Source organism: Shinella sp. CPCC 101442 (assembly GCF_024704725.1).
Lineage (GTDB): Bacteria > Pseudomonadota > Alphaproteobacteria > Rhizobiales > Rhizobiaceae > Shinella.
In genome coordinates this window covers 1,009,734-1,065,805 of the sequence record NZ_JALIQS010000002.1, presented here as the reverse complement: position 1 = coordinate 1,065,805, position 56,072 = coordinate 1,009,734, and the positions used below count along the sequence as shown (strand labels likewise).

Annotated in this window: 55 protein-coding genes (1 of these 55 only partly in view); 40 read left to right on the top strand and 15 right to left on the bottom strand. The window is 64.3% G+C overall.

Features of this window, described 5'->3' with window-relative positions; translation table 11 throughout:
* Positions 1–58 precede the first annotated feature (58 nt).
* From MUO32_RS10415 to MUO32_RS10370, 10 genes are all read left to right on the top strand, one after another.
* Positions 59–2,296, top strand: coding sequence for a TonB-dependent siderophore receptor (locus tag MUO32_RS10415; RefSeq protein ID WP_257948156.1), 2,238 nt, complete (start codon positions 59–61; stop codon positions 2,294–2,296).
* A gap of 41 nt (positions 2,297–2,337) precedes the next feature.
* A complete protein-coding gene (locus tag MUO32_RS10410) occupies positions 2,338–3,441 on the top strand; it encodes an ABC transporter substrate-binding protein (RefSeq protein ID WP_257948155.1) in 1,104 nt (367 codons plus the stop codon).
* Between the two features lie 9 nt (positions 3,442–3,450).
* The gene (locus tag MUO32_RS10405; protein ID WP_257948154.1) at positions 3,451–4,530 is read left to right on the top strand and encodes a siderophore-interacting protein; all 1,080 of its coding nucleotides are present in this window, start codon (positions 3,451–3,453) and stop codon (positions 4,528–4,530) included.
* A gap of 227 nt (positions 4,531–4,757) precedes the next feature.
* Positions 4,758–5,807: a peptidase M29 gene (locus MUO32_RS10400; RefSeq protein WP_257948153.1), complete on the top strand. Its 1,050-nt coding sequence runs from the start codon at positions 4,758–4,760 to the stop codon at positions 5,805–5,807.
* 22 nt (positions 5,808–5,829) lie between these two features.
* Positions 5,830–7,140 carry an acyl-CoA dehydrogenase family protein gene (locus MUO32_RS10395; protein WP_257948152.1) on the top strand — a complete coding sequence of 437 codons (1,311 nt, stop codon included), beginning with the start codon at positions 5,830–5,832 and terminating at the stop codon, positions 7,138–7,140.
* A 3-nt stretch (positions 7,141–7,143) separates the two neighbouring features.
* Positions 7,144–8,436: an alpha/beta fold hydrolase gene (locus MUO32_RS10390; RefSeq protein WP_257948151.1), complete on the top strand. Its 1,293-nt coding sequence runs from the start codon at positions 7,144–7,146 to the stop codon at positions 8,434–8,436.
* Positions 8,433–9,110, top strand: a complete 678-nt coding sequence (locus MUO32_RS10385; RefSeq protein WP_257948150.1) for a TetR/AcrR family transcriptional regulator — start codon at positions 8,433–8,435, stop codon at positions 9,108–9,110. The genes MUO32_RS10390 and MUO32_RS10385 overlap by 4 nt, the downstream gene beginning before the upstream one ends.
* A gap of 2 nt (positions 9,111–9,112) precedes the next feature.
* Entirely contained in the window at positions 9,113–10,456 is a 1,344-nt protein-coding gene (locus tag MUO32_RS10380; RefSeq protein ID WP_257948149.1) for a glutamine synthetase family protein, read from the top strand.
* A 4-nt stretch (positions 10,457–10,460) separates the two neighbouring features.
* Entirely contained in the window at positions 10,461–10,967 is a 507-nt protein-coding gene (locus tag MUO32_RS10375; protein ID WP_257948148.1) for a flavin reductase family protein, read from the top strand.
* 76 nt (positions 10,968–11,043) lie between these two features.
* Complete coding sequence (locus MUO32_RS10370; protein ID WP_257948147.1) at positions 11,044–12,486, top strand: APC family permease; 1,443 nt, start codon at positions 11,044–11,046, stop codon at positions 12,484–12,486.
* Positions 12,487–12,523: 37 nt separating this feature from the next.
* Here MUO32_RS10370 and MUO32_RS10365 read toward each other — a convergent pair whose 3' ends face one another.
* Positions 12,524–13,357: an alpha/beta hydrolase gene (locus MUO32_RS10365; RefSeq protein WP_257948146.1), complete on the bottom strand. Its 834-nt coding sequence runs from the start codon at positions 13,355–13,357 to the stop codon at positions 12,524–12,526.
* Between the two features lie 296 nt (positions 13,358–13,653).
* On the opposite strand from MUO32_RS10365, the gene MUO32_RS10360 reads away from it, so the two are divergent.
* The 7 genes from MUO32_RS10360 (at position 13,654) to MUO32_RS10330 (ending at position 20,695) form a co-directional block, all read left to right on the top strand.
* Positions 13,654–15,270 carry an AMP-binding protein gene (locus tag MUO32_RS10360; protein ID WP_257948145.1) on the top strand — a complete coding sequence of 539 codons (1,617 nt, stop codon included), beginning with the start codon at positions 13,654–13,656 and terminating at the stop codon, positions 15,268–15,270.
* Position 15,271: 1 nt separating this feature from the next.
* Positions 15,272–16,108 carry a tryptophan 2,3-dioxygenase gene (kynA, locus tag MUO32_RS10355; protein WP_257948144.1) on the top strand — a complete coding sequence of 279 codons (837 nt, stop codon included), beginning with the start codon at positions 15,272–15,274 and terminating at the stop codon, positions 16,106–16,108.
* Between the two features lie 39 nt (positions 16,109–16,147).
* Positions 16,148–17,284, top strand: a complete 1,137-nt coding sequence (locus MUO32_RS10350; protein WP_257948143.1) for an ABC transporter substrate-binding protein — start codon at positions 16,148–16,150, stop codon at positions 17,282–17,284.
* Positions 17,285–17,370: 86 nt separating this feature from the next.
* The gene (locus MUO32_RS10345; RefSeq protein ID WP_257948142.1) at positions 17,371–18,291 is read left to right on the top strand and encodes a branched-chain amino acid ABC transporter permease; all 921 of its coding nucleotides are present in this window, start codon (positions 17,371–17,373) and stop codon (positions 18,289–18,291) included.
* Positions 18,292–18,298: 7 nt separating this feature from the next.
* Entirely contained in the window at positions 18,299–19,270 is a 972-nt protein-coding gene (locus tag MUO32_RS10340; RefSeq protein ID WP_257948140.1) for a branched-chain amino acid ABC transporter permease, read from the top strand.
* Positions 19,263–20,012, top strand: a complete 750-nt coding sequence (locus tag MUO32_RS10335; RefSeq protein WP_257948139.1) for an ABC transporter ATP-binding protein — start codon at positions 19,263–19,265, stop codon at positions 20,010–20,012. Before MUO32_RS10340 ends, MUO32_RS10335 begins: the two co-directional genes overlap by 8 nt.
* Positions 20,009–20,695, top strand: coding sequence for an ABC transporter ATP-binding protein (locus tag MUO32_RS10330; RefSeq protein ID WP_257948138.1), 687 nt, complete (start codon positions 20,009–20,011; stop codon positions 20,693–20,695). The genes MUO32_RS10335 and MUO32_RS10330 overlap by 4 nt, the downstream gene beginning before the upstream one ends.
* Before the next feature lie 3 nt (positions 20,696–20,698).
* On the opposite strand, the gene MUO32_RS10325 is transcribed toward MUO32_RS10330, so the two are convergent.
* From MUO32_RS10325 to MUO32_RS10305, 5 genes are all read right to left on the bottom strand, one after another.
* Positions 20,699–21,667, bottom strand: a complete 969-nt coding sequence (locus tag MUO32_RS10325) for a threonine/serine dehydratase (RefSeq protein ID WP_257948137.1) — start codon at positions 21,665–21,667, stop codon at positions 20,699–20,701.
* Positions 21,668–21,723: 56 nt separating this feature from the next.
* A complete protein-coding gene (kynU, locus tag MUO32_RS10320) occupies positions 21,724–22,971 on the bottom strand; it encodes a kynureninase (RefSeq protein ID WP_257948136.1) in 1,248 nt (415 codons plus the stop codon).
* Between the two features lie 9 nt (positions 22,972–22,980).
* Complete coding sequence (locus MUO32_RS10315) at positions 22,981–23,904, bottom strand: ABC transporter permease (protein WP_257948135.1); 924 nt, start codon at positions 23,902–23,904, stop codon at positions 22,981–22,983.
* Positions 23,905–23,909: 5 nt separating this feature from the next.
* Positions 23,910–24,689, bottom strand: a complete 780-nt coding sequence (locus tag MUO32_RS10310) for an ABC transporter ATP-binding protein (RefSeq protein WP_257948134.1) — start codon at positions 24,687–24,689, stop codon at positions 23,910–23,912.
* Between the two features lie 66 nt (positions 24,690–24,755).
* Positions 24,756–25,742, bottom strand: a complete 987-nt coding sequence (locus MUO32_RS10305; RefSeq protein ID WP_257948132.1) for an ABC transporter substrate-binding protein — start codon at positions 25,740–25,742, stop codon at positions 24,756–24,758.
* 159 nt (positions 25,743–25,901) lie between these two features.
* Here MUO32_RS10305 and MUO32_RS10300 point away from each other — a divergent pair, with 159 nt between their 5' ends.
* The 11 genes from MUO32_RS10300 (at position 25,902) to MUO32_RS10250 (ending at position 37,542) form a co-directional block, all read left to right on the top strand.
* Positions 25,902–26,666 carry a GntR family transcriptional regulator gene (locus MUO32_RS10300; RefSeq protein ID WP_257948131.1) on the top strand — a complete coding sequence of 255 codons (765 nt, stop codon included), beginning with the start codon at positions 25,902–25,904 and terminating at the stop codon, positions 26,664–26,666.
* A 68-nt stretch (positions 26,667–26,734) separates the two neighbouring features.
* Complete coding sequence (locus MUO32_RS10295) at positions 26,735–27,259, top strand: MarR family winged helix-turn-helix transcriptional regulator (protein WP_257948130.1); 525 nt, start codon at positions 26,735–26,737, stop codon at positions 27,257–27,259.
* 190 nt (positions 27,260–27,449) lie between these two features.
* The gene (locus MUO32_RS10290) at positions 27,450–29,768 is read left to right on the top strand and encodes a bifunctional salicylyl-CoA 5-hydroxylase/oxidoreductase (RefSeq protein WP_257948129.1); all 2,319 of its coding nucleotides are present in this window, start codon (positions 27,450–27,452) and stop codon (positions 29,766–29,768) included.
* The gene (locus MUO32_RS10285; RefSeq protein WP_257948128.1) at positions 29,765–30,535 is read left to right on the top strand and encodes an SDR family NAD(P)-dependent oxidoreductase; all 771 of its coding nucleotides are present in this window, start codon (positions 29,765–29,767) and stop codon (positions 30,533–30,535) included. Before MUO32_RS10290 ends, MUO32_RS10285 begins: the two co-directional genes overlap by 4 nt.
* A gap of 11 nt (positions 30,536–30,546) precedes the next feature.
* Positions 30,547–31,389 carry an enoyl-CoA hydratase family protein gene (locus MUO32_RS10280; protein WP_257948126.1) on the top strand — a complete coding sequence of 281 codons (843 nt, stop codon included), beginning with the start codon at positions 30,547–30,549 and terminating at the stop codon, positions 31,387–31,389.
* A 1-nt stretch (position 31,390) separates the two neighbouring features.
* Positions 31,391–32,578 carry an acyl-CoA dehydrogenase family protein gene (locus tag MUO32_RS10275; protein ID WP_257948125.1) on the top strand — a complete coding sequence of 396 codons (1,188 nt, stop codon included), beginning with the start codon at positions 31,391–31,393 and terminating at the stop codon, positions 32,576–32,578.
* An 8-nt stretch (positions 32,579–32,586) separates the two neighbouring features.
* Positions 32,587–33,018, top strand: coding sequence for a thioesterase family protein (locus MUO32_RS10270; RefSeq protein WP_257948124.1), 432 nt, complete (start codon positions 32,587–32,589; stop codon positions 33,016–33,018).
* A complete protein-coding gene (locus MUO32_RS10265; RefSeq protein ID WP_257948123.1) occupies positions 32,996–33,391 on the top strand; it encodes a RidA family protein in 396 nt (131 codons plus the stop codon). Before MUO32_RS10270 ends, MUO32_RS10265 begins: the two co-directional genes overlap by 23 nt.
* 7 nt (positions 33,392–33,398) lie before the next feature.
* Positions 33,399–35,357: a 3-hydroxyacyl-CoA dehydrogenase NAD-binding domain-containing protein gene (locus MUO32_RS10260; RefSeq protein WP_257948122.1), complete on the top strand. Its 1,959-nt coding sequence runs from the start codon at positions 33,399–33,401 to the stop codon at positions 35,355–35,357.
* 69 nt (positions 35,358–35,426) lie between these two features.
* Entirely contained in the window at positions 35,427–36,662 is a 1,236-nt protein-coding gene (locus tag MUO32_RS10255; RefSeq protein WP_257948121.1) for a cysteine desulfurase-like protein, read from the top strand.
* Positions 36,663–36,723: 61 nt separating this feature from the next.
* Positions 36,724–37,542 carry a helix-turn-helix transcriptional regulator gene (locus tag MUO32_RS10250; protein WP_257948120.1) on the top strand — a complete coding sequence of 273 codons (819 nt, stop codon included), beginning with the start codon at positions 36,724–36,726 and terminating at the stop codon, positions 37,540–37,542.
* 36 nt (positions 37,543–37,578) lie between these two features.
* On the opposite strand, the gene MUO32_RS10245 is transcribed toward MUO32_RS10250, so the two are convergent.
* On the bottom strand, positions 37,579–38,691 hold the full coding sequence (locus MUO32_RS10245; protein WP_257948119.1) for an aminotransferase class I/II-fold pyridoxal phosphate-dependent enzyme: 1,113 nt from the start codon (positions 38,689–38,691) through the stop codon (positions 37,579–37,581).
* Positions 38,692–38,897: 206 nt separating this feature from the next.
* Here MUO32_RS10245 and MUO32_RS10240 point away from each other — a divergent pair, with 206 nt between their 5' ends.
* From MUO32_RS10240 to MUO32_RS10220, 5 genes are all read left to right on the top strand, one after another.
* Positions 38,898–39,710: a transporter substrate-binding domain-containing protein gene (locus MUO32_RS10240; RefSeq protein WP_257948118.1), complete on the top strand. Its 813-nt coding sequence runs from the start codon at positions 38,898–38,900 to the stop codon at positions 39,708–39,710.
* 65 nt (positions 39,711–39,775) lie between these two features.
* Positions 39,776–40,471 (top strand): ABC transporter permease, encoded by a 696-nt coding sequence (locus MUO32_RS10235; protein WP_257948116.1) that lies wholly within the window; start codon positions 39,776–39,778, stop codon positions 40,469–40,471.
* The gene (locus MUO32_RS10230; protein ID WP_257948115.1) at positions 40,468–41,160 is read left to right on the top strand and encodes an ABC transporter permease; all 693 of its coding nucleotides are present in this window, start codon (positions 40,468–40,470) and stop codon (positions 41,158–41,160) included. The genes MUO32_RS10235 and MUO32_RS10230 overlap by 4 nt, the downstream gene beginning before the upstream one ends.
* Positions 41,160–41,897 carry an amino acid ABC transporter ATP-binding protein gene (locus MUO32_RS10225; RefSeq protein ID WP_308311276.1) on the top strand — a complete coding sequence of 246 codons (738 nt, stop codon included), beginning with the start codon at positions 41,160–41,162 and terminating at the stop codon, positions 41,895–41,897. The genes MUO32_RS10230 and MUO32_RS10225 overlap by 1 nt, the downstream gene beginning before the upstream one ends.
* Before the next feature lie 11 nt (positions 41,898–41,908).
* Entirely contained in the window at positions 41,909–42,688 is a 780-nt protein-coding gene (locus tag MUO32_RS10220; protein WP_257948114.1) for an inositol monophosphatase family protein, read from the top strand.
* Positions 42,689–42,905: 217 nt separating this feature from the next.
* On the opposite strand, the gene MUO32_RS10215 is transcribed toward MUO32_RS10220, so the two are convergent.
* The 3 genes from MUO32_RS10215 to treZ form a co-directional block, all read right to left on the bottom strand.
* Positions 42,906–43,160, bottom strand: coding sequence for a DUF982 domain-containing protein (locus MUO32_RS10215; protein ID WP_257948113.1), 255 nt, complete (start codon positions 43,158–43,160; stop codon positions 42,906–42,908).
* Between the two features lie 126 nt (positions 43,161–43,286).
* The gene (locus MUO32_RS10210; RefSeq protein ID WP_257948112.1) at positions 43,287–43,664 is read right to left on the bottom strand and encodes a CBS domain-containing protein; all 378 of its coding nucleotides are present in this window, start codon (positions 43,662–43,664) and stop codon (positions 43,287–43,289) included.
* Positions 43,643–45,496 carry a malto-oligosyltrehalose trehalohydrolase gene (gene treZ, locus MUO32_RS10205; RefSeq protein ID WP_257948111.1) on the bottom strand — a complete coding sequence of 618 codons (1,854 nt, stop codon included), beginning with the start codon at positions 45,494–45,496 and terminating at the stop codon, positions 43,643–43,645. The genes MUO32_RS10210 and treZ overlap by 22 nt, the downstream gene beginning before the upstream one ends.
* A gap of 209 nt (positions 45,497–45,705) precedes the next feature.
* Between treZ and glgX the strand changes: the two genes are divergently transcribed.
* Both glgX and MUO32_RS10195 read left to right on the top strand, forming a co-directional pair.
* Positions 45,706–47,790, top strand: a complete 2,085-nt coding sequence (glgX, locus tag MUO32_RS10200) for a glycogen debranching protein GlgX (RefSeq protein ID WP_257948110.1) — start codon at positions 45,706–45,708, stop codon at positions 47,788–47,790.
* 9 nt (positions 47,791–47,799) lie between these two features.
* On the top strand, positions 47,800–48,018 hold the full coding sequence (locus MUO32_RS10195) for a hypothetical protein (RefSeq protein ID WP_257948109.1): 219 nt from the start codon (positions 47,800–47,802) through the stop codon (positions 48,016–48,018).
* A gap of 21 nt (positions 48,019–48,039) precedes the next feature.
* Here the strand turns inward: MUO32_RS10195 and MUO32_RS10190 are convergent, their stop codons facing one another.
* Genes MUO32_RS10190 through MUO32_RS10175 form a run of 4 tightly spaced genes read right to left on the bottom strand, consistent with a single transcriptional unit; the run spans position 48,040 to position 49,205 of the window.
* Positions 48,040–48,300, bottom strand: coding sequence for a DUF2934 domain-containing protein (locus tag MUO32_RS10190; protein WP_257948108.1), 261 nt, complete (start codon positions 48,298–48,300; stop codon positions 48,040–48,042).
* A gap of 30 nt (positions 48,301–48,330) precedes the next feature.
* Positions 48,331–48,591 carry a DUF982 domain-containing protein gene (locus MUO32_RS10185; RefSeq protein ID WP_374708633.1) on the bottom strand — a complete coding sequence of 87 codons (261 nt, stop codon included), beginning with the start codon at positions 48,589–48,591 and terminating at the stop codon, positions 48,331–48,333.
* Between the two features lie 2 nt (positions 48,592–48,593).
* On the bottom strand, positions 48,594–48,983 hold the full coding sequence (locus MUO32_RS10180) for a CBS domain-containing protein (protein ID WP_257948106.1): 390 nt from the start codon (positions 48,981–48,983) through the stop codon (positions 48,594–48,596).
* Positions 48,984–48,998: 15 nt separating this feature from the next.
* Entirely contained in the window at positions 48,999–49,205 is a 207-nt protein-coding gene (locus MUO32_RS10175; RefSeq protein WP_257948105.1) for a hypothetical protein, read from the bottom strand.
* 126 nt (positions 49,206–49,331) lie between these two features.
* Here MUO32_RS10175 and MUO32_RS10170 point away from each other — a divergent pair, with 126 nt between their 5' ends.
* Positions 49,332–50,114, top strand: coding sequence for an SDR family NAD(P)-dependent oxidoreductase (locus MUO32_RS10170; RefSeq protein ID WP_257948104.1), 783 nt, complete (start codon positions 49,332–49,334; stop codon positions 50,112–50,114).
* A 268-nt stretch (positions 50,115–50,382) separates the two neighbouring features.
* Here the strand turns inward: MUO32_RS10170 and MUO32_RS10165 are convergent, their stop codons facing one another.
* Positions 50,383–51,873, bottom strand: coding sequence for a M81 family metallopeptidase (locus MUO32_RS10165; protein WP_257948103.1), 1,491 nt, complete (start codon positions 51,871–51,873; stop codon positions 50,383–50,385).
* Between the two features lie 539 nt (positions 51,874–52,412).
* Here MUO32_RS10165 and MUO32_RS10160 point away from each other — a divergent pair.
* The 4 genes from MUO32_RS10160 to MUO32_RS10145 form a co-directional block, all read left to right on the top strand.
* The gene (locus MUO32_RS10160; RefSeq protein ID WP_257948102.1) at positions 52,413–53,276 is read left to right on the top strand and encodes a MurR/RpiR family transcriptional regulator; all 864 of its coding nucleotides are present in this window, start codon (positions 52,413–52,415) and stop codon (positions 53,274–53,276) included.
* A gap of 28 nt (positions 53,277–53,304) precedes the next feature.
* Positions 53,305–54,216 carry a LysR substrate-binding domain-containing protein gene (locus tag MUO32_RS10155; protein WP_257948101.1) on the top strand — a complete coding sequence of 304 codons (912 nt, stop codon included), beginning with the start codon at positions 53,305–53,307 and terminating at the stop codon, positions 54,214–54,216.
* Positions 54,217–54,315: 99 nt separating this feature from the next.
* The gene (locus MUO32_RS10150; RefSeq protein WP_257948100.1) at positions 54,316–55,389 is read left to right on the top strand and encodes an extracellular solute-binding protein; all 1,074 of its coding nucleotides are present in this window, start codon (positions 54,316–54,318) and stop codon (positions 55,387–55,389) included.
* A gap of 100 nt (positions 55,390–55,489) precedes the next feature.
* Positions 55,490–56,072, top strand: partial view of an amidase gene (locus MUO32_RS10145; RefSeq protein ID WP_257948098.1) — the beginning only. It continues 848 nt past the right edge of the window; only the first 583 of its 1,431 coding nucleotides appear in the window; the start codon lies at positions 55,490–55,492; the stop codon falls past the right edge of the window.

Below are 56,072 nucleotides of genomic sequence, written 5' to 3'. Positions count from 1 at the left end.
AGCTTAACTTGATTTATGTGGTCAAGTTTAAGCGAAGCGATTAGACGTTGGGGCCGTGATGACGAACTTGGTTGAGATGATGGACAGGGGTGCTGTGACGAGGACAGGGCGGGGGACCTCGCGCAATCGCCTGTGGCTGGTCTCGTCCGTGGCGCTTGTCGCCGCAGGGGTCGCCGGCCCGGTGCGCGCGCAGGAAGCCGGCACCACGGCGCTGGAGACCATCACGGTGGAGGGCGGCGCGGACACCGGCCGCGGGCCGGACCAGGGCATCGTCGCCAAGCGCAGCCGCAGCGCCTCCAAGACGAACACGTCGCTGCGCGAGACGCCACAGGCCATCAGCGTCGTCACGCGCGACCAGATGGAGGCGCAGGGCGCCAATACGGTTGCCGAGGCGCTGCGCTATACGCCGGGCGTGCATCCCGATCCGAACGGTTACGACATCCGCTACGACTGGCTCTATATTCGCGGTTTCAACACCTATGGCACGATGTGGCTGGATGGCCTTGTCCTGCCGGGTGACAGCAGCAACTACGCAACGCCGAGCGTCAATCCCTTCGCGCTGGAGCGCATCGACGTCATCAAGGGGCCGGCCTCCGTGCTCTACGGCCGCGCCGTGCCGGGTGGCCTCATCAATCAGGTCAGCAAGCGCCCGCAGGACGCGGCGATGAACGAGGTCGGTGTCCAGACCTCCTCGCACGGCGGCATCCAGAGCACGCTCGACATGACCGGCCCGCTGACCGAAGACGGTGAATGGCTCTACCGGATCGTCGCACTCGGCAAGAACATGGGAAGCCAGGTCGACCGGGAGCGCGAGAAGCAGCTGATGCTCGCCCCGAGCCTTACCTGGGCGCCGACCGACCAGACCTCGCTCACCCTCTACGGCTACTACCAGAAGGATCGTCCGGTCTTCTCGCCGCGCTTCTATCCCGCCGTCGGCACGCTGATCGACAATCCGGCTGGCCAGATCCCGCGCGATCTCTATCTGGGCGATCCCAATGCCGAAGTCTTCGAGCGGGATTTCTATACGCTCGGCTACGAATTCGAGCACGAGTTCAACGAGACATGGACGGTGCGCCAGAACCTGCGCTACGCCAAGTCCGACCAGTACATGTTCCTGGCGCTCGTCAACCCGGCCTTCAACGCCCTTCAGCCGGACGGGCATACGCTGAACCGCGTTTCGGCAGTCTCGGACGAGTGGGTATCGAGCTTCAACGTGGATACGCAGCTCGAAGCGCGCTTCGATACCGGGGCGCTCGACCACACGCTGCTGCTCGGCCTCGACTATCTCCGCGCGAGCTCCTCCACCAACTTCGGCAACGGTTTCGACGTGCCGCCGCTCGATTTTCTCGATCCGCACTATGGCACGGCGCCGATCGCGGTCCCGGCCGTGACGCGCTCGGGCCTGCAGGAACAACAACAGGTCGGCCTCTATGCGCAGGACCAGATCCGCTATGGCAACTGGGTCGGAACGGTCGGCATGCGCTACGATTTTTCCGATATCGACACGACCGACCGGATGAAGGCGCCGGCCGTCGTCACGTCCACCGAGGACCAGAAACTCACCTGGCGCGCCGGCCTCACCTATCTCTTCGACAACGGGCTTGCGCCCTATGCCAGCTATTCCACCGCATTCCTGCCGACCCTCGGCCGCGACAGGCTCGGCAACGCCTTCGAGGCGCAGACGGCCGCACAGTATGAAGTCGGCATCAAATACGAGCCGGTGGAAGGGCGCGGCATGATCGCCGCCTCGCTCTTCGACATGACGCTGGAAAATGCCCTGACGCCTGATTCGGAAAATCCGCTCTTCAACACCCAGACGGGTGAGCAGCGCGTGCGCGGCCTGGAAATCGAGGGCAAGTACGAGCTGACGCCGGAGCTGAGCCTGCTTGCCGCCTATGCCTATTCCGACTCGGAGATTGTGAAGAGCAACAAGCCGATGGAACTCGGCCGCGAGATGCTGCGCCTGCCGAAGCATCAGGGCGGTGTCTGGGTGAGCTATCAGCCTGCCATCACCGAGGGGCTGACGCTGACGGCCGGGGTGCGGGCGATGTCGTCCTACCAGACGGACAGTACCTATCTGCCGGAACTGCGCATCCCCGCCCGGGCACTGGTCGATATCGGAGCGGAATTTGATTTCGCCGCGATCAACAAGGATTTTGCCGGCACCAAGCTCAGGGTCAACGTGACCAATCTGTTCGACAAGGAATATGTGTCCCATTGCCTCAACACGACGGGCGGAAGCTGCAACTACGGCGCGGGCCGCGCCATCACCGCGAGCCTGAAATATTCGTGGTGACGAGCATGCGCAAAACGGCGACGACGAGAGGGGGCGCTGGCTTGCCGGCGACCCTCTGTCGGTTGCTCGCATCACTCATCGTGCTGGCGGCCGTATTCGCCGCACCAGCGCGGGCCGAGATCGTGCTCCTGGATGCGGCGGGACGCGAGGTCCGTCTTGCCGGGCCGGCGCAGCGCATCGCGACGAACGAGAGCCTGATCCTCATGTCGCTGGCGCTGGTCGATCCGGACCCGGTCGCGCGCATCGCGGGCTGGGCGGCGCCGCAGCGCATCGACCGTGGCCTCTACGATGCCTACCGGCAGCGCTTTCCCGCTATCGACGCCATTCCTGCCATCGGCAGCGTGCTGCCGGCAAAAACCTCGGTCGAGGCGATCCTTTCCGTAAAACCGGATCTTTTCGTCGTCTCGATCTGGGAAGCGGGATGGACGGAGGCGGCCGCGACATTGGAGGCGGCGGGTGTTCCGGTGCTTTTCCTCGACGGGCCGGTGAACGACGGCAAGGGGCCTGCCGAGACGACGGCCTTTTCCGTCGAAGTGCTGGCGAAGGCCGTCGGGCAGGAGGCGAAGGGCAGGGCCTTCGGCGATTTCCTGCGCGCCCGTTTCAAGCGCATCACGGATCGCACGGCGGCGCTTGCGCCCGTTTCGGTTCTTGTCGATGCCCATGCCGGTGCGACCTGCTGTTCGACGCCGGGCAAGGGCAATCGCATGACGGACTATCTGCGGCTCGCCGGAGGAAGAAGCACCGGCGCCGACGTGCCGGGCTATGACGGAAAGCTCAGCCCGGAAGCCGTGCTCGGTGCTGACCCCACGGTCTACATTGCGACAGGCGGGCCACATCTCGCCGCGCAAGGGGGGCTGGTGCTCGGCGGCGGCATCGACGCGCAGGCGGCGCGAAAATCCTTCGCCGACATTCTCGGCAAGGATATACGCGGTGCGCTGACCGCGGTGCGCGGGGGACGAGCCCATGCCGTTTCGCACCAGCTGTCGATCTCCGTGCTCAACATCCTCGTTTTCGAGTGTTTCGCGAAATGGATGCATCCCGAGGTGTTCGCGGATGTGGATCCCGCCGAGACGCTTGCCGAGATCAACCGGACATTCCTGACGGTGCCGCTCGAAGGCACGTTCTGGATCGATTCCAAGCCGTAAGGACACGCCATGCAGGACAGGGAATACACGGCGCAGGCCCGGATCGCGCTCCGCAATCCGGAGCCGGTCATCGCGGAATTCTGCGAGCACATGCTGGAACACAATGCGGAGGTGAGCGAGGGCCCCGCTGGACCCGTTCTGCGGCTTGGTCATATCCGTGCCGCGTTCTCGAGCGATGGCGTGGAAACGCTGGTCGAGGTTGCTGCACCCGATCTCGAAGGCCTCTATCTCGCACGCATGTCGGTGGCGTCGCATATCCTGGAATTTGCAGGTGACGATCCGCCGGTCATCGAATGGACCGGAGACGGCGGGGAGATCGCCCGTCCGCCGAATTTCCAGATCCTCGATGTCGTCGACTGTCGGGTGCTGACCCCGCACATGCGCCGGCTGACGCTGTGGGGTGAAAATGTCGCGCGCTTTGCCGGCCTCGAGGCGCTGCATCTCAATCTCATGGTGCAACACCCCGAGATAGGGGAGCCGCAATGGCCGCATGTCGGCGCCAACGGCGTCATCGCCTGGGACCGCCCCGACCTTCGGCCGCTCATGCGCAAATATACGGTGCGCTCAGTGGATCTGGCCGCCGGCACGATCGATATCGATTTCGTTCTGCATGCCGATGCCGGCCCGGGTTCGGGCTTTGCGCAAACGACCGCGGTGGGCGACCGCGTCGGTGTCGTCGGTCCCGGCGGCGGAGGCCTCGTCGAAGCCGACTGGTATCTTTTCGCCGGCGACGAAACGGCACTTCCCGCCATCGCCCGCATGCTGGAGCACCTGCCGGCCGGTGCGCGTGGCAAGGTGCTTCTCGAAGTGGCTGATGCCGCCGAGGTGCAGCCTCTTGCCACGGCGGCATCGGTCGAGATCGAATGGCTTCTGCGTGACGGCGAGCCCGCCGGCGGCACGACGCTCCTCATCGATGCGATCCGCAAGACCGATTTCCCGGAAGGCGATGAACGGCGTTACCTCTGGGCAGGCTGCGAGTTCGAGGCCTTCCGCGCTGTCAGGTCTTTCGCCCGCCAGGAAAAACGCCTGGCCAACACCGAACATCTCGTCGTCTCCTACTGGCGTCGCGGCGCGGCAGAGGCGGAGTGAGGGAGCTGCGTTTTCTGGTTGGAAACGAAACGGCCGTGTGCCGGCAATGGCGCGTGATGTAAATTCAAATAATTGGAAACAAAACGTTTTTTCGAGTGGCCGCTCCGGTTGGTCGCGTTGCCTCATGCTGTCTGGAATTGCCACTTGACAAAACTTCAGACTTCAAACAATTCTTAACTCATAAGTAAAGAAATCGCTGAGGGGCGATCCAAAATCGGGAGGGTTCAATGCTGCAGGAGCGCATTGAGGGGAAGTGGCTTGCCTGCTTCCGACGGGTCTTCGTGCTCAATGGAATTGGGTTGGGAACGCGGGTTGCGATCGTGGCGGAGACGCAGTCGCGGCCGGTGCTGGTGCAGCTCGCCGACCTCGCCTGCCACGATCTCGGCGCCGATTACTGCATGATCACCATGCCCACCCCGCGCCAGACGGCGCCGGTGCCGGTCAAGTCGACGGGCACGTCGCTTGCCATTCAGGGCAACCGCGCGGCGATCGAGGCCATGAAGCAGTGCGAGATCATCGTCGACTGCACGGTGGAAGGCATGATCCATGCCGCCGAATGGCCCGAGATCGAGGCGGCCGGCGCGCGTATCCTCGTCGTCTGCAACGAGCACCCTGAGATCCTCGAGCGCTGCGAGCCAAAAGCCGAACTTGGCCCGAAGGTGGCGCTCGGCATCCAGATGCTGCGTGAGGCGAAGGAGATGCGCGTGACCTCGGCAGCGGGCACCGATCTCGTCATCGACCTCAGCGATGCGCCCTGCGGCGGCACGCCGGGCTTCGGCACGACGCCGGGTGCCGTGGCGCACTGGCCGGGCGGCCTGTGCCTGGCCTTCCCCGGTCCGAACACCGTCAACGGCCGCATCGTCATGGATGTCGGCGATATGAACCTGACCTTCAAGAGTTACCTGACGAGCCAAATCGACTTCACCGTCGAGAACGATTTCGTCAAGGATATCAAGGGTGATGGTTTGGATGCCGAGCTCTTCCGCGAGTATATGGAGGCCTGGGAAGACCCGCTGGCCTACGGCTTCTCGCATGTCGGCTGGGGCATGAACCCGGCCGCCCGCTGGGTCTCCGGCGCGCTCTACGACAAGCGCGACATGCAGGCCGTCGAGTTCCGCGCCTGGGCCGGCAATTTCCTCTGGTCGACCGGCGCCAACCAATATGCCGGCCGCTTCACCGAAGGACATTTCGACCTGCCGATGCGTAAGTGCACGATTACGCTCGATGGTCGCGTGGTGGTGAAGGAAGGCCGTCTCCAGGGTGACCTCGCCCTCTGACCGGATTTGAGAAGGACTGATCATGAGCGAACCTGCAGACTACTATGACCTCTCCCGCATCCGGCCCGAAGTGCTCGATGTCCTCACAAGGATCAACGAACTCGGCCGCGAACGCTTCGCCCCGCGCGCCAAAAGTGTCGATGACGAGGCATCCTTCCCGGTCGAGAACTACAAGGATCTCGCGGCCGAAGGTTTCCTGACCCTGACGGTTCCCAAGGAATTCGGTGGCCACGGCTTCAGCCTCGGCGAATATGCCATGGTCGGCGCGGAGATCGGCAAATATTGCGGCGCCACCGCGCTCACCTTCAACATGCACAACTCCTCCATGATGTGGTCGCGCTTCATGTATGAGCTGCCGAGCCTGACGGACGAGGACCGCGCGGCCTTCGCGCCGCTGCGCGAGCGCCAGTTCCGCCGCGCCGTCAAGGAGCAGGGCATCTATTCGCAGCCGATCTCCGAGGCCGGGCAGAACTGGACCTCGAAGCCCGCGCAGACATCCTGCCGCAAGGTCGAGGGCGGCTGGAAGATCAACGGCTTCAAGAAATTCGCCTCGCTCGCCGGCTATTGCGATTACTACTCCATCGTCTGCACCGAGCATTTCGAGGGCATCGAGCCGCGCCACGAGGACACGATGATCTTCGTCGTGCACAAGGATGCGCCGGGGCTTTCCGTGACGGGAAGCTGGGATCCGCTCGGCATGCGCGGCACCAACAGCCGAGACCTGATCCTGAAGGAGGTCTTCGTCACCGAGGACGACCTGATGATGCCGCGCGGCATCTTCATCAAGACCCTGCCGCACTGGCCGCACATGATGGCGACGCTGTCGCCGACCTATATGGGCGTGGCGCAGGGCGCCTTCGATTTCACCGTCGCCTATCTGCGCGGCGAGGTGCCCGGCCAGCCGCCGGCCGACCGCCGCATGTTCGGCACCAAGCGCATCACCGTGGGCAAGATGTACACCCAGCTCGCCGCCATGCGCGCTTTGTGGTGGCAGGCCTTCATGGAGGCGCAGGGCTTGCCGAGCAAGGCGCAGGTCATGCGCATGTATGCCGCGCAGTACAATGTCATGGAGGGCGTGCAGGAGATCGCAGCGCTTGCCATCCGCACCTGCGGCGGCCAGTCCATGCTCAAAACCTTGCCGCTGGAGCGCATGTATCGCGACAGCCGCTGCGGCGCGCTGATGCTGCCCTACACGACCGAGATCATGGAGGACTACCTCTCCGTGCTGACGCTCTACGACATGGACGAGCTCGACAAGGCGCCCGGCGACGAGGGCGGCGCGCGCTCCTCGCTGTGGCGCGGCACGGGCGGCACGCTCAAGGGGCTGCGCTGAGCCATGCAGGAGGAGCGGGTTCAGGTCATCGGGTTTTCCGCGGCAGAACCTGCTGCGGTCTGGGCTGTTGTCGGCAATTTCTGCGGCGCCTGGCATCCTGTCATCGCGGATATCCGGGCCGGGCGCGATGAACGCGGCGCGCTGATCCGCGCCTTCACCGCGAAGGGCGAGGATACGCTCTACCGCGAACAGCTGACCTATCGGTCCGACACGGACCGGGTGCTCGCCTATACGCATCTTGAAGGCATCGCCGGTGTCGAACGCTACGACGCCCGACTTCAGGTCCTTGCCGATGAGAGTGGCGGCAGCCGGATCGAATGGTCGGCGCGGCTTTCCGCCTCCGCCGAACGGGCGTCCGCGATTGCCGCCGGCACCAGGGCGATTTTCGAAATGGGCCTCGCGGCGCTGGGAGATCTCGCCGGAAACGTGGCGCCAGATGAGGCTATCCTCCCGGATAGGGAGACGCCCGCCCTCAGGACGCTTTTTATCGACGGCGCTGCGCACCTGGCGCTGGCCGTCTCACCGGAGAAGCCGGGGCCACTCGTGCTGTTCCTGCATGGCATCGGCGGTGGCCGCGGCAACTGGCTGGCGCAGCTTCGCGCGATAGCGCCGACCATGCGGGCCGCCGCGCTCGACCTGCGGGGCTATGGCGAAAGCGGCCTTGGCGCGTCGCAAAGCACCGTCGAGGATTATTGCGACGATATTCTGCGGGTCGCCGATGCGCTGGGTGCTCAAAAACTCGTGCTCTGCGGCCTCTCCTACGGATCGTGGATCGCCACCTCCTTCGCCATGCGACACCCCGACAAGCTGGCGGGCCTTGTGCTTTCGGGTGGCTGTACCGGCATGTCCGAGGCGGATATCGCCGAGCGCGAGGCCTTTCGCACGGCGCGGGAAGTGCCGTTGAACGCCGGTAAGACGCCGGCCGATTTCGCGCCCGCCGTCGTCGATGTGCTGGCGAGCCCGAATGCGGGGGAGGCAGTGCGGCAGGCTCTGTTCGCCTCCATGGCGGCCATTCCGGCCGAGACCTACCGGGATGCGCTCACCTGCTTCACCAATCCGCCGGAGCGCTTCGATTTTGCCAAGCTCACCATGCCGGTGCTGATGATGACGGGCGAATACGATCGCCTCGCATCCCCGGCCGAAATCCGTGGCGTGGCGAACCGGATCGTCGAGGCCGCCCCACGCGCCTCCGTCCGCTTCGAGGTCATCGCGGATGCCGGCCATGTCTGCAATGTCGAGCGGCCCGAAGCCTATAACCGGGTGCTCGCCGAATTCCTTTCGGAGGTCGCGTCATGACGGCTCTTCCCAAGCGCCAGCAGAACCGCATCCTGCGCGAGCGCCGCATTCTCGATGCTGCCCTTGTCGTCTTCTCGCAGAAGGGTTTCGTCAGCGCCTCGATGGATGACATCGCCGCCGAGGCGGGGCTGACCAAGCCGACGCTCTACCAGTATTTTCCGTCGAAGGACGAACTCTTCACGGCGATGATGACCGAGGAGCGGGACCATATGCTCGAATCCTTCGAGTATCCCTCCGCCTCCGGCATGGTCGCCGAACTCTACGCCTTCTCCTGGCACTATGCCGATGTGGTGCTGCGCCCAGACATGCTGAACCTTGCCCGGCTGATCATCGGGGAGGCGCAGCGGCTGCCGGATATCGGCCGCGCCTATCAGGCGTCCGGCCCCGACCGGGTGCTTGCCGGCATGATCGCCTATCTCGAGCGCCAGCGCGCGGCCGGCCGGCTCGTCTTCGACGATGCCGAGCTGGCGGCGGAAGACCTCTGGGGCCTCATCCTCTCCGCGCCGCGCAACAGGGCGCTGCACATTCCCGATGCCGTACCCGACCGCGCGACCATCGAACGCTACATCCGCAATGGCCTCCGCGTCTTCCTGCGCGCCTATTCCACAGCGCCGGACAAGGACCTTGCCGCCCTTTTATCCCTGACGCCGCCGCCGGCCACCGCAACGGAGTGACCATGACCCTCGACGCCTATCTCGACGATCCCGCAAGCCGTTTCGCCACCGTCGCCATGACCGACACGAACGGCTTGCTGCGCGGCCAGATGGTGTCCGTGCGCTCGCTCGCCGGCATCGCGCGGGCGGGCATGGGCATGTCCCCCGTCACCTTCGCGCTCGATCCGACCGACGTCGTGCTGAACATTCCCGGCGTCTCGGACGACACGTCGGATTTCCACGACGACCCGCTGGTGCTGGACCCCTCCACGGTCCGCCGCCTGCCCTGGTCGAAGCCGGGCCACGACCTCCTGGTGCTCTCCAACTATGGCGGCGCGACGTCGGCGCTTTGCCCGCGCTCGCTTCTGACGCGGGTGCTGGCGCGGGTCGGGGAGGCGGGTTATGCGCCGCGCTACGGCATGGAGCTGGAGTACACCCTGTTCGACGAGACGCCGGAAAGCGCGCGCGAAAAGGGCTATCGCAACCTCAAGACCGCGACCATGCATAAGAGCCACGATCTCGTACTCTATCAAGTGCAGCAGACGGAGTGGTACGAGGCGCTTGCCGACATCTGCGAGCCGCTGAAGATCGATCTCGCCAAGATGCATGAGGAGATCGGCGGCGGCTTCCTCGAAGCCTGCATCGCCGCCGGCACGGGTCTGGAGCCTGCCGACCAGCTCGTCCTGCTCAAGAATTTCGTACGCGCGCTGGCGCAGCGGCAGGGCAAATGCGTCACCTTCATGCCGCGCTGGACGGAGGAGGCCGACAGCCAGTCGATCCATCTCCATGTCAGCCTCATGGACAAGGACGGCGGAAAAGTCTTCCACGATCCCGCCGGCAGGAACGGCATGTCGCAGACCTTCCGCCACTTCATCGGCGGCCTGCAGAAATATATCGGCGACATGACGCTGATCTTCCAGCCGACCGTCAATTCCTACCGCCGCTTCGCGCCGGGCACCTTCGCGCCGCCGGGTCTCACCTGGGGTTTCGAGAACCGCACGACCTGCTTCCGTGTCGTCGGTCATGATGCGGGTTCGCTGCGCGTCGAAAACCGCCTGCCGGGCGCCGATACCAACCCCTATCTGACGGTCGCCGCGACGGTCGCGGCCGGTGTCGCCGGCATCGTCGAGGGCATCGAGCCGGAGCCTGAGGTCATCGGCAACGGCTATGTGCAGGCGGGTGCCGGGCCGGACTTCGCCCGCTCCATGCCGGAGGCGATCCAGCGCCTGCGCAACTCCGCCTTCGCCAGGGACTGGCTCGGCGAGCGTTTCGTCGAGGCCTTCGCCGCGAGCCGCCAGAGCCAGCATGACGAATTCTGCAAGAAAGTACCCGATGTAGAACTGCAACGCTTCTTTGATCTGGGGTAGCGCCATGAAACCGGAACTTCGCCTGCAATTCCTGGAAGGCATGAGCCGCGCCGCAACCTTCGTCGCCGTGGTGACGACGGATGGCGAGGCGGGACGCTTCGGCGTCACGATCAGTTCCCTCACATCGGTCTCGGCCGATGGCGAGCATCCCTCGCTGCTCGCCTGCCTCCATCACATGAGCCCGGTCGCCGCGGCGATCCTGAAAAACCGCTCCTTCTGCGCCAACCTCCTCCACGAGGACCAGCATCAGGTCTCCGATCTTTTTGCGGGACGGCTTTCGGCCGGCGAACATGCCGAACGTTTCGAGCGCACGCCGTGGTCTTCGGGCGAACTCGGCCAGCCCTCTCTTGAGGGGGCCACCGCCAGCTTCCAGTGCCAGGTCGCGACCTCGGTGCTCTGGGAAACGCATCACATCATCGTCGGACGCGTCATGAACGTCCGCTTGTCGGAAAATCCGGCCTCTCTGCTCTACGGCCACCGGGCCTATCACCGGGCGGTTCAATTGCCGTAGCGCACATAAAAACGAAAAGAGGCTGCGGATGCCGGTGGGGTGAGCCGGCGAATGGGGAACAAAACTGGAGAGACCAATGACTGACGTGACGACGGCGGGGGTAAACCAACTCCGCAGAAATTCGCTGGGGCTGATCGCCGTGACCTTCATGGTCATCTCGGCCGCCGCCCCGCTGACCGGCGTTGCCGGTGCGGTACCGATCGCCTTCCTGCTCGGCAACGGCACGGGTGTTCCCGCCACCTTCCTTCTGATGACGCTGATCATGCTGGCCTTCTCGGTCGGCTACGTGGCGATGTCGCGCCACGTCACCAATGCCGGCGCCTTCTACGCCTATGCCGCGCGGGGGCTTGGCGGGCGCATGGCCGGTGCCGTCGCGATCATCGCCGTCGTCGCCTATAACGCCATGCAGTTCGGCCTGATCGGTCTGCTCGGCGGCGTGGCGAGCGGCGTCTTCTCCGGCTTCGGCATCGAGCTGCCCTGGTATCTCTGGAGCCTGATCGCCGTCGCCCTCGTGGGTATCCTCGGTTACCGACAGGTCGATCTCTCTGCAAAAGTGATGATCGTGCTGGTGCTGCTCGAATATCTCATCGTGCTCATCGTCGATTTCGCCATACTCGCCAAGGGCGGGGCGGGCACGCTGTCCTTCAATTTCTTCGATACGACGGCCATGTTCTCCGGCTCGCTGACGGCGGCGGTCCTGTTCTGCCTCGGCTCCTTCATTGGCTTCGAGGCGACGACGATCTATGCCGAGGAGGCGCGCGATCCGGAAAAGACCATTCCGCGCGCGACCTATCTCTCGGTGCTGATGATCGGCCTGTTCTTCGTCTTCACGACCTGGCTGATGATTGCCGGCGTCGGCGCCGACAAGCTCCTGCCGACCATCGGCGCCCTGCCGGATCCGACCGCGTTCTTCTTCGACCTTGCCGGTACCTATGTCGGCGGTCCGGTGCCGGCCATTGCCGGCCTGCTGCTCGTCTCGAGCCTGTTTGCCGCAATCAGCGCCTTCCACAACTACATTGCCCGCTACAGCTATGTCGCCGGCCGCGAGGGTCTGCTGCCGGCCGCTTTCGGCCGCACGCATGATGCGCACCAGAGCCCGCATGTCGGCTCGGTCGTGCAGACGGTGATGGCGCTTGCCGTGCTGGCGGTCTTTGCCGGCCTCGGGCTCGATCCGGTGCTCAACATGTTCACCTGGATCAGCCAGGTCGGCACGCTCGGCGTGCTCGGCATGATGACGATCACCTCGATCTCGGTCATCGTCTTCTTCCGCAAGAAGGGCGGCGACAATCCGGTGCTGACGACGCTCATCCTGCCGGCCGTCTCCGGCCTCGTGATGGCGGCGCTCTTCGTCTACATCTTCATCAATTTCGGCGATCTCACCCAGACCGCCGGCGGTTCGCTCGGCATCATCCTGCCGGCGCTGATCCCGGTCGCGGGCATTGCCGGCTTCCTGATGGCGAGCCGGCTGAAGGCGTCCGACCCGGCGGCCTATGCCCGCATGGGCCAGAACCGCGCCTGATTGATCGAGCGGCGCCGGTCTTGCCGGCGCCGTTCCATTATGCCTCCGAAAGCAGCCGCCGCGTCAGCGGGTGGTTGGCATCGGTCAGGCCGTCGATGACGGTGTAGTGGTGCCTGTCCGGCTCGGCGACCGCGGCGGTGGTCGCGCCGAGGCCCGTCCAGATATTGGCGAGCAGCGCGTTCTGGCGCAGGAATTCCGCGCGCTCGTTGCCGCCGGCCCAGCAGGTGATGCGGGCATTCTCCATCGGGCGCAGCAGCGCCGGGCTCTCCGCCAGCGCTTCCGCCTCGTCCAGGGCAAGCTTCTCGTTCATGGCGGTCGAAAGCAACGGGCGCAGATCGTGCAGCCCGGAAATCGAGACGACGTTGCGGATGCGCCGCTGCACATCGGGCGCGAGCGGTGCCGTTGCCGTCACCATCCGGCTGACGAGATGGCCGCCGGCCGAATGCCCAGTCAGCATCAGCGGTCCGTCGACCTGTCTTGCGCCCTCCGTGATCGCCGCCGCGATTTCCTTCACGATGCCGGCGATGCGGATATCAGGGCAGAGCGTGTAGGACGGCATGGCGACGGCATAGCCGCTGGCCACGCTGCCGGCGGCGAGGTGCGACCAGTAGCTCTTGTCGAGATAGACCCAGTAGCCTCCGTGCACGAAAACGACGAGCCCTTTTGCCGGACCTTCCGGGAGAAAGAGGTCCATGCGGTTGCGCGGTCCTTCGCCATAGGCCAGGTCGAGCTTTGCGCGGCCGGCGGCGGCAAGCGTGTTGCGGAACGTCTCGGCGGGCTCGATCCAGGCCGCGGGCCAGCGCTCGCCGCCCGCGATGTTCACGGTATTGGCATAGGCATTGTCCCAGTCCGAAATCCGGTGTTCCAGCATCGTAGCGCTCCTCCCTCGTGTTGCCAGCGGCATAGAAATCGCGCGGATGGAGGACAAAGGCAATGCTGTCGAAGCAAGAAACTTTAGGCTTGAAATAATTTTTGACAGGTGCCATGCTGTCTTATGTTCAGCGCGGAAGTGGAGGTCTTCGCTGTGCCCATCACGACAGATGATTTTTCCCGCGCGACGACACGGTCCGGCAAAGCTCAGCCCGGCCGCATGGACCCGCGCGACGACTTGAAGACCGGCCGGCTTTGACCATGCAGGCGGGCACGAACAGGGGGAATAGCCGTCATATGCTTGGACCGACCGCTCACGTCGATACGTTCACCCGCGATAACCTGCCGCCGCCGGAGGCGTGGCCGGAGTTCCTGCTCGAGGGGTTTGACTATCCGGACCATATCAATGCCGCCGTGGAACTGACGGATGCGATGGTTGCCAGGGGTTTTGGTGACCGCACGGCTCTGATCGGCAACGGGCGGCGGCGCACCTATAAGGAACTCTCCGACTGGACGAACAGGCTCGCCCATGTGCTTGTCGAAAACTACGGCGTGAAGCCGGGCAACCGCATCCTCATCCGCTCGGCCAACAACCCCGCCATGGTCGCCTGCTGGCTCGCCGCCACCAAGGCGGGCGCGGTCGTCGTCAACACGATGCCGATGCTGCGGGCCGGTGAGCTCGCCAAGATCGTCGACAAGGCGGAGATCAGTCTCGCGCTCTGCGATACGCGCCTGATGGACGAGGTGATCGCCTGCGCCAAGGACAGCCGCTACCTGAAGCAGGTCGTCGGCTTCGACGGCACCGCCAATCACGATGCCGAACTGGACCGTATCGCCCTCGACAAATCGGTGATCTTCGACGCCGTGAAAACCGGCCGCGACGACGTGGCGTTGCTCGGCTTCACCTCCGGCACGACGGGCGTGCCTAAGGCGACGATGCATTTCCACCGGGACCTGCTGGTGATTGCCGACGGATACGCGAGGGAAGTGCTCGGCGTGACGCCCGACGACATCTTCGTCGGCTCGCCGCCGCTCGCCTTCACCTTCGGCCTCGGCGGCCTTGCGATCTTTCCGCTGCGCTTCGGCGCAGCCGCGACGCTGCTGGAACAGGCGACGCCGCCGAACATGGTCGAGATCATCGAGACCTACAAGGCGACGATCTCGTTTACCGCCCCCACCGCCTACCGCGCCATGCTGAAGGCGATGGACGCCGGCGCGGACCTTTCCTCGCTGCGCGTTGCCATATCCGCCGGCGAGACCTTGCCCGGCCCCGTTTTCGAGGAATGGACGGAGAAGACCGGCAAGCCGATCCTTGACGGTATCGGCGCGACGGAAATGCTGCACATCTTCATCTCCAACCGTTTCGAGGATCGCAAGGCGGCCTCCACCGGCAAGCCGGTTGGCGGCTACGAGGCGCGGATCGTCGATGGGGAAATGCACGAAGTGCCGCGCGGTACGGTGGGCAGGCTCGCCGTGCGCGGGCCGACCGGCTGCCGCTACATGTCCGACGACCGCCAGCGCGACTATGTGCGCGACGGCTGGAACCTCACCGGTGACGCCTTCCTGCAGGATGAGGACGGCTTCTTCCATTTCGCCGCCCGTTCCGACGACATGATCATCAGCGCTGGCTACAACATTGCCGGCCCCGAGGTGGAGGCGGCGCTGATCGCCCATGCCGAAGTCGCCGAATGTGCCGTCGTCGGCGCGCCGGATGGCGAGCGCGGCCAGATCGTCGAGGCCCATGTCGTGCTGGTGGCCGGCGTGGTGCCGGACGAAGCGACGATCAAGCGGCTGCAGGATCATGTGAAGGCCCTGATCGCTCCCTACAAATACCCGCGTTCGGTGAAGTTCCTGGAAGCCCTGCCGAAGACGGCGACCGGGAAAATCCAGCGTTTTCGCCTGCGGGAGCATTGACATGAGCAAGCCCTATGACCCCTCGAAGGAAGGCGCGCAGATGTCGTTCGAAGGGCGCATGTCCTACAGCGACTATCTGATGCTGGAGAAGGTCCTGACCGCGCAGGAGCCGCTCTCCACCGCCCATGACGAGATGCTGTTCATCATCCAGCACCAGACTTCCGAGCTCTGGATGAAGCTTGCCTTGCATGAGATCAGTTCGGCGATCCGGTCGCTCCGGGAAGATCGCCTGGAGCCCGCCTTCAAGATGCTGTCGCGTGTTGCCCGCATTTTCGAACAGCTGAACAGCGCCTGGGACGTGCTGCGCACGATGACGCCGAGCGAATATACCGAGTTCCGGGATTCGCTCGGGCAATCCTCGGGCTTCCAGTCCTGGCAGTACCGGGCAATCGAGTTCCTGGCCGGCAATCGCAACCCCGCCATGCTGCGCCCGCACGCACATCGCCCCGATATTATGGAAAAACTGGAGGCGATCCTCGCAGCGCCCTCGCTCTACGACGAGGCGATCCTGCTTCTCGGCCGCAACGGTTTCGATATAGGCGAAGACGCCGATCGCAGCGATTGGCGTGAGACGCGCGCCGAGAACGACAAGGTCTTTGCCGCCTGGCAGACCGTCTACCGCAATCCGCAGCGCTATTGGATGCTCTACGAGTTGGCGGAAAAACTGGTCGATTTCGAAGATTATTTCCGGCGCTGGCGCTTCAACCATGTGACGACCGTCGAGCGCATCATCGGTTTCAAGCGCGGCACGGGCGGCACCTCCGGGGCATCCTATCTCAAGAAAATGCTGGAAGTGGAACTCTTCCCCGAGCTATGGCATGTTCGTACAGACCTTTGATAGAACACAATAAAAACCGAACTATATGAGGAGAACAGCATGAAGCGCATTCTGGCAGCAAGCCTCTTTGGCCTTTCGCTCGCGACATCCGGCCTCGCCTATGCCGAGCCGGTCAAGATCGGCGTGATCACCACGCTTTCCGGCGGTGGTGCCGGTCTCGGCATCGACATGCGCGATGCCTTCCAGCTCGCCATCAAGCAGTCGGGCAACAAGGATATCGAGCTCGTCGTGGAGGACGACGCGCAGAAGCCGGAACTGGCCGTTCAGATCGCGGAAAAGATGATCCAGGGCGACAAGGTCGACCTGATGACCGGCATCATCTGGTCCAACCTCGCCATGGCCGTCGTGCCGAACACGGTGGCGCAGGACGTCATCTACCTCTCGCCGAATGCCGGCCCGTCGGCGCTCGCCGGTGCGAACTGCAACGCGAACTATTTCAACGTCGCCTACCAGAACGACAATTTCCACGAGGGCATGGGCGAATACGCCAACAAGGACTACAAGAACACCTTTGTCCTCGCGCCGAACTATCCCGCCGGCAAGGACGCCCTGACCGGCTTCAAGCGCTTCTACAAGGGCGCGCTCTCGGGTGAGGTCTATACCCAGGTCGGCCAGACGGACTATGCGGCGGAGATCGCCCAGATCCGCGCTTCCGGTGCCGATTCCGTCTACTTCTTCCTGCCCGGCGGCATGGGCATCGCCTTCATGAAGCAATATGCCCAGTCGGGCGTCGGCATCCCGGTCATGGGCCCGGCCTTCTCCTTCGACCAGGACGTTCTGCCGGCCGTGGGTGACGCAGCACTCGGCGTGAAGAACTCCGCCAGCTGGTCGCCGGACCTCGACAACGAGGCGAGCAAGGCCTTCGTCCAGGCCTTCAAGGCCGAATACAACCGCCTGCCGTCGGTTTACGCGGCGCAGAGCTGGGATACGGCCAACCTCATCCTCTCGGCGCTTTCCAAGGCGAGCGTCAAGGACAAGGACGCCTTCCGCGCAGCGCTGAAGGCTGCGGATTTCAAGTCCGTGCGCGGCGATTTCACCTTCAACACCAACCAGCACCCGATCCAGAACATCTATGTGCGCGAAGTGGTGAAGGATGGCGATGTCTTGACCAACAAGATCGTCGCGACCGCCTTCGAAAAGCATAAGGACGCCTACGCCGAACAGTGCGGCCTCTAAGGCTCGCTGACGTCTGATCGCCCGGGCGTGCGGCCTTGTGCCGGCGCCCGGTCGGTATCCTGTGACCCGAAGCCCGGACCGACGCCGTGTTCACCGCACTTCTGATCGAACAACTGCTCAACGGGCTGCAGCTCGGCGTGATGCTGTTCCTGATGGCCGCCGGCCTGACGCTGATCTTCGGCGTCATGGGCCTCATCAATCTCGCGCATGGCTCGCTCTACATGATCGGCGCCTTCGCCTGCGCCACGGTGGCGGCTGCCACCGGTTCCTTCTGGCTCGGCCTCATCGCCAGCCTTGCGGCGGCGGCCGGCGTCGGAGCGCTGATCGAGGTCGCCGTCATCAGACGGCTCTACGACCGTGATCATCTCGATCAGGTGCTCGCCACCTTCGCGCTGATCCTGATCCTCTCCGAGGGCGCGCGCTGGCTCTTCGGCTCCTTCCCGCTCTATCTCGATATTCCGAAACTGCTGCAGGGGGCCGTGCCGCTGCCGGGCGGCGGGCAATACCAGCTCTATCGTCTGGCCATCATTGCCGTCGGCATCCTGGTCGCCGTCGGTCTCTACCTGCTGATCTCGAAAACCCGCCTTGGCATGCGTATCCGCGCCGGTGAGTCCGACCGCGAGATGATTGGCGCCCTCGGCGTCGATATCAGCACGCTCTATACGGTCGTGTTCGCGCTCGGTGCCGCCCTTGCGGGCCTTGCCGGCGCGCTGGTCGGCGCGCTGCAGTCCGTGCAGGTCGGCATGGGCGAACCGGTGCTCATCCTCGCTTTCGTCGTCATCGTCATCGGCGGCATAGGTTCCATCAAAGGCGCGCTCGTCGGTGCCGTCATCGTCGGCGTGGTGGATACGATGGGGCGTTTCCTGCTGCCCTCGCTGCTTGCGCTCACCATGCCCGCCGCGCAGGCCACGACCATCGGTGCAGCTCTCGCTTCCATGCTGATCTATGTCGTCATGGCCCTCATCCTCGCCTTCAGGCCGAGCGGCCTGTTCGCGGCGCAATCGTGAGGCCCCGATGAAGCGCGAAACTACCATCAACCTGTTGCTCGCCGCTGTTCTTCTCGCCTTGCCGCTGGTTGCGGCCGGCATGGGGGAACCCTTCTATGTGACGCTCGCGACCCGCGTCGTCGTGCTTGCGCTCGCCGCCGTCGGCCTCAATCTGGCGCTGGGTCTGGGCGGGCTGCTCTCCTTTGGCCACGCCGCCTTCTTCGGCCTCGGCGGCTATGCCGCCGGCATCCTGGCGACCCATGCCTTCAATGCCGAACCGCTTTTCGCCGGCATTCCCGGCACGACCTCGATGCCGCTGATCTGGCTGGTCGCTGTCCTCGTCGCCGGCCTCGTCGCCCTACCGATCGGTGCGATCAGCCTGCGCACCACGGGCGTCTATTTCATCATGATCACGCTCGCCTTCGCGCAGATGATCTACTATTTCGCGATTTCCTGGCCGGCCTATGGCGGCGAGGACGGGCTGTCGATCTACGTGCGCAACGCCTTCCCGGGCATCAACACCGCGCAGCCGCTGCCCTATTTCCTGGTATGCTTCGCCGTCCTCATGGCAGCACTCCTGCTCTTCCGGCTCATCGAGGGCTCGCGCTTCGGCAGTGCTTTGCAGGCGGCGCGGCAGAATGGCGTGCGTCTTGCCGCCGTCGGCATTCCGCCGTTCAAGATCCGCCTCGTCGCTTTCATGCTGTCGGCGATGATCACCGGCCTTGCCGGCGCACTCTATGCCGATCTCAACCGCTTCGTCGGCCCGTCCATGCTTTCCTGGCACATGTCGGGCGAGCTGATGGTGCTGATCATCCTTGGCGGCAAGGGGCGGCTGTTCGGGCCGGTCGCCGGTGCCATGATCTTCGTCAGCCTCGAATATGTGCTTGGCGGCATCACCGAGCGCTGGCAGTTCTTCCTCGGCCTCATCCTGCTCGGCATCGTGCTCTTTGCGCGCGGCGGGTTCCTTGGTCTCGTTTCGGGAAAGCCGCGCCATGTCTGAGCCCATTCTCGAAATTCGCGATCTCCGAAAGTCCTTCAACGCGCTCAAGGCGACGGACGGCGTCAGCCTCGACCTCCATCCCGGCCAGATCCACGCGCTGATCGGCCCGAACGGTGCGGGCAAGAGCACGCTCATCCACCAGATCGCCGGTTCGCTCAAAGCCGACAGCGGCACCATCCGCTTCCTCGGCCAGGATATCGGTGGGCTCGACATGGCCGCGCGTGCAAGGCTTGGCCTTGCCCGCAGCTTTCAGATTTCGTCGCTCGCCCAGGAGTTCTCAGCGCTCCGAAACGTCATGCTGGCGGTCCAGGCGAAGGAGGGCAGCAGCTTCCGCTTCTTCCGGCAGGTGACCGCCGACAGGAGCCTGATCGACCCCGCCATGACCGTGCTGGAGCGCGTCGGCCTGGCCCACCGCGCGCAGATATCGGCAGCCGAGCTTTCCCATGGCGAACGCCGGCAGCTCGAAATCGCCATCGCGCTGGCGCTGTCGCCAAAGGCCTTTCTGTTCGATGAGCCCATGGCGGGAATGGGGCCGGAAAGCTCCAAGCAGCTGACCGCCTTCCTCGACGGCCTGCGTCAGGAAGCGCCGATGCTGCTGGTGGAGCATGACATGGACGCCGTCTTCGCGCTCGCCGACCGCATCTCGGTGCTCGTCTATGGCCGTATCATCGCGACCGGCACGGTCGATGAAATCCGCCGCGACCCCGAAGTGCGCCGTGCCTATCTGGGAGAGGCCGCGTGACCCTGCTTTCTCTCAAAGGCCTCGAAACCTTCTACGGTGCCTCCCAGGCGCTCTTCGGCGTCGATCTCGATATCAGGGAGGGCGAAGTCGTTGCGCTGATGGGCCGCAACGGCATGGGCAAGACGACGACGATCAATTCGACGATCGGTCTCGTGCGCCCGCGCTCGGGCACGATCAGTTTTGGCGGCAAGGCGGTCTTCGGCATGCGGCCGCACCGCATTGCTCGGCTCGGTCTCGGCCTCGTGCCCGAGGGGCGGCGCTGTTTTCCCAACCTGACGGTCATGGAAAACCTCGTCGCCACGGCCCGCGGCGACGACTGGACGTTTGCCAAGGTCGCCGATCTCTTCCCCCGCCTTGGCGAACGGCGCGATCAATATGCCCGCACGCTCTCGGGCGGCGAGCAGCAGATGCTCGCCATCGGCCGTGCGCTGATGACCAATCCGCGCCTGCTCATCCTCGACGAGGCGACGGAGGGGCTTGCTCCCGTCATTCGGCAGGATATCTGGTCGGCGATCCGCAGGTTGAAGGCGGCGGGTCAGTCGATCCTCGTGGTCGACAAGACGCTCTCGGAACTGCTGCCGGTGGCAGACCGCTGCTTCGTGCTGGAAAAGGGAAGGACGGTCTTCGAGGGCGCCCCGGCAGCGCTGACGCCGGAGCTTCAGGACCGCTATCTCGGCGTCTGATCCTCAGGCGGCCGGGATGCCGCCCGCGAGCACCGCGGAATAGGCCTCGGCATCGATGTTGCCGCCGGAGACAACGCAGACGACGTTGCCGGTCAGATCCGGCCTTGCGATGGCCGCCGCGACCGCGGCCGCCCCTGCACCCTCGGCCACGATCTTGGCTTTCCGGAACAGGAGCCGCATCGCTTCCGTAACCTCACGGGGGCTGACGGCGATGGCGCCGTCGATCAGGTCCTTGGCGATAGGCCAGATCTGCGGCACCAGCGACGGTCCGCCGATGCTCTTGATGAAGGACGGGCGGGTTTCGATCGTCACGATCTTTCCGGCCGACAGTGCTGCGGTGAGGGGTGCGGCGCTGTCATCCTCGATGGCAAAGACACGCGCCCGCCCGCAAACGGCCTTGATGGCGCTGGCGACGCCCGTGGTCATACTGCCGCCGCCATAGGGGGTGAGCACCGCATCGACCTCGGGCAGGTCCTCGACGATCTCCATGCCGATGGAGCCGTTGCCGTCGAGCACTGTCTGGTCGGTCACGGGGTTGATCAGCAACTCCGGCGCGTCCGGGCGGTCCGCGCCGACGATGTAGTCCCACCAGGTCTCGGCGCTGATGAAGCGCACCTCGCCGCCAAGGGCGCGCACGCCGTCGATCTTGGTCTGCGGCGCGCCGCGATACATGTAGGCGACCATCGGCACGCCGACGAGCCGCGCCGCCCAGGCCATGCCATAGGCCATGTTGCCGGAACTGGTGACCGCGATGCCGTGGCGAAGGGTTGCGGGATCGCGCGACAACACGGCGTTCAGGGCAGGGCGCAGCTTGAAGGCGCCGATCGGCGACAGGGTTTCAAGCTTGAGAAAAATCTGCCGGTCCCGAAGGCCGAGATCGAGTTTGGCCAGTGGCGTGCGGGCGAGATGGGGGGCGATGCGCCTGCGCGCCTCGGTGATTTCCTCAAGTGTCGGACGATGTGGCGCGATCATGAAAGGTCCACGGGGTTGAGAGGCCGTAGGCGGTAAAACCGGCCGCGGCCGTAAGCTCAGGTCACGGCCGCGCGCACGGCGAAACGTGCATCCCGCCATGCGTCGGTGCGCAGGATCTCCTCGAGGATCTCGACCGCCTTCCACACATCGGCATAGCTCACATAAAGCGGCGTGAAGCCGAAGCGCATGGTGGAGGGTGCCCGGAAATCGCCAATGACATCGCGGGCGATCAGGGCCTGCATGATCTCGTAGGCGTTCGGATGGCTGAACGAGACCTGGCTGCCGCGCTTCGACCGGTCGCGTGGGCTTTCCAGTTCGAGGCCATAGGCGGCGCATTTTTCCTCGACGAGCGCAATGAAGAGATCGGTGAGGCCGAGGCTCTTTTCGCGGAGCGCCGCCATGTCGACCTCCTCCCAGATGTCGAGCGCCCCTTTCAGCGCGCGCAGCGACAGGATCGGCTGGGTGCCGCAGAGAAAGCGGCGGATACCCTGGCCGGCTGCATAGCTCTTTTCGAAGGCGAAGGGGCGTGCATGGCCCCACCAGCCGCTGAGCGGCTGGCTGATATCGCCGTGGTGGCGGGTGGCGGCATAGATGAAGGCCGGCGCACCGGGGCCGCCGTTCAGGTATTTGTAGGTGCAGCCGACGGCGAAATCGACATTGGCGCCGTCGAGATCGACAGGCAGGGCGCCCGCCGTATGGCAGAGATCCCAGATGACGAGCGCGCCATGTTCGTGCGCCTTCTTCGTTAGTGCCGCCATGTCGCGCAGTTCGCCGGACTTGTAGTTGACGTGGTTGACCAGAACCACGGCGACATCGCTGTCGATCAGCGCCTCTATATCAGGCGCATCGACGCCTTCGAGGCGGAGCGATCCGCCGGGCCGCGTCGAGAGCGCGCCTTCCGCCATGTAGAGGTCCGTCGGAAAACTGCCGCCTTCGCTGACGATCACCGAGCGGTCGGGCCTGAGCGCCATCGCCGCGTGCAGCGCCTTGTAGATGTTGATCGAGGTCGTGTCGCAAACCGCAGTCTGGCCGGCCGCCGCACCGATCAGCCGGCCGACGCGGTCGCCGAGCGTCAGCGGCATGTCGAACCAGCCGGCCGTGTTCCAGCTGCGGATGAGATCGTGCGCCCACTCCTCCGTGGCCGCCTTCTGCAACTCCGTGAAAGCGGCCTTGGAGGCGACGCCCAGCGAATTGCCGTCGAGATAGATGAGACCATCCGGCAGGATGAAGCGCTCGCGGAAGGCCCGCAGCCCGTCGGCCGCGTCCATGGCTTCGATCTGGACGAAATCGGGAATGGCAGTCATCGGAAAATCCTATTCACGAACGGTTTCGCGGGCGGGCGCGGGGCCACGGCTGCGCTTGAGGCTCGGCAGGGCCAGCATGGCGAGCACGAAGAGGCCTGTCGCCAGCTTTAGATCCGGCGGCGGCATGCCGGCGGCAAGGCAGAAGGAGACGAGCTGGTAATAGACGATGGCGCCGACGAAGGGGGCGGCGAGCTGGCGCGGCACGCTGCTCTTGCCGACGATCGCCTCGCCGATCATCAGGGCCGCAAGGCCGTTGATCAGAATGCCGAGACCCATATTGACGTCGGCAAAGCCCTGCGACTGCACCATCAGCGCGCCGCCCGTGGCGGAAAACGCTCCGGCAAGTCCGACGCCGCCGATGGTGGCGAGCCAGACATTGATGCCCTGCGCCTCGGCCATGTCGGGATTGGCGCCGACCGCGCGAACCGCCGTGCCCTTCTCCGTGCGGAAGAAATGCAGAAGCAGCGCGAAGACGATGAGACCGATCAGGCCGGCCATCACGATCTTGCTCGCCGGAAAGCCCGGCTGCAGGAAAGGCACCCAGTCGAACACGGTGGTCGAGCCGAAGACCGAGAGGTTCGAGCGGCCCATGATGCGCAGGTTGATCGAATAGAGCATCGTCATCATCAGGATGCCCGCGAGCAGCGTATGGATGCGGAAACGCAGATGGATGAAGGCGGTGCAGCAGCCGGCGACGAAGCCGGCGAGAAGCGCGACCAGGATCGCCGGCAGGGGAGACATTCCCGCCGCCATCAGCACGCCGCAGACGCAGCCGCCGAGCGGGAAAGCGCCCTCGCTGGTCAGGTCCGGAAAGCTAAGCATGCGGAAGGGGATCATGATGCCGAGCACGACGAAGGCGAGGATGAGGCTCTGCGCCAGCGTGACGGGAACGAGCGAGACGAAGCTCGCAAGGGTGTTTTGCAGGAAATCCATGGTCGTCAGCTCGCCAGAAACATGCGGTCGGTTTTGACGGAGAAATGGCCGATCAGGTCCGGGACCGTGATCGCCGTCTTCTCGGCGCCAGCGATTTCGAGGCGCACGCGGCCGGCATCGAGCATGATGACCCGGTGGCCGAAATCCACGGCGTGCTGCATGTTGTGCGTCACCATCAGCGTGGTGAGCTTCAGCGCCTCGACGGCGCGGATCGTCGCCTGCATCACGATGTCGGCGGTGCGCGGATCGAGCGCTGCGGTGTGTTCGTCGAGCAAAAGCAGCTCCGGCGAGCCACCGACCGCCATGATCAGCGAAAGCGATTGCCGCTGTCCGCCGGAAAGCAGTTCCACGCGTGTATTCAAACGGTTTTCGAGGCCGAGGCCGAGCAGCGAGAGCCGCTCCTTGTAGGCGGCGAGCCGCGCCGGGTTGAGGCCGCGGCGCAGCGTGCGCTTGTTGGCGCGCAGTTCCGCCAGCAACATGTTTTCGGCCACTGTCATCGAGGCAGCGGTGCCCTTCATCGGGTCCTGGAAAACGCGTGCGAGGCGCATGGCGCGCTTGTGCACCGGCATCGCCGTCACGTCGTCGCCGTTGATGAGAATCTTGCCCGTGTCGAGCACGAGTGCGCCGGAGATGGCATTGAGCATGCTGCTCTTGCCGGCGCCGTTGGAGCCGATGACGACGCCGAACTCGCCTGTTCCGAGCCGCAGGTTGAGGTCGTTGAGCGCGGTCTTTTCGTCCGCCTGCCCCTTGTAGAACACTTTTCGTGCCGACTGGATTTCCAGCATTGGCTCCCCCTTTATTATGGGGTGACGGCGCCGAAAGCGCCGTCACCGGATAGAAGCGAGGTCGGATCAGTCGATCAGGCAGCCGCAATCGGCAAGCGAAGCGGGCACTTCGAGGCCGAAGGCGGCGAGCGTCTTCTTGGAGATCAGCGGCTTGTGGTCCTCATAGGCCGGGCGCCACGGGGCGATGGACTTCGGGTCCTTGCCCTTCAGGATGTCCGCGGCGATCTTGCCGGCGGCAAGGCCGACCTGCTCGTAGTTCACGGCAAAGCTTGCCGGAACGACGCCATCGCGCACGGCACCGTCATCGGAGTTGACGATCGGGATCTGCGCCTGGCGTGCGGCGGCCGAAACGGCGGCGATCGCCGGCTGGAGCAGGTTGGATGCGGGCGTGTAGATCACATCGGCCTTGCCTGCGAAGGAGGCGATGCGCTGCTGGATGTCGTTGACGTTGTCGACGCCGACATCCACGACCTCGAAGCCGGCCGCGGGGGCGGCTTCCTTGATCTTGTCGAGCAGCGCCACGTCGTTCGCCTCGCCCGGATTGTAGGGAACGCCGAAACGCTTGGCGTTCGGCAGCAGCTTGTGGGCGAATTCCATCACGGCTGCGACGTCCTGAAGGTCGGTCGCACCCGTCATGCCCTCGTCGCCGGCCTCCCAGGAGGGAACCAGCTTGGCAGCCACGGGATCGGTGACGGCGGAGAAGACGACCGGAATGCCGGAGCCGGCAAGCGCCTTCTTGGCAATCTGCGAGACGGGGGTGGTGATGGTATAGATCAGCTTCGGCTGTTCGGCCTGAAGCTTGGCGATCATCTGCGGCACCAGCGATGCGTCGAAGTTGGTGTGGCTCTCGGTGTAGACGACGTCGGTGCCCTCGACGAAGCCGTTCTCGGCCAAAGCCTTCTTGAAGCCGGTGATCGATGCCGCGAGCTGCGGATGTTCACCGAAATTGGCGATGCCGATGCGGATCGGCTCTGCGGCCGCGGTTGCAGCGCTCAAGGCGAGTGCGCCCGCCATGACCAATCCCGAAAACCACGTCTTTGTAAGCCTGCTCATGAAATCCTCCCAGATACGACAAGCGGCCGCCGTTCCTCAGCGGCTTGACGGGGATCATGGCGACGGTGGAGCGGCTTGTCAAATAATATATATATTTTGATTGCATCTCCAAAAGTATATATATTTGATGTGAAGACATACCGGCGCCAGGGGACCTCGATGCAAGAGCACGAGCAATCGACCAAGACCGAATCCGCCTACCGGCTGCTGCGCCGCGATATTCTCGCAACGCGGCTGAAGCCGGGCGCGCCCATGAAGCTCGGCGCGTTGCGCGACCGCTACGAAATCGGCTGGACGCCGCTGCGCGAGGCGCTGTCGCGGCTGGAGGCCGAGGGGCTGGTCACGGCGATCAGCAATCGCGGTTTTGCGGTAGCGCCGGTCTCTCTCGATGCGCTGGAAGATCTCACGCGTGCCCGTATGGTCGTGGAAATTCCGCTCCTTCTGGAATCGATCGCGGGCGGCGACAGCGCCTGGGAATCGGAGGTCGTAACGGCCCACTACCGGCTCTCGCGGTGCAAGCTTGTCGTCGAGGCGGCGACGGAGGCCGAGATCGACGAGTGGGATGAAAGGCATGCCGCCTTCCACACCGCGTTGATCAGCGCTGCCCGGTCGAACTGGCTCATGCGCTTTCAGGCCACGGTTTCCGACCAGCTGCGCCGCCACCACCGTTTCCTCAGCCTTGCCCCGGCGCTCAGGGCGGCCGAGGGCAGGACGGAGGGCTATGAGGCGGCGGTCGCCGCGCTTCATGATGCCATGTCGATCGAGCACCATACCGAGCTGATGGAGGCCGTGCTCGACCGGGATGCCGCGCGTGCGCAGGCCCTGATGGCCGAGCATATCGGCCTGACGGTGAATGTTTTTGCCCAGTCGGAGGACGGTGACCGTTCCGAGGCGCAGCTTTCCGCTCTGCATGCCCATAAATGACAGCGCTGTCCAAGTGCTGCAAACATCTCTAAAAGGCAAGGCGACGGGACAAGAGGCGGACCTTTGTTATGACGGGTGACGACGAATTCGCCATCGCGCCGGACTGGCTGGATGGCGAAACCAAGGCCCTCGAGGCGCCGCACGATCATCGTGCCGAGCTGCGGCTCTGGCTGCGCCTTCTGACCTGCTCGACGCTGGTCGAGAGCGAGGTCCGCCGACGGCTGCGTGAGGAGTTCGATTCCACCCTGCCGCGCTTCGACCTGATGGCCCAGCTCGAGCGCGCACCTGACGGCATGGTGCTCGGCGAGGTCTCCAGGCGCATGATGGTCTCGCCCGGCAACATCACTGTTCTCGTGGAGCGATTGACGGAGAGCGGGCATCTCAGCCGCGCGACGCTTCCGACCGACCGCCGCGTGCAGATCATCGCGCTCACCGCCTTCGGCCGCGCCGAATTCGAAAAGATGGCGGCGCGTCATGCCGACTGGATTTCCGATCTCTTCGCCGGTCTCGCACCGGCGGATGGCGGCGTTCTGATGGACGAACTTGCCAAGCTCAAGCGCTCGGTCATCGCCTCGCTCGCACGCGGCGCCTGAGGCGCTGCTTTCCCATTCTCGATGACGTCGTGAGGGCGCGCCGCGTCCGGTGCGTGCCCTTCCAGGCATTGCCGCATCAAAAACAATTTTAAGCTTGAAGTTTCTCCGAAACGAGTCCATCCTGCCTTTCATAGTCCAGATGCCACATGCATCCGCGACACACGCAGCCGGAGCTAGGGAGGAGAACGACATGCGGATCGTCTGTATCGGTGGTGGGCCTGCCGGTCTCTATTTCGCGCTTCTGATGAAGCGACAGCATCCCGAACATCACGTCACCGTCGTCGAGCGCAACCGGGCTTTCGACACATTCGGCTGGGGCGTCGTCTTCTCCGATGCAACCATGCAGTCGATGCGCCAGTGGGACCCGGAAACGGCCGAGGCGATCGAGATTTCGTTCAACCATTGGGACGATATCGAGCTGGTCTTCAAGGGCCGCAAGATCCGCACGACCGGCCACGGCTTCGTCGGCATCGGCCGCAAGAAGATGCTCAACATCCTGCAGGACCGCTGCCTGGAACTCGGCGTCGAACTGCTGTTCGAACGCGACGTGCAGGACGACGAGGAATTCCCGGACGCCGACCTCATCATCGCGGCCGATGGCGTCAATTCCCGCATCCGCAACCGATATGCCGATGTCTTCCAGCCGGATATGGTCATGCGGCCGAACCGCTATATCTGGCTCGGCACCAACAAGCCGTTCGACGCCTTCACCTTCGATTTCCAGCGCACCGAACACGGCTGGTTCCAGGCGCATGTCTATCGCTTCGACGACACGACCTCGACCTTCATCGTCGAGACGACGGACGAGGTTTTCAAGGCCCACGGGCTTGACCAGATGGACCAGGACCAGTCGATCGATTTCTGTGAAAAGCTCTTTGCCGAAACGCTCGACGGCCACAGCCTCATGACCAATGCGCGCCACCTGCGCGGCTCGGCCTGGCTGAATTTCGGCCGGCTGATCTGCGAGAAGTGGAGCCATTTCAACGGCAACAGCCATGTGGTGCTGATGGGCGACAGCGCCCATACCGCGCATTTCGCCATCGGCTCGGGCACCAAGCTCGCCATCGACGATGCGATCGAACTCACACGCCAGTTCGACCTGATCGGCCATGACAAGGCCAATATCCCGGCCGTGCTCGCCGCTTACGAGGAGGTGCGCCGCGTCGATGTCGCCCGTATCCAGAATGCCGCGCGCAACGCCATGGAATGGTTCGAGGTGGTGGGCACGCGTTATGCCGATACGCTGGAGCCGGAACAGTTCATGTATTCCATGCTGACGCGCTCGCAGCGCATCAGCCACGAGAACTTACGCCTGCGCGACAGGGATTGGCTCGAAGGTTTCGAGCGCTGGTTCGCCGAGCGGGCGGGTGCGGAAAAGGCGGCTGATGGTGCCGTGCCGCCGCCGATGTTCACGCCCTTCAAGCTGCGGGGGATGACACTTCGCAACCGCATCGTCGTGTCGCCGATGGCGATGTATTCGGCGACGGATGGCCTGCCGGGCGATTTCCACCTCGTCCATCTCGGCGCCCGCGCCATGGGTGGCGCGGCTCTCGTCTTCCCCGAAATGACCTGCGTGTCGCCCGATGCGCGCATCACGCCCGGCTGCCTCGGCCTCTGGAACGATGAGCAGCAGCAGGCCTTCAAGCGCATCGTCGATTTCGTCCACCACGAGACGCCGGCGAAGATCGGCATCCAGCTCGGTCATGCCGGCCGCAAGGGTGCGACGAAACTTGCCTGGGAGGGCATCGACCAGCCGCTCTCCGACGGTGGCTGGCCGCTGATCTCGGCCTCGGCCGTGCCCTATCTCGCGCATTCCGAGACGCCGCGCGAAATGACCCGTGCGGATATGGACCGCGTCGTCGCGGATTTCGTGACGGCGACCGAACGGGCCCGCGACATCGGCTTCGACATAATCGAACTGCACGCCGCGCACGGCTATCTGCTGTCGAGCTTCCTGTCGCCGCTGACCAACCATCGCACCGACGACTACGGCGGCGACCATGCGGCGCGCGCCCGCTTCCCGCTCGAAGTGTTCCACGCCATCCGCAAGGTCTGGCCTGAGGACAAGCCGATCTCCGTGCGCCTCTCGACCAACGACTGGCACGAGGGCGGCAACACGCCCGAGGATGCGGCGATCTTCGCTAAAATGTTCAAGGAGGCCGGCGCCGACATGATCGACTGCTCGTCCGGCCAGGTGGTGAAGGAGGAGAGGCCGGTCTATGGCCGCCTGTTCCAGACACCGTTCTCCGACAAGATCCGCAACGAAATCCAGGTGCCGACCATCGCCGTCGGCGCGATTTCCGAGGCCGATCACGCCAATTCGATCATCGCAGCGGGTCGCGCCGATCTCTGCGCCGTCGCCCGTCCGCATCTGGCCGACCCGTCCTTCGTCATGCACGAGGCGGCGAAGATCGGCTATGATGCCCAGCCCTGGCCAAAACAATATTATTCCGCCCGCGCGCAATATGTGAACAACCTTGCCCGTGCGGCGACGGCGGGTAAGCCATGAGCAAGCGGCACGCCTTCGTCACGGGTGCCGGCAGCGGCATCGGCAAGGCCATCGCGCTGGCGCTTGCTGCCGAGGGCCATATCGTCAGCCTCGCCGGTCGGCGGGCAGGGCCTTTGGAGGCGGTGCGCGACGACATCCGCGCGGCCGGCGGCGAAGCCTTCGTGCAGGACGGTTTCGATGTGACGGATGCCGCAGCCGTCGAGCGCGGCATCCGTGCTGCCATCGCGGCAGCGGGAGACATCGCCGTGCTCGTCAACTGCGCCGGTGAAGCACCCTCCGCACCCTTCGAAAAGACCGATTTCGCGCTCTGGCAGCGCGTGCTCTCCATCAACCTAACGGGCGTCTATCTGGTCACGCAGGCGGCACTCGCCTCCGTGCGCCGGGCCGGCAAGGGCCGTATCGTCAATGTCGCCAGCACCGCCGGCCTTACCGGCTACGCCTATGTCTCCGCCTATTGCGCCTCCAAACACGGTGTCATCGGCCTGACGCGGGCGCTCGCGCTGGAGCTGGCGCGCAGCGACGTCACCGTTAACGCCGTCTGCCCCGGCTTTACCGATACGCCGCTGATCGACGGCGCCCTCGACACGATCAGCGAGAAGACCGGCCGTTCGCGCGAGGAAGCGCGCGCCAGCCTCGCACGCTCCAATCCGCAGGGCCGGCTGGTGAGCCCGGGCGAGGTGGCGCACACGGTTTCCTGGCTCGTCTCCGAAGGGGCGAGCGCGATCACCGGCCAGGCCATCGCGGTCGCCGGTGGCGAAATTCTCTGAAGGAAGACGACATGACGAACCCCATGCAGGCCAAGCAGCGTCCCTTCAAGGGTCATCAAGCCAAACACTTCCTGTTCGAAACGGATGTCGATGGCCGCGTCGCGACGATCACGCTCAATCGCCCGGACAAGAAGAACCCGCTGACCTTCGAAAGCTACGAGGAGCTGGGCGATCTCTTCCGCGCGCTGACGCGCGCCAGCGATGTGCGCGCCGTGGTGCTGACGGGCGCTGCCGGCAACTTCTCCTCCGGCGGCGACGTGTTCGATATCATCGAGCCGCTGACCGAGATGGCGATGCCCGACCTTCTCGCCTTCACCCGCATGACGGGTGAACTGGTGCGCCAGATGCGCGCCTGCCCGCAACCGATCATCGCCGCCGTCGACGGTATCTGCGCCGGTGCCGGTGCAATCCTCGCCATGGCTTCGGACTACCGCGTGGCGACGCCGGAGGCGAAGACCGCCTTCCTCTTCACCCGCGTTGGGCTGGCGGGCGCCGATATGGGCGCCTGCGGCATCCTTCCCCGCATCATCGGTCAGGGCCGTGCCGCCGAACTTCTGTTCACCGGTCGCGTGATGAGCGCCGTGGAAGGCCATTCCTGGGGTTTCTACAACGCCCTGCACGAGCGCGATATGGTGCTTGCCGAGGCTCAGAAATTCGCCCGGAACATCGCCGATGGCCCGTGGTTCGCCCATGCCATGACGAAGAAGATGCTCGACCAGGAATGGGCGATGGGCATCGACCAGATGATCGAGGCGGAGGCGCAGGCGCAGGCGATCTGCATGGCGACGGGCGATTTCCGCCGCGCCTTCGAAGCCTTCGCCGCCAAGGCCAGACCCGTGTTCGAAGGGAAGTAACATGCAGCCTCCCGCCATGGCGCCCACGCGCGATCATCTCGACTGGCCGTTCTTCGACGACAGCCACCGCGCGCTTGCGGTCGAACTCGACGGCTTCGTCGCCCGTGGCGGCCTCGACAATATCGACCACGGCAATGTCGACACGGCTTGCCGGCAGCTGGTTGCGGCACTCGGTGGCGCCGGAATTCTGCGCCATTGCGTGCCGAAGGCGTTCGGCGGGGCAAGCGAGGAGATCGACAGCCGGGCGCTCTGCCTGGTGCGCGAGACATTGGCTTATGCGGATGGCCTGGCGGATTTTGCTTTCGCCATGCAGGGTCTCGGTACCGGTGCGATCAGCCTGTCCGGTTCGCAGGCGCTGAAGGAGCTGGTTCTGCCCAGGGTCGCCAGCGGCGAATGGATTTCCGCTTTCGCCCTCTCCGAGCCCGACGCCGGCTCCGACGTCGCCGCCATGGCCTGTGCGGCCCGGCGCGAGGGGGACGATTTCATTCTCGACGGCGAAAAGACCTGGATTTCCAACGGCGGCATCGCCGATGTCTACACGGTCTTCGCCCGCACCGGCGAAGCGCCCGGCACGCGTGGCATCTCCGCCTTCGTCGTCTTCGCCGATACGCCGGGCTTCAGCATCGTCGAGCGTCTCGAGACCATCGCGCCGCATCCGCTGGCCCGCATCCGCTTCGACAAGTGCCGCATCCCGGCCGCACAGCTGCTTGGCAGCCCCGGCGAGGGATTTAAGATCGCCATGCGAACGCTCGACATTTTTCGCCCGTCCGTCGCCGCCGCAGCGACCGGCTTTGCCCGCAGGGCGCTCGATGAAGCGGTGGCGCATGCGAAAAGCCGAAAGATGTTCGGTGCCACGCTCTCCGATCTGCCGACGGCGCAAAGCACGCTTGGCGAGATGGCGACGGCCATCGATGCCGCAGCCCTCCTGACCAGCCGCACGGCGTGGAAGCGCGACGTGCAGAAGCTGCCGACGACCCGCGAGGCGGCCATGGCGAAGATGACGGCAACGGAAAACGCGCAATGGGTCATCGACCAGGCGCTGCAGCTGTTCGGCGGTCGCGGCGTGCGCGTAGGCGAGATCACCGAACGGCTCTACCGCGAAATCCGCGCGTTGCGCATCTATGAGGGCGCGACGGAGGTGCAAAAGCTCATCATCGGCCGCGAGCTGATGAAAGCGCCGGCGCGATAGGGCCGGCCATGGTGTTTGCGATCACAAAGCCGCTGCGCTTCGGAGACTGCGATCCCTCGGGGATCGCCTATTTCCCGTCCTATCTGAATATCCTCGTGGGCGTGCTGGAGGATTTTTTCGCCTCACTCGGCTTTCCCTGGCGGGTAATGAACGAAGTGCGGCGCATGAGCGTGCCGACGGTACGTCTCGACCTGACGTTCCGGAACCCGGGCTTTCAGGGCGATGAACTGACATTCGCGCTTTCGGTTTGCGCCATCGGCCGTTCGTCACTCGATCTGGAACACACGGTTTCCAGAGGTGAAACCGTTCTCTGGACGGCCAAACACCGCATCGTCGCCACGTCGCTCGACACGAACGCCTCGCTTGCCTGGCCGGACGATATCCGCGCCGCACTGACCCATCATCTGGAGACGCCCCATGCACACGATCCTGCAACCTGAAGGCTGGGTAAAGCCCATCGGCTATGCCAACGGCATGGCGGCGAGTGGCCGCACGCTTTTCGTCGGCGGTCAGATCGGCTGGAACGCGAACGCCGAATTCGAAACCGACGATTTCGTCGAGCAGGTGCGCCAGACGCTGAAGAACGTCGTCGCCGTGCTCACCGCCGGTGGCGCTGAGCCGCACCACATCACCACCATGACCTGGTACTTCACCGACAAGCAGGAATATCTCGGCAACCTGCGCGGCATCGGCCAGGCCTATCGCGAAACCATCGGCCGGCATTATCCCGCCATGGCGGCCATGCAGGTGGTGGCGCTGGTGGAGGACCGTGCCAAGATCGAAATTCAGGCCACGGCCGTCATTCCCGAATAGGCGCAAGATGCGATTTTCCGAGAGCGTTTCGGCCCATATGGAAGACGGCGTGCTCGTCGTCACCATCGACAATCCGCCCGTCAATGCGCTTTCGGCGCACGTTCGATCCGGTCTGATCGCGGCGTTGGACCATGCCGCCGACGCATCCGATATTGTCGGGCTCGTCATAACGGGCGCGGGCCGAACCTTCATCGGCGGGGCGGACATCAGGGAATTCGGCAAGCCGCCGGTCGAACCGCTTCTGCCGGAGGTGATCGAGCGCATCGAGGCCTCTGAAAAGCCCGTCATCTGCGCCGTTGCCGGTGCGGCACTGGGGGGTGGCTGCGAGGTGGTTTTGGCCTGTCACGGCCGTATTGCCGGGGAAGGCGCTTCCTTCGGCCTGCCGGAGGTGAAGCTTGGCCTCGTTCCCGGTGCCGGCGGCACCCAGCGCCTGCCACGCCTGATCGGCATGGTTGCGGCCATCGACCTCATCGGCACGGGACGCGCGGTCAAGGTTGCCGAAGCCGTTGCGCTGGGCCTCGCCGATGCCGTCGCTACCGATCCCCTGGCCATGGCCGCCAACGTCGCGCGGGAAGTGGCCGTGCAGCCGCTTCGCCGGACGGGCGCAATCGCCATTCCCGGGACCGACGATGCCGCCGTCAGCGCAGCCGAGGCTAAGATCGTCGCCAAGAGCCGCGGCCAGGCCGCGCCAGTCGAGGCCATCCGCCTCGTCAAGGCCGCGGGGCTGCTCGATCTCGAACAGGGGTTGGCGGAGGAGCGCGCCACTTTCCTGCGCCTTCGCGATTCCAGGGAATCCGCCGCGCTCCGGCACGTCTTTTTTGCCGAGCGCGCCGCCGGCAAGGTCGATACGCTCGATGATGTGCAACCGCGGCGCATCGAAACCATTGGCGTGGTCGGCACGGGACTGATGGGGTCCGGTATCGCGGTCTCCGCGCTGACCAGCGGTTACCGCGTGGTCGCGCTGGAACAGACGACAGAAGCCGCCGAGAGCGGCCATGCCCGTATCGCCGGCCTCCTCGACAAGGCCGTCCAGTCCAAGCGCCTGACCGTGGAAGGCCGCGACGCCTGTCTCGCACGCCTGCATACGACCGCCGAGGCCACGGGTCTTGCAACGGCCGATCTTGTCGTCGAGGCCGTCTTCGATGACTTCACGGTCAAGACGGAGCTGTTTCGCAGGCTCGACGGCATCGTTGCACCGCATGCCATTCTGGCGACCAATACGAGCTATCTCGACCCAGACGCGATCGCGGCAGTGACCGCCGACCCGTCCCGCGTGGTCGGCCTGCATTTCTTTTCACCCGCCAACGTCATGCGCCTCGTCGAGGTCGTCGATTGCGCGCAAACCGCGCCGGACGTGCTGGCGAGCGCGCTTGCCTTCGTCAAGCGTCTCGGCAAGCTTCCGATCGTCTGCGGCGTCACGGAAGGGTTCGTCGGCAACCGCATTTTCTCCGCCTATCGCCGCGAGGCGGAATTCATGGTGGAGGACGGCGCCCTGCCGCAGGAGATCGATGCGGCGATGGAGGCCTATGGTTTCCCGATGGGCTTTTTCGCCGTCAGCGACATGGCCGGGCTCGATATCGCCTGGGCGCGCCGCAAGCGGCAGGCCGCGACCCGCGATCCCGCCGAGCGCTATGTCGAGATCGCCGACAGGCTCTGCGAGGCGGGCCGTCTTGGCCGCAAGACCGGGCGCGGCTGGTATGCCTATCCGAACGGCGAGAAGACCGTCGATCCTGCCGTCACCGCCGTGATCGAAGCGGCGCGGGCGGCAAAAGGCATCGTGCCGCACACCTTCACCACGGACGCGATCATGGAGCGGCTGCTCAAGGCGATGGTCGACGAGGGCAGGGCGCTGCTTTCGGAGGGCATTGCCGCGCGCTCAAGCGATATCGATCTGGTGATGATCAACGGTTACGGTTTTCCCGCACACAAGGGCGGGCCGATGTTTGCCGCCGGCCTCATCTCCTAGGAGGATAGCGACGGAGGGCGGAACGCGGCACACAGGGACGACAACAGCGTTCTGCAAAAGGGTGCCGCCATGACCGCCTATCCGATCGACCTGATCCGCGCTTCCTTCCCCGCCCTGGAGAATTCGCGCACCGCTTATCTCGACAATCCCGCTGGAACGCTCGTGCCGAAAATGGTCATCGATGCCGTGGCCGGGGCAATGGCGACGGCCTCGTCCAATCTCGGCGGGCGCTTTGCCGCTTCGCAGCGCGCGGACGCCACCTGGCGCGCGGCGCATGATGCGGCGGCGGAGTTCGTCAACGCCGCCTCCTGGCAGGAAATGGTGATCGGCCCGAACATGACGACGCTCGCCTTCCAGATGGGGCGTGTCATCGGCAGCACCCTTTCGCCGGGCGACGAGATCATCGTCACGCGCATGGACCATGAGGGCAACGTCTCGCCCTGGCTTGCCATGGCCGAGGCCTACGGGCTCGTCGTGAAGTGGCTGCCGTTCAACAAGGAGAGCTGGCGCATCGAGCCGGAAGACCTTGCAGCCCTTCTCACGCCGCGCACGAAATTCCTTGCCCTCAACTATGCCTCGAACATGACCGGCAGCATCAACGACGTCGCCATGCTGTCGGCACTGGCGCGCGATGCCGGCGCGCTCGTCTGGATCGACGCGGTGCAGCTCGCCCCGCACCGCCTGCCGGACGTGCAGGCGATCGGCTGCGATTTCCTCGTCTGCTCGTCCTACAAGTTCTTTGGGCCGCATCTCGGCGTGCTCTGGGGTCGCGGAGACCTTCTGCGCGCGCTGCCGCCGCATCGCGTGCGCTGCCAGAGCGATGACATTCCGGATCGTTTCTGCACCGGCACGCCGCAGACCGAGCTTCTCGCCGGCCTCACCGCGACGATCGACTATCTCGCTTCCGCCGGCGAAGCGACCGGCAGCACCGGCACGCGCCGCGAGAAAATGGCCGGCGCCTATCAGGCTTTCGATGCCTATGAGGCGGGCCTGACCCGCCGGCTGATCGGCGGGCTGACGTCGATTGCGGGTGTGCGGCTGATCGGCATCGCCAATCCCAATCTCTTCGCCCACCGCGTGCCGACGATCTCGTTCACGCATGACCGCATCTCGACCCATCGTTTTGCCGAAGTGCTGGCGGCGGAGGATATCAATGTCTGGTCCGGCCATAACTATGCGCTCGAACCGGCCCGCCATCTCGGCCTTTCCGAGGATGAGGGCGTGGTGCGGATCGGTATCGCCCACTACAATTCCGCTGACGAAATCGAGCGCACGCTTGCGGCAATCAACAAGCTTGTCGCATGAGATCGGCTGTCATAAAGGGTATAAGTAGCCGTTTTTCTTCCGGAATCTTGCAGATGAACCCATGACGGACACCGCCGCCAGCTGGATAGAGCCTTTCGCTCACGCCCTCGACCGCTACGATCAGCCCGATAGCGTTGCGGCGCTGCTGGCGGCCATCGGTTCGGTGGCGCGGTTCCATCTGGCGCTGTCGGTCGTGCATCGCAAGAACGGCGGGCCGAGCTACGTCTTCGACACGTTTTCCGGCCCCAAGGCCAAGCGGGCGGTCCAGCTGTTCATCGCCGGCACCTACCTGCTCAACCCTTTCTACAACGCCTATCTCGCCGGCCTGCCGGCCGGCATCTACCTGATGCGCGACCTCGCGCCTGACGACTATCTCGGCTCCGATCTCTATCGCGGTCTCGACATCCGTCGCCATGAGGACGAGGAACTCGGCTATCGCACCCATGGCTGGCCCGAGGGCATGGAGGAGCTTCTGATCGCCATCGAGCTGCCCAGTGGCGAAATGGCGGAAATCAGCCTGTCGCGCATCCGCAGCGAGGGCGGCTTCGACGCGGCGTCCGTAGCACGGCTGCGCGAGGCGCATCCGCTGATCGCGGCCATTTTCCGCCGGCTCTGGACGCATCTTTCGCGCAGCGACAGCCTTCCGCAGGCGCGTCCGATCGACGATCTCTTCAGTGATTTCGGACGGGATCTGTTGAGTCCGCGGGAGCGGGAAGTGGCGCTTCTGATCCTCAAGGGCCATTCCAGTGAATCGATCAGCTATCACCTGGGCATTTCGATCGCGACGGTGAAGACGCATCGCCAGAAGCTTTACGCCAAGCTCAATCTCTCCACGCAGCAGGAGCTGTTTTCGATGTTCCTGCGCAGCCTCAATCTCTGAGGAAAAGGGGCGAACCCGGTTCGCCCCTCCTGTTCTTCAACCCTTGAGATTCTCGCGGATGGCGGCCGAGATGGCCGCGAGGCCCTTGCGCAGTTCGTCCTCGGTCGGCCAGGCATAGCCGACGCGGAAGTGGCGGTCGTCCTGCTCGAACCAGCTGCCGCGGCCGACATAGGCCTGGTGGCGGCTGTAGAGGCTCTCGTGGAAGCCGGCGAGATCGACATTCGCCGAGGGCACGATGCGTGGGAAACAGACGCAGCCGCCCGACGGTTCGATCCACTCGACGAGCGGTTCGGAGGCGATCCAGTCCTTCACGATGGCGAAGGCGCTGGCGATGCGGGCATTGTTGAAGGCAAGCCATGCGTCACGCTGGCTGAGCGCGACATAGGCGATGTATTCATCCACCGTGCTGCCGGAAATGCCGATCTGTTCGCGCGCGGCGAGGAAGGTTTCCATCAGCGCCGTATCGCGCGTGATCAGCCAGCCGATACGGATGCCGGGAATGCCGTAGGTCTTGGAGAGCGAGGAGACGCTGATCACCCGGTCGGACAGGCTGGCGGCGACCGGCAGCATCGTGCCCGAGGTCATCTCGCGATAGGTCTCGTCGAAGAGCAGGCGTGTGCCCTTGCGCTCGATGAGGGCGACCAGCGCCTTCAGCTCGCTCTCGGAAATCATCACGCCGGTCGGGTTGTGCGGATAGGTGACCGAGACATATTTCGTTTCCGGCCGGATCGCCGCTTCGATCGCCTGGAGGTCGAGCCGGTAGCCGGTCTCAAAGGTGAGATCGACGATGCTCATGTCGGCGCCGATGGTGCGCGGCGTTTCCAGGTTCGTCGCATAGTTCGGCCGCACCACCACGATATGGTCGCCGGCGTTCAGCATCGACGTCGCGATGATGAAGAGCGCGCCCGCTGCACCCGCCGTGACCAGCACGTCATCGGCCGCAAGGCTTTCACCCGTGCCGGCGATGAGGCCCCGCAAATCCGGCGCACCGCGATGGTCGCCGTAGCACAGCAGGATATCGTCCAGCTTGAGGTTCAGTTCGCCGAGCCGGCGGTCGGCCACCGAGCTCTCCGAGAGATTGTAGCGGATCGTGTCGTAACCGAGCTGTTCGGGCGATTCCAGCTCGATGGGCATGCGGACATATTTCATGGGGCTCTCCTCTGGCCTGCATGACAAAGGGCTAGATCAACCTGATGTCACATTCCATCCACCCCGAGGTTGATGGGAAGCCTCATCCCTGAGGTGACGGGCATCATCCCCTAGGTGGATTTCCTCCCCCCTCCCGGCGGCGCATCGTTGCCCATCGGCGGAGTGAGGACCGTCGCAAGACTGACCAAACAAAGAAGGGGAATGCCATGAAATTCATGACCGGTCTGCTGTCTGCCGCAATCGTCAGCCTGGCGGCTGCCTTGCCCGCAAAAGCCGAAACGCTGCGTGTGGGTATGGAATGCACCTATGCGCCCTTCAACTACCGCACGCCCGAAGGCGAGATGGCGGGCTACGACGTCGACGTCGCCAAGGGCATCGCCGAGCGCATCGGCGTGGAACTCGATTATGTCTGCCAGGAATGGGACGGCATGATCCCGGCGCTGCTCGCCAGCAAGTTCGACCTCATCGTCGCCTCCATGTCGATCACCGAGGAGCGCAAGCAGAAGATCGATTTCTCGGTTCCCTATCGCGTCTCGCTCGGCCGCATCCTCGGTTCGAAGGACGCCGCGCTGAAACTGTTCGACGATGCCGGCAAGCCGATCCCGGATGCCTTCAACGGCTTGCGCTTCGGCGTGGAGCGCGCCTCGACCTATGCGAAGTGGGTGGAGGCCAAGCTGCCGGGTGCGGAAATCGCGCTCTATGACGGCGCCCAGCCCATGCTGCTCGACCTGCAGAACGGCCGCATCGATATCGCCATCACCAACCCCATGAAGGCCTATCTCGACTTCCTCAGCAAGGAGAACGGTGCCGGCTTCGAATTCGTCTCGCCGCCGATCGACGAGGTCGAATATTTCGGTCCGGGTGTCGGTGTGGGCCTGCGCAAGGGCAATGACGCGCTGCTCGCTAAGATCGACAAGGCGCTCGAGGAGATGATCAAGGACGGTTCGCTCGAAAAGTTCAGCCTGAAATATTTCCCCTTCTCCATCCAGCCGGCAAACTGGAAGGGCGTCGGCCAGTAAGCATGACCTCCGGGCGTCGCGTCAGACGCGACGCCCGATCTGCATGACGAATATGGAGGTAGGGCATGTCGATCCTCGACGGCTGGTGGGATGATTTCTTCTTTGGCCTGATGACGGTGTTGCAGGTCTTTTCGGTGTCCCTGGTGATCGCGGTCGTCTGCGGCCTCCTCGGCGCCTCGGCAAAACTGTCCAAAAGCCGCATCCTGCGCGGCATCGCCCAAGGCTACACCATCGTGTTCCGGGGCGCGCCGGAACTGCTCGTGCTGCTGCTCTTCTATTTCGGCATGGCGATCGCGCTGACCCAACTGGTCCAGCTCGTCGATCCCTCGGTGAAGTTCATCGATCTGCCGCCGTTCTGGGCAGGCTCCATCGCCATCGGCCTCATCGTCGGCGCCTATATGACGGAGACCTTCCGCGGCGCGTTTCTCGGCGTCGATCGCGGACAGGTCGAGGCGGCGCGGGCGCTCAGCCTGAAGCGCCACCAGATCTTCCGCTATGTGCGGCTTCCGCAGATGTGGCGGCTTGCTTTGCCGAATTTCGGCAATCACATGCTCTCCATCATGAAGGATACGGCGCTCGTCTCCATTATCGGCCTCGAGGAAATCCTCTTCGTCGCCAAGATGGCCAACTCCCTCCTGCACCGCCCCTTCCTGCTCTACATGACCGTCGCGCTGATCTATCTGGCGATGACGACGGTGATCACCTTCGCCGTGGGCTGGCTCGAAACGCGTGCGAACCGTCATCTCAGAGGTGCCCGATGAGCTTCGACCTGTCGCTGATCGCCTCCAGCCTGCCGAAAATCCTGCAGGGCCTCGGGCTGACCCTCAATCTTCTGGTCGTCTCGACCTTGTTTGGTCTGGTCCTTGCCGTCGGCATTCTCCTGATGCGGCTCTCCCGCCGGTCCTGGCTGGTCTGGCCGGCCAAGGCCTATATCTACTTCTTCCGCGGCACGCCGTTGCTGGTCCAGCTCTTCATCATCTATCACGGGCTGCCGCAGTTCGGGTTCATCCGGCAGAGTGTGCTCTGGCCGATCCTGCGCGAGCCCTACTGGTGCTCTGTCATAGCGCTGTCGCTCAACACGGCCGCCTATGTCTCGGAAATTCTGCGTGGCGGCGTGCTCGGCGTCGACAAGGGGTTTGTCGAGGCCGGCAAGGCGCTCGGCCTTTCCAAGTTCCAACGCACCACCCGCATCACCGCCCCGCTCGCCGTCAGGCTGGCGCTTCCCGCCTACAGCAACGAGATCGTCTCCATGCTGAAGTCGACGGCGCTCGCCTCCACCGTCACGCTGATGGAAATGACGGGCGTCGCCCGCACCATCGTGGCCGACACCTTCGCCCCCTACGAGATCTTCATCGCCGCGACGATCATCTATCTCGTGCTCGTCTGGATCATCCAGACCGGCTTCACGCTGATCGAGACCTATGCGAACCGCCATGTGAGAAAGACCTGATGGCCGATATCATTGTCCTGGAAAAGATGAACAAGTTCTATGGCACCTATCACGCGCTGAAGGATGTCAATCTCTCGATCTCCAAGGGCGAGAAGGTCGTGGTCTGCGGTCCCTCGGGCTCGGGAAAATCGACCATGATCCGCTGCATCAACCGGCTGGAGGAGCATAACAGCGGCCGTATCGTCGTTGCTGGCGAGGAGCTGACCGACGACGAGAAGAAGATCGACCTCGTGCGCCGCGAGGTTGGCATGGTGTTCCAGAGCTTCAACCTCTTCCCGCACATGACCGTGCTGGAGAACCTGACGCTGGCGCCGCGCCTGGTGCGCAAGATGGCGACGGCAGAGGCGGAAGCCATCGCCATGAAATATCTGACCCGCGTGCGCATTCCCGACCAGGCGCACAAATATCCCTCGCAGCTCTCGGGCGGCCAGCAGCAGCGCGTCGCGATTGCCCGGGCGCTCTGCATGAACCCGGAGGTCATGCTCTTCGACGAGCCGACATCGGCGCTCGACCCGGAAATGATCTCTGAAGTGCTCGACGTGATGACGGACCTTGCCCGCGAGGGCATGACGATGGTCTGCGTGACGCACGAGATGGGTTTTGCCCGCTCCGTCGCCGACCGCATCGTCTTCATGGACCAGGGCGAGATCGTCGAAGTGTCCACCCCCGCCGAATTCTTCGCAGCCCCCAGGTCCGAGCGTGCCCGCACCTTCCTCGGACAGATTCTTGCCCATTGAGAAGAACAGTCATGACCGATAGCACCGAAACCTTCCTCGCCTTCGCCGAAAAAATCGCCGACAGCTCCCGCGCCCTGCTTCTGGCCGCCGCCGAAGAGGCGCCCCGCGTCGACCTGAAGCAGGATGCGAGCTTCGTCACCGCCACCGACCGCGCCGTGGAGGCCCGGCTGCGCGAACTCATCCGCGCGGCCTTCCCCGATCACGGCATCATGGGCGAGGAATATGGCAGCGAGCGGCTGGACGCCGAATTCGTCTGGGTGCTCGACCCAATCGACGGCACCGCCGCCTGGGTGGCCGGCATTCCTGTCTACGGTACGCTGATTTCGCTGGCGCACGGTGGAAAACCCTTGATCGGCGTCATCGATCTCCCCGCCACCGCCGAGCGGCTGACCGGCATTTCCGGCCAAGGCGCCTGGCATAACGGCAGACCGATCCGCTGCCGCAAGGGTACGGCCCTTGCCGACGCCTACATGACGTCTTCCAATCCCCGCTTCGTGCCCGAAGCCGACCGCGCACCCTTCGCGCGGCTCGACAATGCGGTTCAGTTCACCCAGTACGGCGGCAGCTGCTACAGCTATGCCTGCCTGGCACGCGGTCGCACGGACCTCGCGGTGGATGCCGGCTTCGATGCCTACGACCTCTTTGCTCCCACCGCCATCATCGAGGGCGCAGGCGGCATCGTCACCGACTGGCAGGGCGGTGCGCTCGATCTCGACTGGAAGGGCTGCGTCGTCGCGGCCGGGGACCCGGAACTGCATGCACAGGCGCTGAAGGTTCTTGCCGCCAGCTGATACCGGCACCGGCACCAAAAGCCTGCCGCCACCTCGAAGACCGCATCGCATAGCTGCTCCAAGACGACGGCCGCTCTGATCTCGATTCGCTTGAGATCGCCATCCGTGACGGGGTTGCGCGCGATTGAGGCCGACGTCTCGTTATGCGCGGCGTCGATGAATAGGGTTGAAAGTCAGAAAGTCTGGCCCGGCATCCTGGCCGGGTCGGCCGCTTTCATCAATGAACGGTGATTGCGATATTCGCGTCATAGGCAGCGGCCAGGAAGGCATCGCGCACGTCTCCATCCTGCACGTCGCCATCGAGCGCATCCGCGCAGATGCGGATGGCGTTGTAGAAGGCCGCGCCATGTTGCTTCGGCCAGAATTCCAGGAGATAGGCCGCCGCTTCGAGGGAGCTGCGCACCACTACGAAGGATTGTGCTTCGTCGTTGGTCACCACGACGGGCATCGGCCAATTGTGCGTGTTTTCCATGACGTGCCTCCTTCCGCTGCTCTCACCCATACAATCAGGGATGGCGGCAAAAGTTCCATTCGAGGGCGCGTGGACCGGCCGGAGGACTTCCGATGGCATGCCGTATCTGGGGACGCATTCCTGGGTTCAGGTGTGGATCTGATGACGTTTGAAATCCGTCTGCGACACCACGCCGGAAAGGCGGCTCTGGCGGTCCAGCACGGCGAGGCGGCGCAGATGCAGGGATTGCATGTTGGCGAGCACGCCGGCCGGCTCCTCATCGTCGTAGCAGTAGGTGACGTTGGTCGTCATGATGTCGGCGACCCTGGTGGTTTCGGCGTCGAGGCCGGGGGCAACGGCGCGCAGGATGATGTCGCGGTCCGTCAGCGTGCCGACAAGCCCGCTGGCATCGGCGACCGGCAGGAAGGCGATGTCCCATTCCGCCATGAGATTTGCGGCATAGTGCAAGGTTTCCTCGGGGCGGACGAGGTGGACGTTGCGGGTCATGATGTCGCCGATGTGCATGGGGGCCTCTCGAAAATCACTCGTGTAGGAACAGCCGAAGGCTTTTTTGGTTCCAGGATACGTTGGGTTTGATCGAAAGCGACGGATATCCAGGGGCCGCTGTTTTCGCGCGGCGGAAGTGTGAAGATCGTTTCACCCGGCATGGCGGACTGCGCCTCGCCCCCCGCCGACAGATTTGCGCGAAGCAGGAGCGTCCCCGCGGGAGAGCGCCAGTCGATCGCGATCATGCCGCCACAGGCCGGCAGGATATGCGGTTCCACCCGCCTGTTTTTCAGCAGAGGCACGATATGCTGCCGCCGGAGGCGGGTCAGGTCGCGGAAGAAATCCATATGCTTCCGCCCCTCCGGGGAGGCTGCGCGCGACCAGTCGAGCTTCGAGCGCTGGAAGGTTTCGCTGGCGAGCGGATTGGGCAGGTCGTCCCTGGTTTTGCCTTCCGGCATGCCGCCGAATTTTTCCGCCTCCGCCTCTCGTCCCGCCTTTGTCGCCTGGGCAAGCTCGCCTTCGAAATCCACGAAGAACAGGAAGGGCTGTTCTTCGCCGTATTCCTCGCCCATGAAGACGAGCGGTACGGGCGGTGAGAGCATCATCAGCGCCATCATGACCTTGAGCAGGTCGGGGTCGGCAAGCGTGGTCAGCCGGTCGCCGAAGGCACGGTTGCCGATCTGGTCGTGGTTCTGCAGGAAGTTGATGTTGACGTCGGGTGGCAGGGGATCCTGCGGTGCCGCTCCGATACGATCCTTCGCACGGTCGGCGCGGGCAAACCCCTTCGCGGCGGCCTGCTGGAGCGTGCCGAGCGTATCGTCGAGGAAATCCTTGTAGTAGCCGCCCGTTTCGCCGGTCGCGACGACATGCAAGGCATGGTGGAACTCATCGTTCCAACCGGCGGTATAATGACGGCTGATGCCTCCGTCGCGGTTCAGCAGGCTCCTGCGGCTCAAGAGGTCCTCGACGGCAAGGTGGACATGCCGGCCGCGCGCCGCCGTCCGCACGGTTTCCGCCAGTTCGATGAGCAGGTGAGGCGCGCTGTCGTCGACGATCTCCTCGGTCGCGTCGAGCCGAAGGCCATCGAAACGGTAGTCGACAACCCAGTGCAATGCGTTTTCGATGAAATAGCGCCGCACCGCCTCCTCGTCGAACGCAATCGAGGCACCCCAGGGCGTGTGGCGTTCGGGATGGAAGAAGCGCGGTGCAAGGCGCGGCAGGGCGTTTCCGACCGGACCGAAGTGGTTGTAGACGACGTCGAGCAACACCATGATCCCATGACCGTGCGCGGCGTCGATCAGTGCCTTGAGGTCGTCGGGCGTGCCATAGGCGGGGTGCGGTGCATAGGGCAGCACGCCGTCATAGCCCCAGCCGCGCTCCCCCGCGAACTGGGATACCGGCATGATCTCGATGGCGGTGATGCCGATATCTCGCAGGTGCGGCAGGCGCTCGATTGCGGCGCGGAACGTGCCTTCGGGTGTGAAGGCGCCGATGTGCAGTTCGTAGAGGATCGCCTCTTCCCAGGGGCGTCCCGTCCAGTTGGTGTTTTTCCAGGAATATGCGTCGTGATCGACGATGCGGGAGGGACCGTGGACACCGGCCGCCTGCGCATGGGCGGCGGGGTCGGGAAGCGTGGTGCCGTCGGGAAGGCGGAAAGCATAGTCGTCGCCGGCTTTTGCGTCCGTGCGCAGGCGATGCCAGCCATCGCCCGTCTGCTGCATGGCGATCTCGCGCCCGCCAAAGACGAGCGTGACGGCTTCCTCCGCCGGTGCCCAGAGGCGAAACGTGACGCCGCCATCCTTTTCCAGAACCGGTCCCCAGCTGCGCCGCGTCGTCGATGGCTCCGTCATCCGCTACCTCTTTCTGTTCGCCAAGGCGAGAACCGGGCGAGCGGCAGAATGTTCCGGAACAATCCTCCTCATTTCGCGTTGCACCATCGCATTTTCGCATCTCCGCCAAAGGACTCGTGGAGAGCCTTGGGGTGTGAACCCGCAACTGCTGCAGCCTGTCGCAGCGTCATCCGGGGAGGCCATCTGTTCGCTTGAAGGGGACGCATTGCATGAGCTATTCATTTTCCGAACTCGACTTCATGAAGCCGGAGCTTGGCGCCGAATTCACCGGGGAGGGCACGCATTTCGCGGTCTTCTCCGCCCATGCGGAGCAGATGGAGCTTTGTCTCTTCTCCCCTGATGGCAAGGAGGAAACCGCCCGCCTGGCGCTGCCCAAGCGCGAGGGCGATATCTGGTCGGGCTATATCGCGGGATTGAAGCCCGGTACCGTCTACGGCTACCGCGCGCATGGGCCCTATGATCCGAAGGCCGGCCACCGCTTCAACCCGAACAAGCTGTTGCTCGACCCCTATGCCAAGCAGGTGCTGGGTGAACTCCAGTGGGACGATGCGCTCTACGGCTACCGCATCGGAGATGCGGCGGAAGACCTGTCCTTCGACGATCGCGACAGCGCCCCCTTCATGGTCAAGGGCATGGTGCAGGATCCGGATTTCGACTGGACGGGCGATGCCGCCATCCGCCGCCCCTGGACGGAGACGATCATCTACGAAGCCCATGTGCGCGGCATGACGATGACGCATCCCGGCGTGCCGGAAGCGTTGCGCGGCACCTTCATGGGCATGGCGAGCGATGCGATCATCGAGCATCTCGTCGATATGGGAATTTCGGCAATCGAGCTGTTGCCGATCCAGTATTACCCCGACGACCGCTACCTGCTCGAAAAGGGCCTGCGCAATTATTGGGGCTACCAGACGCTCGGCTTCTTCGCGCCGCAGCCGCGTTTCCTCTCCGGCAAGGCCATTACCGAGTTCAAGACCATGGTGAAGCGCTTCCATGCCGCCGGCATCGAGGTCATCATGGACGTGGTCTACAATCACACGGCCGAAGGCTCCGAGCGCGGCCCGACGCTCAGCTTCCGTGGCCTCGACAATCTCAGCTATTACCGCCTTTCACCGGACGATCCGCGCCATTCCTATGACACGACGGGCACCGGCAACACCGTCAACATCGCGCATCCCATGGTGCTGCGCATGGTGCTGGACAGCCTGCGCTACTGGGTCAACGCCATGCATGTCGATGGCTTCCGCTTCGATCTTGCGAGCACGCTCGGCCGTACGCGTCATATCGAGTTCGATCGCGACGGTGCGTTCTTCGATGCTATCCGGCAGGACCCGATCCTGTCCGGCGTGAAGCTGATCGCCGAGCCCTGGGATATTGGTGACGGCGGCTACCAGGTCGGCGGCTTCCCCTATCCGTTCCGCGAGTGGAACGACAAATACCGTGACGACGTGCGCCGGTTCTGGAAGGGCGACGGGGGTCTCGTCGCAGGCCTCGCCTCGCGCCTGACCGGTTCGGCGCCGCAGTTCAACCATTCGGATCGCGGTTCGACCTCCTCGATCAACCTCATCAGCGCCCATGACGGTTTCACCCTCATGGACACGGTCTCCTACGACGGCAAGCACAACGAGGCGAACGGCGAGGAAAACCGCGACGGCCATTCCGACAACCATTCGCACAACATGGGCGCCGAAGGGCCGAGCGACAACGCCGATATCGTGGCCGCCCGCGACCGTCGCCGCCGCAACATGATCGCGACGCTTATGCTGAGCCAGGGCGTGCCCATGCTGCTGGGCGGCGACGAACTCGGCAACAGCCAGGGCGGCAACAACAACGCCTATTGCCAGGACAACGAGACTGGCTGGACGGACTGGAGCGGACTTGACGATCCGTTCCTGAATTTCTGCAAGGGCGCCATCGCCTTCCGCAAGGCGCATCCGGCGCTGCGGCAGGAACGGTTCCTCACAGGGGATGCGGCCGAAGATGGCACAATCGAGATCGCCTGGTACAAGCCCGACGGCGCGTTCATGACCGATGCCGCCTGGAAGGACGGCAATCTGCGCGCGCTGGGCCTCTTCCTCTCGAAGCCTGCCAATGGGGAGGGGGGAGATCACCTCTTCCTCGTGTGCAATGCGGGCGGCGACTGCACGGTGAAATTGCCGTCGGTGAACGGCATCAAGGCCTGGAAACGTGTCTTGGATACAGGCGCGGCGGACGACGCCTTCACCGAGCATCGGGCGGAAAGCCCCGCCACGGTCTATGGCGCAAGTATCGCCGTGTTCGAACCCGTGAGCTGACGGTCCGCCATGGCGCCTGAGACGTTCTCGGAAACCGGCCTCGTCTATGTCTCCGACAGCGAGCCGGCCTGGGTTTTGCTACCGCTTACCCGATGGCGCGTTGTGCGGGATGCGGCGCTGAAAGCCCGCATATCCGCGCTCGGGCTGCCGAGTCCTGATGGCCCGAACGCGTTGCGGGAGAAAACGCCCAAGGGAAACCGTCCGCGCAAGGTGGCGGGTGGTCAGTAGTCGTCCCAAACGGCCATGTCCCTACGGGCGGAGCGATGGCACCTCGCCGCTCGGTTTCGGCCTTGGCTGGCGGCGCGAGGCGATAGCCTTCTGGGTGGCCGCGTCGGCATCGAGCGAATTGCGTTTCGTTCGCAGATGCTCGGGAAGGGCGACCTTTTCGAGATCGGCGCGTTCGCGCACGGCCTGTTCCCAGTGCTCATGATCCTCGCCATGCTGGCGACCGGAGGCCTCCCACAAGCTATAGGCGCGTTTGCTGATCCATTCCTGGCGTTCGTCTTGCACGATTGATGTCCCTTCGAAAGTGTCAGCGGTCTATGCCGCCGTCCACGTGTTCACACTGAAGCCGGCTTCCTTGGCGGCTTCGATAAAGGCCCGGCGGGCAAAGGCCGGGTCGTCGTCGTTGTTCAGCCCCTGCTCGCCGACGTCAGTCGCCGTCAGCAGGGCAGGGCCGTCTTCGATCGGCCAGTGGTTCTTGAGGCAGAGCAGGGCGTCGCGCGTGCTGTGCACGCGCAGAACCCGGCCTTCACCCTCGAGGATGACAGCCTCGTCCCACAGTCTGTCCGTAGCATAGATCGTCATGCTGCGCCCTCCGCCGCTGGTTCGGCCGGGATATCCACCAGACTGACGATGCCGACCACGCGCCGCTCACCGTTGACGACCACGAGGCGCCGTACCGCAAGATTGCGCATACGCGCCGCAACAGCGGCCGTCTCGTCATCCTCGTTACACACCTCAGGCGACACGGTCATGAATTCGGCAATGCCCGTCGAGGTCGAAAGACCCTTTGCCAGCACCGAAACGACGATGTCGCGATCGGTGATGATGCCGACGATGGCGCCGACGCCGGGCACCTCCACGGGAAGCGCGCCGACTTCCGTTTCCGCCATCAGCCTGGCGGCCGACTGGGCCGTGTCATTGGGGGAGGCCGTTACGATCTGGGCGGACATCACGTCCTTCACAAGCATCTCCGGTCGCCTCCTTCAAAGCCGGCCATTGGAGAGGCTCCGGCCGTTTGCCGCTGCGGGCACGACAACCTCGTCGCGCCGCCCCTGGTCTAGCGTCAGATCGACCTGATGTGGCACGACGACCTGCGGCTCCCAGGAGTTGCGACGTTTGTTCCGGTGGCTGGTGTCGGCATCCGGGTGAGAGGCGGGTTTGCGGGCGAGCGGCTTTTTCTTCTGGCGCACGTAAAACTCCTGCATATTGGTTTTGTGTCTGAAGCAAACGTCGGTGTCCGGTCATGGTTCCCGAAAAATCTCGGAACCGGACCGCTCCAGGGGCATTCCTGTCGGGCTTTGCAACGGAGAAACGCCATGCTTTTTGCAGGAAAGGTGGCACTCGTGACGGGTGCGGGATCCGGGATCGGCAGGGCGACGGCGGAGGCCTTTGCCCGCCATGGCGCCAGTGTCGGCGTGCTGAGCCGTACCGATGAGGAGGTGGAGGCCGTGGTGCGGGAGATTCGCGCACTCGGGGGAGATGCCATGGCGCTGGTCGCCGATGTCTCGGACGAAGCCTCCATGCGGGCGGCTGTCGACCGGGTTGCCGGCGGCTTCGGTGCTCTCGATATCGTGGTAGCGAACGCCGGCATCAACGGTGTCTGGGCGCCGATCGATGACCTGAAACCTGCCGAATGGGACGAAACGATCGCCGTCAACCTGCGCGGAACCTATCTGACCCTCCACCTCACCGTGCCGTATCTCAGGGCGGCAGGAGAAGGGGTCATCGTGGTCGTCTCCTCCATCAACGGCACGCGCACCTTCACCACGCCGGGCGCAACCGCTTACGCCGCAACCAAGGCCGCGCAGCTCGCGATGGTGCAGCAGCTCGCGCTGGAACTCGGCAAGTCGCGGATCCGCGTCAACGCCATCTGCCCCGGGTCCATCGAGACGAGCATAGACGACAACACCCGCCAGCGCGGCGCGGCCGAGGCCGGCATTCCCGTCGTCTGGCCGAAAGGCGAAGTCCCGATTTCGTCGGGCGAACCGGGCACGGCGGCGGATGTCGCGGACGCTATCCTCTTTCTCGCCTCCTCGAAGGCGCGACACATCACCGGTGTTCCGCTCTGGATCGATGGCGGGCAGGGGCTGCTGCGCTGATGCCACGGAACCAACCGTATTCTCGCGAATTTCCGCGCCTGTTTCGATTGCCCGGCCGAGCGAGAACGTGTGGCGCGTGGTCAAAGCCGAACGCCTCAGCGTTCTGGTCGATGGCGAGGCCTATTTTCAGGTATTGGGGCGCGCCCTGCTGAAGCTGACGGACGAGCGGCAGGCCCAGACCATCCGATCCGAGACGAGGAGATCACCGAGGCATTGCAAAGGGCGACCGCCAAAAGCAGCCGCTCGGCCACACGGGGTTGATGGTCGGTCAGCCTGCCGCGGTGTCCAGTCCCAGCGGGTCGGCGACGCGCGGCCACAGGTCGGCGCGCGCCTTGCGATAGGGCGTCGTCGCGGGGTCTGTCGGGTAGGAGGTGGGCGCGGCGATATAGACGATCTCGGACGAAATCGGCTGGAAGCCGGCATGGAAATGGTTGGTGGACTTGACCAGCAGGAAGGCCTTTTTCGAAAAATCCACGCCTTGGTTGGAGAAAATGTCGGGCTCGTAGGTCTGCGTGCGGCTGGTGATCAGCACGATATCGATCGAAGTGCCGACGGGACGCACGACTGCCGTGCTGCCGAGCGTCACGCGGCTGTTGCGAAAGCTCTGCCAGCCGGCATCGAAGACGTGCCGGACGGTCACGCGCAGGTCCAGCGGCTCGCCGCCCTGCGGGCCGGATTTGCCGCCGAAGCGAAGCGCCAGCTCCGCCCCTTCTCCCGCCGCATGGCAGAAGGAGACGGCGATGGGGTCCCAGATCGTCGCGACCGCCACGTTTTCAAAGCCGCGCTCGATCATGCGGCGCAGGATGAAGGTCGCGTCGCCCGCAACGCCGCCGCCCGGATTGTCCCAGACGTCGGCGATGACCACAGGTTTTTCCGGCTGGTCTGCCTGGATCGTCAGGGCCTTGTCGAGACCCGCCTCGGTATCGAGCATCGGCATGGCCGTGTGTTTGCGCAGGCGATAGAGTTCGTGGCCGAGCGTCTTTGCCAGCGCATCGCCCTTGGCCTTGGCATCGTCGGTAACGACGACGATGCGCGTTCCCATATCCGGCACGTCGCCGGCCATGAAGCCGTGGATGACGGAAATCGACAGAATGCTGTCCTTGCCCTCCAGCGCCTTCAACCTATCGACGAAGGAACGCATCGGTTCGCGGCTCGTCGGGTAGATGGTGATCATCTGGCAGTCGAAGGTGGAGACGACGGGGCGGATCTCGCCCTTCAGCGTGCGCAGCGCCAGTTCCACGACATGTTCGCCGCGTTCCTCGAAATCCGTATGCGGGAATTCGAGGAAGGCCGCCATCAGGTCGAGATTGGCGACGCGCTTGGCGGTGAGGTGGCTGTGCGGGTCGAATTCCACCGCGATCAATACATCCGGGCCGACGAGGCTGCGGATACGCGCCAGGAAATCGCCCTCGGGGTCGTCATACCCTTGCGCCACCATCGCGCCATGCAGGCCGAGCACGACGGCATCGACGGGCAGCGCCGCGGTGAGTTCGCCGAGGATCTGGTCGCGCAGCGTCTCATAGGTCCGGCGCTGGATGAGACCGGCGGGCTCGGCCCAGCAGGACGTACCCTCGATGACGGTAAACCCTTCCGCACGGCCGCGCCGGCGCAGGATCGGCACGACGGAGGAGCAGAGCGTCGGCGTATCCGGATGCTCGCCCGGCCCCGCATAGAAGGCGGCCTTGAAGGCGTTCATATCCGTGGGCACGGGTGAAAACGTGTTGGTTTCGGTCGCAAGCGAAGCCGTGAAAATGCGCATATCCGTTCGTTCCCATCGTTTCCGACGCCCGAAAAATTGTGACCTGGTCGCCGCTTCGTCTTGCGCGAGTGATGTAATTTATTTTCTTAAAGAGTAAAAAAATCACGAAAAGTCAATGTATTAGCTATGGTCGCTGCGTCTCCGGCGACTGCGTTAAAAGCGGTTCCGAAAGCGGGGAAATTTTCAGTGCGCAAACATGGACGAGGAGTAACGCGGGGTCAGGAATTCTGCAGATTGTCCTTTATATCAAGGTGATAGACCAAGGCCTGTGCGCCGTTTTCTGTCGATGCTGAAAAGGGGCTGTGAAACAATCGTCTGAAAAACCTTTGAGAATTTCATCGTCTTTCGCCTCGCCTGCGAATGTCTTGGATTTTTTGTCGAAAATTTTCCAGATTTGATGGGTGGTGGGCTGGAATTTCGGGCTTTCAGCGGCGCTCCATCGCCGAATTCGATGACTTGATGTGCTCTCGTTCTGTGGTACGGCAGTTTTGCCTCGGAAATTTGTTTTCACGATATGGCAGCCGTGGCAGAGAGAACCGATGGACCTTTTTCACGCATTGGCGGATGGGAACGAAAAACGTTCCGCCCTCGACAGGCGGCTGGCGCAGCTTGCGCTGGATGACGTCGATTTCGTCGTCAATGCTTCGATCGGCGAGATGGCCGCGCGCGCCGGCGTGTCGCCACCCACGGTTACACGCTTCTGCCGAAGGCTCGGCTGCAAGGGCTTCCCCGATTTCAAGGTGCAGCTTGCCAGGCTCACCTCCGTGGGGCTGCGCTATGTGAAGCCCGACGTGCCGACCGAAACACCCGGGGAGGTGGCCGGTGATATCATCGCGAAAGCCCAGAATGCCCTGTTCCAGCTCCACCGCCAGCTCGATTTCGCCGCGCTGGAAACGGCCGCCCGCCTGTTGAGCGGCGCCGACTTCATCCAGGCCTTCGGCGCGAGCGGCAATTCGGCGATGATCGTCAACGAGCTGCACAACCGGCTCTTCCGCCTCGGCTGCCGCATTAGCGCCTCGAACGATCACAACATGAATGCCATGCTAGCGGCGGCGGCGCAGCCGGGCACGGTGGTGTTCGGCTCCTCCTTCACCGGGCGCGACCCGGCGCTCGTTCATTGTCTGGAGCTTCTGCGCGAGCGCAACGTGCCGACCATCGTCATCACGCAGAGCGGCTCGCCCGTGGCGGCAGCGGCCGATGTCGTCCTTTCCGTTGACCTGCCGGAAGGCCGCAACATCTTTCGCCCCACCTCGACGCGCTACGCCTATCTCGCCGTCATCGACATGCTCGCCAATCTTGTCGCCTATGCCGATCGCGACAAGGCGCTGAGAACGTTGCGCGGCATCAAGCAGGAACTCGTCAGCCGCCGCGACGGCGACGACCGCCAGCTGCTCGGGGATTGACGCCGCGCGGCCCATCCGCTTTGCATGGATGATGTTGCTTCCCTCGCTCAACGCCATCAGGGTTTTCGAGGCCACCGCCCGTCTCGGCAGCCTGAAGGCGGCCGCGGCCGAGCTTGGCCTCTCCCCCTCCGCCGTCAGCCGCCACATCGCGTCGCTGGAGGATACGCTTGGCGCACGGCTTTTCACCCGGGGCACGCGCGGCGTCACCCTGACCGGCCGCGGCGAAAGTTATGCGCACCGTCTGCACGAGGCCTTTCGTATCATCGAGACGGCGACGGAGGAGGCGGCGGTGCATATGAAGGTGCGGCCGAACCGCGCCCGCTTCATCACGCTCGGCGGCGAAACCACCTTCATCAGCCTGTGGCTGGTCGACCGGCTGGAGCAGTTTCGCGCGCTGCACCCGGAATACGAATTCGAGGTCTCGACATCTTCGGCCAACGAGATCGGCGACAACGACCTCTTCATTTTCTCCGAATTCGAAAACCACAACGATCCCTCCTTCAAGCCCCTGCTGCCGCTGGCCATCACGCCGGTCTGCGCGCCGTCACTGCTGCGGGAGCGCCCGATCCATACGCCCGCCGATCTCCTTGGCCATCGCCTGCTGCACGAGGGCACCACCGCCTGGTGGGAGGAATGGCTGGCGCGCGAAGGTGTGGCGTCACCCGCCGAGGCGAAGGCCGGCGCCATGTTCCACGATCCCGTCCTCCTGATGCGCGAGGCGGTGAAGGGGAGCGGCATCGCGCTTGCCGATACGATCATGGCGGAGGATTTTCTGGCACGCGGCGCGTTGGTCGCGCCACTGCCACACCGCCATCGCCTGAAGGCCGGGTACTATTTGCGCCAGCGCACCGGCGCAGCCGGCAAGCCTGGCATCCGTCTCTTCCGCGACTGGCTGGACCTCCAGATCGAGGCGCACAGGCGCGCCATGGGCCTCGCCTGAACCCGTATGGGTGAGTTTTCCGCACCTCGACATGCGGAAATGATATTTGTCTCGGCCCTCGTTCTCACAGACCATTCCGCCGAGTGAGGACAAGGGGGAATGATCGTGACACATGACAGACACGCGGACGTATCGGCTTCGGTCGGCAGGTTTTTGGGGTGCGCCGCCTTCGGCTTCGCGCTTCTCGGCTCCACCGCCGCCTTCGCCGCGGGCGAGCTCAACATCTTCAATTGGGGCAACTATACCAATCCGGAGCTCGTCAAACGCTTCGAGCAGACATACGGCGTCAAGGTCACCGTGACGGACTACGATTCCAACGAGACGGCGCTTGCCAAGGTGCGGCAGGGCGGCCACGGCTTCGACATGGTCGTGCCGTCGAGCTATGCCATGGATGCCTGGATCGGCGAGGGCCTGCTGCTCAAGTCCGAGCCGAACCGGATGGAGAACTTCAAGAACGTCGATCCGAAATGGGTGGACGTGCCCTTCGATCCCGGCCGGCACTATTCCGTGCCGTGGCAATGGGGCGTGACGGGCGTCATGGTCAACAAATCCGTCTACAAGGGCGATCCGAACACCTCGGCGATTTTCCTCGATCCGCCGCCGGAGCTTGCCGGAAAGCTGAACGTCATCCCGGAAATGTCGGATGTGATGTTCATGGCCATCCATTATTCCGGCGGCAAGGTCTGCGAGAGCGATCTCACCGTTCTCAAGAAAGTGCGCGACCTGCTGGTGGCGGCCAAGCCGAAGTGGCTGGCGGTCGACTACGGCACGATCGAACAGGTCTCGAAGGGCGATTTCGCCGGCGGCACCTCGTGGAACGGGGCGACGTTCCGTGCGCGGCTGCTCAATCCCGATGTCGTCTTCGGCTATCCCAGGGAGGGGTATCCGCTGTGGACGGACAGCCTTGCCATCCTGAAGGACGCGAAGAATGTCGAGAATGCAAAACTCTTCCTGAATTTCGTGATGGACCCGGAAAACGCCGCGCTGATCTCCGCCTTCGCCCGCTATGGCAATGGTATCCTGGGCTCGGAAAAATTCATGCCCGCCGACATGCGGGACGCACCCGAGCTGAACATTCCCGAGGCGCTGAAGGCGGCCGGCGAATTCAGCGTCGCCTGCCCGCCGGATGTGCAGGCGCTCTACACGAAAATCTGGACTGACGTCCTGAAGTGAGCGGATGATGCCCGTCGCCGTCGGCGTCCTACAAGGGCGCGACGGCGACGGGCGTTCTTGCTACAGTCCGCACCGTCAGTCATGAAATACGGAATTTGCCATGAACCTTTCAGACTATTGCAGCCACGACGCCACGGGTCTTGCCGATCTGGTCCGGCGCGGGGAGGTGTCCGCCCGCGAACTGACCGAGGCTGCCCGCGCGGCGCATGAGAAGGTCGATCCCGAAATCAATGCGGTCGTCGAATTCTATGCCGATGCGGAGACGGTGAGCGGCCCCGAGGAGGGCGCCTTCGTCGGCGTGCCGTTCCTGCGCAAGGATATCGGTTCCACGGAGGCCGGCCGCCTGCAGGAATGCGGCAGCCGCCTGATGAAAGGCAATGTCGCCAAGGCAGACAGCTATTACACGGCGCGCGCCAAGGGTGCGGGCCTGCGCTATGCCGGCCGCAGCGCCGTGCCGGAATTCGCTTTTGCCGGTTTCACCGAAACGCTGCTCGAAGGCGTTACGCGCAATCCCTGGAGCCTCGATCGCTCGGCCGGCGGCTCCTCCGGCGGCGCGGCTGCGGCGGTGGCGGCGGGTGTCGTCCCCATGGCGCATGCTTCCGATGGCGGCGGCTCGATCCGCATTCCCGCCGGCTGGTGCGGCCTCGTCGGGCTCAATCCCTCGCGTGGCCGGGTATCGGGCG

What these genes read in the sequence shown, in the direction of transcription:
- MUO32_RS10280 (WP_257948126.1), top strand. Translation starts at nt 30,547, where the DNA reads ATGACGAACCCCATGCAGGCCAAGCAGCGTCCCTTCAAGGGTCATCAA.
- MUO32_RS10350 (WP_257948143.1), top strand. Translation starts at nt 16,148, where the DNA reads ATGAAGCGCATTCTGGCAGCAAGCCTCTTTGGCCTTTCGCTCGCGACA.
- MUO32_RS10315 (WP_257948135.1), bottom strand. Translation starts at nt 23,904, where the DNA reads ATGGATTTCCTGCAAAACACCCTTGCGAGCTTCGTCTCGCTCGTTCCC.
- MUO32_RS10325 (WP_257948137.1), bottom strand. Translation starts at nt 21,667, where the DNA reads ATGATCGCGCCACATCGTCCGACACTTGAGGAAATCACCGAGGCGCGC.
- MUO32_RS10245 (WP_257948119.1), bottom strand. Translation starts at nt 38,691, where the DNA reads ATGAAATATGTCCGCATGCCCATCGAGCTGGAATCGCCCGAACAGCTC.
- MUO32_RS10340 (WP_257948140.1), top strand. Translation starts at nt 18,299, where the DNA reads ATGAAGCGCGAAACTACCATCAACCTGTTGCTCGCCGCTGTTCTTCTC.
- MUO32_RS10310 (WP_257948134.1), bottom strand. Translation starts at nt 24,689, where the DNA reads ATGCTGGAAATCCAGTCGGCACGAAAAGTGTTCTACAAGGGGCAGGCG.
- MUO32_RS10335 (WP_257948139.1), top strand. Translation starts at nt 19,263, where the DNA reads ATGTCTGAGCCCATTCTCGAAATTCGCGATCTCCGAAAGTCCTTCAAC.
- MUO32_RS10370 (WP_257948147.1), top strand. Translation starts at nt 11,044, where the DNA reads ATGACTGACGTGACGACGGCGGGGGTAAACCAACTCCGCAGAAATTCG.
- MUO32_RS10305 (WP_257948132.1), bottom strand. Translation starts at nt 25,742, where the DNA reads ATGAGCAGGCTTACAAAGACGTGGTTTTCGGGATTGGTCATGGCGGGC.
- treZ (WP_257948111.1), bottom strand. Translation starts at nt 45,496, where the DNA reads ATGACGGAGCCATCGACGACGCGGCGCAGCTGGGGACCGGTTCTGGAA.
- MUO32_RS10360 (WP_257948145.1), top strand. Translation starts at nt 13,654, where the DNA reads ATGCTTGGACCGACCGCTCACGTCGATACGTTCACCCGCGATAACCTG.
- kynU (WP_257948136.1), bottom strand. Translation starts at nt 22,971, where the DNA reads ATGACTGCCATTCCCGATTTCGTCCAGATCGAAGCCATGGACGCGGCC.
- MUO32_RS10275 (WP_257948125.1), top strand. Translation starts at nt 31,391, where the DNA reads ATGCAGCCTCCCGCCATGGCGCCCACGCGCGATCATCTCGACTGGCCG.
- MUO32_RS10270 (WP_257948124.1), top strand. Translation starts at nt 32,587, where the DNA reads ATGGTGTTTGCGATCACAAAGCCGCTGCGCTTCGGAGACTGCGATCCC.
- MUO32_RS10400 (WP_257948153.1), top strand. Translation starts at nt 4,758, where the DNA reads ATGCTGCAGGAGCGCATTGAGGGGAAGTGGCTTGCCTGCTTCCGACGG.
- MUO32_RS10180 (WP_257948106.1), bottom strand. Translation starts at nt 48,983, where the DNA reads ATGCTTGTGAAGGACGTGATGTCCGCCCAGATCGTAACGGCCTCCCCC.
- MUO32_RS10150 (WP_257948100.1), top strand. Translation starts at nt 54,316, where the DNA reads ATGATCGTGACACATGACAGACACGCGGACGTATCGGCTTCGGTCGGC.
- glgX (WP_257948110.1), top strand. Translation starts at nt 45,706, where the DNA reads ATGAGCTATTCATTTTCCGAACTCGACTTCATGAAGCCGGAGCTTGGC.
- MUO32_RS10235 (WP_257948116.1), top strand. Translation starts at nt 39,776, where the DNA reads ATGTCGATCCTCGACGGCTGGTGGGATGATTTCTTCTTTGGCCTGATG.
- MUO32_RS10160 (WP_257948102.1), top strand. Translation starts at nt 52,413, where the DNA reads ATGGACCTTTTTCACGCATTGGCGGATGGGAACGAAAAACGTTCCGCC.
- MUO32_RS10390 (WP_257948151.1), top strand. Translation starts at nt 7,144, where the DNA reads ATGCAGGAGGAGCGGGTTCAGGTCATCGGGTTTTCCGCGGCAGAACCT.
- MUO32_RS10265 (WP_257948123.1), top strand. Translation starts at nt 32,996, where the DNA reads ATGCACACGATCCTGCAACCTGAAGGCTGGGTAAAGCCCATCGGCTAT.
- MUO32_RS10225 (WP_308311276.1), top strand. Translation starts at nt 41,160, where the DNA reads ATGGCCGATATCATTGTCCTGGAAAAGATGAACAAGTTCTATGGCACC.
- MUO32_RS10405 (WP_257948154.1), top strand. Translation starts at nt 3,451, where the DNA reads ATGCAGGACAGGGAATACACGGCGCAGGCCCGGATCGCGCTCCGCAAT.
- MUO32_RS10210 (WP_257948112.1), bottom strand. Translation starts at nt 43,664, where the DNA reads ATGCACATCGGCGACATCATGACCCGCAACGTCCACCTCGTCCGCCCC.
- MUO32_RS10215 (WP_257948113.1), bottom strand. Translation starts at nt 43,160, where the DNA reads ATGGAAAACACGCACAATTGGCCGATGCCCGTCGTGGTGACCAACGAC.
- MUO32_RS10195 (WP_257948109.1), top strand. Translation starts at nt 47,800, where the DNA reads ATGGCGCCTGAGACGTTCTCGGAAACCGGCCTCGTCTATGTCTCCGAC.
- MUO32_RS10415 (WP_257948156.1), top strand. Translation starts at nt 59, where the DNA reads ATGACGAACTTGGTTGAGATGATGGACAGGGGTGCTGTGACGAGGACA.
- MUO32_RS10230 (WP_257948115.1), top strand. Translation starts at nt 40,468, where the DNA reads ATGAGCTTCGACCTGTCGCTGATCGCCTCCAGCCTGCCGAAAATCCTG.
- MUO32_RS10395 (WP_257948152.1), top strand. Translation starts at nt 5,830, where the DNA reads ATGAGCGAACCTGCAGACTACTATGACCTCTCCCGCATCCGGCCCGAA.
- MUO32_RS10295 (WP_257948130.1), top strand. Translation starts at nt 26,735, where the DNA reads ATGACGGGTGACGACGAATTCGCCATCGCGCCGGACTGGCTGGATGGC.
- MUO32_RS10255 (WP_257948121.1), top strand. Translation starts at nt 35,427, where the DNA reads ATGACCGCCTATCCGATCGACCTGATCCGCGCTTCCTTCCCCGCCCTG.
- MUO32_RS10250 (WP_257948120.1), top strand. Translation starts at nt 36,724, where the DNA reads ATGACGGACACCGCCGCCAGCTGGATAGAGCCTTTCGCTCACGCCCTC.
- MUO32_RS10385 (WP_257948150.1), top strand. Translation starts at nt 8,433, where the DNA reads ATGACGGCTCTTCCCAAGCGCCAGCAGAACCGCATCCTGCGCGAGCGC.
- MUO32_RS10220 (WP_257948114.1), top strand. Translation starts at nt 41,909, where the DNA reads ATGACCGATAGCACCGAAACCTTCCTCGCCTTCGCCGAAAAAATCGCC.
- MUO32_RS10155 (WP_257948101.1), top strand. Translation starts at nt 53,305, where the DNA reads ATGATGTTGCTTCCCTCGCTCAACGCCATCAGGGTTTTCGAGGCCACC.
- MUO32_RS10365 (WP_257948146.1), bottom strand. Translation starts at nt 13,357, where the DNA reads ATGCTGGAACACCGGATTTCGGACTGGGACAATGCCTATGCCAATACC.
- MUO32_RS10170 (WP_257948104.1), top strand. Translation starts at nt 49,332, where the DNA reads ATGCTTTTTGCAGGAAAGGTGGCACTCGTGACGGGTGCGGGATCCGGG.
- MUO32_RS10240 (WP_257948118.1), top strand. Translation starts at nt 38,898, where the DNA reads ATGAAATTCATGACCGGTCTGCTGTCTGCCGCAATCGTCAGCCTGGCG.
- MUO32_RS10260 (WP_257948122.1), top strand. Translation starts at nt 33,399, where the DNA reads ATGCGATTTTCCGAGAGCGTTTCGGCCCATATGGAAGACGGCGTGCTC.
- kynA (WP_257948144.1), top strand. Translation starts at nt 15,272, where the DNA reads ATGAGCAAGCCCTATGACCCCTCGAAGGAAGGCGCGCAGATGTCGTTC.
- MUO32_RS10380 (WP_257948149.1), top strand. Translation starts at nt 9,113, where the DNA reads ATGACCCTCGACGCCTATCTCGACGATCCCGCAAGCCGTTTCGCCACC.
- MUO32_RS10375 (WP_257948148.1), top strand. Translation starts at nt 10,461, where the DNA reads ATGAAACCGGAACTTCGCCTGCAATTCCTGGAAGGCATGAGCCGCGCC.
- MUO32_RS10300 (WP_257948131.1), top strand. Translation starts at nt 25,902, where the DNA reads ATGCAAGAGCACGAGCAATCGACCAAGACCGAATCCGCCTACCGGCTG.
- MUO32_RS10165 (WP_257948103.1), bottom strand. Translation starts at nt 51,873, where the DNA reads ATGCGCATTTTCACGGCTTCGCTTGCGACCGAAACCAACACGTTTTCA.
- MUO32_RS10285 (WP_257948128.1), top strand. Translation starts at nt 29,765, where the DNA reads ATGAGCAAGCGGCACGCCTTCGTCACGGGTGCCGGCAGCGGCATCGGC.
- MUO32_RS10290 (WP_257948129.1), top strand. Translation starts at nt 27,450, where the DNA reads ATGCGGATCGTCTGTATCGGTGGTGGGCCTGCCGGTCTCTATTTCGCG.